Raw genomic sequence first — 55,025 nt, forward strand, 5'->3', positions numbered from 1 at the left:
CGGAAGCTGTCGGGCTGGTGGCCCATGGTCCAGCCGCGCGCGACGAGCTGCTCCTCCATGTCCGGGCCGAGCACGCCCGCCTGGATGCGGGCCAGGCCCGCGGCCTCGTCCACCTCGAGAACTCGGTTCATGCGCCCGAGGTCGAGGGAGACGACGGCGCGCTGCTCGTCGGGCGGCGGGGTCAGCGAGCCGGAGATGTTGGAGCCGCCCCCGAAGGGGATGAGCACGGCGTCGGCCGCGACGACGGCGTCGACGACCGCCCGCACCTGGTCCTCGTCGGCGGGGTAGACCACGACGTCGGGCACGCGCGGCAGGTCGCCGGCGCGCACCCGCACCAGGTCGGCGAGGCCCTTGCCGTAGGTGTGGACCACGCGGTCCATGTCGGCCTGGACCACGTGCTCGTCCCCGACGGCGGAGCGCAGCCGCTCGGCGAGCTCCTCGCCCAGGCGGGGGGCGGGCACGTCCAGGTCCTCGAACGACGGCGGCGGCGTGGCGGGCGCGCCGAGGTCGATGCCGACCCGGTCCAGCACGAACGGTGCCATCTTGGGCTTGTCGCGGTAGTTGAAGGCGACGCCCTCGACGCCCCAGCCCCACCACTTCTGGTGCGAAACACCGTTCACGAAGCTTCCTCCTGTGTGTGCTCGTCGGTCTGCGGTCGTGTGCCCGCCACGTTCCCGTCCCCGAGGACGTACGGCGTCTGCATGGTCAGCATGGTGCTGATCCGGGCGGCCACCCGGTCGCTGAACTCCCGGGGCTTCTCCCCCGGACGCGCCCGCATGGGCCGCCCGACCAGCATCGTCACGGGCGGGCGGCCGGGGACGGGCCAGCTGCGTCCCACCGGCATCGCGTCGCGCGTGCCGAGCAGCGCGACGGGGATGCAGGGGACGTCGTGGTGGCAGCACAGGGCGGCCGCGCCAGGCTTGAAGTGCTGCATCTCGCCGTCGCGCGAGCGGGTGCCCTCGGGGAAGATCAGCACCGGCACGCCGGCCTCGAGGAGGCGGGAGGACATGCCCTTGCCCCGGCCCGCGCCGTCGCGGTGCACCGGGTAGGAGTTGAAGAACAGCGAGGTGGGGGCCTTGATCCACCACTGCTTGTAGAAGTAGTCGGCCGCGGCGGCGACGGCGAGGTTCCCGGTCAGGCGCCGCGGCAGCTCGGTGACCATGACGGTGGCGTCGAGGTGGCTGGTGTGGTTGGCGACGACGACGAACGGCCCGGAGACGCCCTCGACGTTGCGGGCACCCTCCACCCTGACCCGGGCCACCGAGTGGACGACCGACTTCAGGACGACGCGCTGGGCCACGAACCGGGCCCACCGGTGCCATCGCGCGTGGTAACGGCTCAGGCTCTGCACGGCACTCACCTCCGGCTCTTGTTCAGCAGGGCGGTGAACTGGCGTACCGCCGGCCGTGGCGCGTGCTCGGCGAGGAACGCCAGCACGGTGAAGCGTTTGGAGGGCACCGAGCGCACCCGCCCCTTCTCGACGTCGGCCAGGCAGTCCGCGACCACGCGGTCTGCCTCGAGCCACAGGGCGCCGGGGATGGAGCTGGCGCGGATGCCCGCCCGCTCGTGGAACTCCGTGCGCACCCAGCCGGGCAGCAGGGTCGTGACCCGCACGCCCGTCCCGGCGAGCTCGAGGGCGAGGCTCTCGGAGTACGTCCGCACCCAGGACTTGATGGCCGAGTACGCCCCCATGGGGATCAGCCCCGCCACGGACGAGACGTTGATGATGACGCCGTGCCCGCGGGCCCGCATGGCCCGCCCGGCCGCGTTGCCCAGCAGCAGCACGGCGCGGACCATGAGCTCCAGGGCGTCCTCGTGCTCGGCCGTGTCCTCGGCGAGCAGCGGCGCGTGCACGCCCTTGCCGGCGTTGTTGACGAAGACCTCCACCGGGGAGGCCTCGTCCGCCAGCCGCGCGGCGACGGCGGCCGCCCCCGCGCGGGCGGCGAGGTCGGCGGGCAGGGTCTCGACCTCGACGCCGTAGCGCCAGCGGAGCTGCTCGGCGGTCTTCCCCAGCCGCTCGGCGTCGCGGGCCACCAGGACGAGGTCGCAGCCACGCGCGGCGAGGGCGTGCGCGAAGGACAACCCGATCCCGGAGGTGCCGCCCGTGATCAGAGCACGGCCGCGGAGGACGGAGTCCGGGGACCCCGCCGCCCGCCCCGGGCGACCCTGCCCAACGTCGTTCATGCGCGCCGCGCCCCCTTGATGCTCCGCAGGACCGGGGACAACCGCCCCTCGGCGGTCGTGGTCCAGCTGTGGACCGGCCACCGCCGTGCCTTGGCATAACGGTAGAGGCTAGCGTCCGGGTTGACCGCGTTGGGGTGGCCGACGACCTCCAGCCAGGACCGGTCGGCGTAGCTGTCGCCGTAGGCGAAGGACCGGGTCAGGTCCATCCCCTCCTCGCGGGCGTAGCGGCGCAGCCACGCGACCCGGGCCTCCCCCACCAGCGGCGACGCGGCCAGGTGACCGGTCCAGCGCCCCTGCGGGTCGGACTCCATCTTCCCGGCGACGATCACGTCGAAGAGCGGGGCGAGCGGCTCGACGAAGACGTCGATCTCACCGGTGAGCAGCACGGTGCGGTGCCCGGCCTCGTGATGGGCCCGGACCTGCTCCAGGGCCTCGCGCAGCAGGCCCCGGCGCAGCGAGGGCATGACCTTCTTGGTGACGACCTCGCGCAGCTCGGCCTCCTTCACCCCGGCGTAGCGGCGCATGAAGGTGCGGATGAAGTCCCCGCGGTCGCGCATCTCCGCCTGGAGGTAGCGCGGCGCGAGCGCGACGAGGTTGGCGAGCGACCCGGGCCAGTGGCTGACGGGCTTGGCCGCGAGCTCGACCCACAGGTACTGCTCCACGAGGGTGGCAGCGGCGACGGTGCGCTGGAGGTCGAAGACCGCGAGGACGTCGCTGCGCCGCTCGAGCTCCTTGGGCGCGGCGGCCTCCGCCCCGCTGCCCTGGCTCCGCATGAGCCCGGGCACGCCCGGGATGTGGACCTCCTGGAGGTAGTGCCGCCAGTCGATCTCGGTGACGTCGAAGCCGTGCAGGTCCTGGCGCTCGGCGGGCAGCGCGGCGTGCAGGGCGCGCAGGCGGGCGTCGTCGAAGATCACCTCGGTCTGGGTGTACGGCTGGTACAGGCCGGTGAACTTGCGCAGGGTGCGCAGATCCCGCCGGGCCTTGTACAGCCCGGAGATCCAGCCCCGGGTGCGGTCGTTGGCGGGCAGGCGGCCCACCGCCTTGTCGGCCAGGTCCACGACCCGCTCGCGGCGGGACAGCGCCCGCTCCACGGCGCCGGTGTGCGGGAACGACCAGGACGGCACCGCCACGTGGGCGCCCTCGGCGTCGGTCAGGGGGTGCGCCTTGAAGTACTCGCGCACCAGCCGGACGAGCCGGCCCACCGGCAGCGGGTTGGTGATGCTGGAGCAGACCTGGAAGAACTGCGCCTGCCCGGCCGGCGAGGGGGCGGCCGCGGCGGCGAGGATCGCGTTGACCACGAAGTCCACGGGGATGACGTCGAGCACCGTGTCCGCCAGCGCGGGGAACTCGGGCAGCAGGCCGCGACCGTAGGCGGCGATGAGCGGGTCGGCCACCTTGAACCCGTCGATCCAGCCGGGGTAGGGGTGCTTGAGCGCGGACTCGATGACGGTCGGGCGCACCACGGAGAGGCGGTGGCCGTTGCCGACCCACAGGTCCTCCGCGACGCGCTCCCCGAGCGCCTTGGTGAACGTGTAGACGTCGGTCCAGCCCAGGGTGTTGGCGCGGGTGCGGCCGGCCTCGATGAGCTCCTGGCGGACCCACTCCTGCCGGGCCTCCTCGGCGGCCTCCGACACCGCGGCGGCGCCGGCGCGGCGGTGCTCCGACTGGGCGTCGGCGAGCAGCTTCCGCAGCACCGCGGGCCGGCGGGAGGCCGCCTCGGCCTCCGTGCGCGCGACGAGGGCCTGGGTGAGCTCCAGCTCCCGGTCGACGTCGTGGTCGAGGGACCGCTCCTCGACGACGCCCTTGCGCAGGCCGGCGACGTAGCTGGTCGAGACGTGCACGACGTGCGGGTCGGCGCCGGTCGCGAGCAGGGCCTCGTACAGCGAGATCGGGCCGCCGACGTTGGCCTGGAAGGCCTCGTCGATGGGCAGGTCGAAGGACACGGTGGACGCGGAGTGGATGACGACGTCGAGGTCCGTGGGCAGCGGCGGGAGCGCGCCGAGGTCCCCCGCCAGGACCGTGACCCGGTCGCGGAAGGCGGCTGTGGCGGCGTCGTCCCCGACGCGCGCGCGCCAGGTCTTGAAGACCGGCTTGCGCAGCAGCTTGTCGACGCGCATCTGCGCGGTGAGGTCACCACGCGGGCGTACCAGCACGGTCACGCGGGTGGTGGGGTATGCGGAGAGCAGCTTCTCGAGGACGGCCTGACCGACGAAGCCGGTGGCGCCCGTGAGGAGCACATGTGCCCCGTCCAAGGGTTGTGACATTCCGCAGACAATACCGGTGGTCAGGGCAGCGGCTCCGCACCGTCCCGCGCCGCTCCCCCGGCGCCCCCGGGTCGGGGACCCGGGCGCGTGCGCCGGGCCGGGTGCGCGGGCGAACGCGGGGTCGTCCGCGCCAGGCGCGTGGGCAGCAGGCCGAGGTCGACGTCGGCCGCCCGCGGGCCGCTCATGTCGCGCGTGGGCGAACACGACGACGCCGGCCGCGCCGTCGTTGACGTGGGTGCGCGAACGCGTGCATGGCGTCCTGGCCGGATGCCGGCGCCCCGGCTGCGGCGCTCGCGGGGCGCCCCCGCTTGGCCGGCGCGTCCCGGACGTCGGCGGGGCCACCTCACCCCCCGGTGGCCGGCGCGCGGCGGCCGGGTACGGGGGTGCGGACGAGGTGCCGATAGGGGCGTCAGGGGCTGTTCGCCGCCGGTTGTCGCTGTGGATAAGCATGCCGGCGGGGCCGTTCAGGAGCACACTGAGTGAGACCCGCCACCGCAGACGTTGGCAGTCCAGGCCGGAGCTTGCTCTGCTGCGGAAGCGGTCTACGATCGCTCTGCTCTTACTTCCGTCAAGGGAACAGATCCATGGGCGTCTCTGACGTACCTCAATGGCTCACCGCCGCATTCACCCGCAGCGCACTCGCCGTCGGCGCTACCGCACCCCGCGAGCAGATCGAGGAGACCTTCCACCGGCTCCTGCAGCGCTGGCACGACCCGGACCGTCACTTCCACAACGTCCGTCACGTCATCGACGTCCTCGCCCGGGTCGACGAGCTCGCCGAGGAGACCCACCACCCGGACATCGTCCGGCTGGCGGCCTGGTACCACGGCGCGGTGTTCAACTCGACCATCCGCCAGGTCTACTCGCGCAGCGGCGGTGAGGACGAGGTCGCCTCGGCACAGCTCGCGCGGGAGGAGCTCGGCGCCCTCGGGGTCCCCGAGAAGGTGCTCGACCGGGTCACCGACCTCATCCTCAACCTCAAGCGTCACGACGCGAACCCGCGCGACATCGACTCCCTGGCGCTGTGCGACGCCGACCTTGCCGTCCTGGCCTCGGACCCCCAGCGTTACCGGGCCTACCGGAAGGCGGTCCGGGAGGAGTACGCGCACATCCCCACGCGCCACTACCTCGAGGCCCGCATCGCCATCGCCACCAAGCTGCTCGCCCGTCGGCACCTGTTCCTCAGCCCCATGGGCGCGCAGTGGGAGGACGCGGCCCGGGAGAACCTGCGCGCCGAGCTCGACCGCCTCCGCGTGGACCTCGCCGCGCTGGGCGAGTGCGCCCCCGGCGAGTCCGTCACGGAGGCGGAGGCAGCACTCGACCCGAGCGGCGCCCACGGTGACCGGCGGCCGGCGGCGGTGCCCGCCCCCGACGCCCGGCGCGCCGCCGAGGGGGTCAGCGTCTTCGCGCCCTCGCCCGCCATCCCGATGCCCCCCACGTCCGCGGCCAGCCCGTACGCGACCCCGTCCACACCCGACTCCGCCGCCCGGGCGGTCCGGACCCCGCTGGCCCCGCCCGACGCCGCCCGCGTCGCGACCGCCGCCCCCACTCCCGGCAGGGAGGGCTCTCGCGCGACCGCGCCGAGCCCGGCGGAGGCGGGCCGCGAGCTGGGCGGGCCCGAGACGCGCCGCCCGGTCCAGGCCCGGACGTCCTCGCTCGAGTCCTCCCCCGAGGACCTGGGCGCTGCGCCGCGTCGTGCGGCCGGCGAGGGGCAGCCCGACCGCGAGGAGGTCGCCCGCAGCTCGCGCGAGCTCGTAGACCTCGCCGTGCGCGAGGGACGCGAGCGGGCCGAGCGGGAGCGCGGCCAGCGCGAGCGCCTCGAGCTCGCACGCGCCGAGCGGGACCGCGGCCAGCGCGAGCCCGTGGAGCCCGCACGCACCGGCTCTCCGACGCCGGAGCACCGCCGGCCCGCGCGGCAGCCGTGGCTGGCCGACGTCCCCACCGGCCTCGCCGCCACGGGCGCGCCGGACGCGGCGGTCGAGCCCGAGCGTGCGGAGGCGCTGCCGCACCACGGCATGGAGCGGGAGCCGGACCTCTTCGACCGTCCAGCACGACGCCGCCGCGAGAAGAAGGTCCGCTAACCCACCCCATCAGCGCTGACCGGTCAAGTCCTCGCACCTCCCCAACAGCGGTGACCGGTCAAGTCCTCGCACCTCCCCAACAGCGGTGACCGGTCAAGTCCTCGCACCTCCCAACGCTGACCGGTCAAGTCCTCGCACCCCGCCCGCGGCCGGCCACCTGCGCGCGACGGGTCGATCCCGTGCCCCGGATTGTCCTTCCGTGCCGTCGGCACGCCGGGCCGGCCGCCGATTGTCCCGCCGGGTCGCCAACACCTCGTCACGCCGGCCGCCCGGTCAGCCCGGTCAGCCCGCCACGCCATCCCGTCCACAGGCGCGCGTCCTGCCGCATCGCCCACAGCGGGGACGCCGCCCGCGCCGGCCGGTGACGTGGTTCTCTAACGTCGCCCCTGACCGCGCCGCCGTGGCGCGGCACGAGGGAGGAAGCCATGGCCAGGTTCCAGGTCGACAGCGCGGAGGTGGCGCACGCCGCCGCGCAAACCCGTATGACCACGAGCACCATCCGCGCCGAGGTCACGGCGATGATGAATCACCTCGTGCAGCTGCAGGGCAGCTGGACCGGATCGGCGTCAGCGGCGTTCTCCACCTGCGCGGACCAGTGGCGCAGCACCCAGGCGCAGGTCGAGGCGACGCTCGAGCAGATCACGCTGGCGCTCGACACGGCTTCGCGCACCTACGCCGACGCCGAGACGAACGCCCAGGGGCTGTTCGCACGCTGACCGGGCCGTGCCGAACCCGGGGAACGTACGATCGCGGCGTGGCCATCCTCGTCGACCCGCCCCGGTGGCCTGCGCACGGCACCGTCTGGGCGCACCTCGTCTCGGACACCTCGCTCGACGAGCTGCATGCGTTCGCACGGGCCAACGGCGTGCCGTTGCGTGCCTTCGACCTCGACCACTACGACGTCCCGGCGGAGCGGATCCCCGAGCTGGTGGCCTCGGGAGCTTTCGCGGTGGACGGCCGCGAGCTGCTGGTGCGCCTCCGCGCGTCGGGCCTGCGCGTGCGGGGCGCCGACCGGCCCGCCGAGCAGACGCGCCGCCGGCGCGCCAACCTGGTCCGCCGGTGGGACGAGATCGAGCACGACGGCGCCCCGCCCGGCGCGTGGCGCGCGCTCGGTGAGGAGCTGCTCGCACGCTGGGAGGAGCCACACCGCCGGTACCACGACGTCGCGCATCTCGCGGACGTGCTCTGGAACCTCGACATGCTGGCCGAGGACGGTGAGGAGGTGCGTCGCGCCGTCGTGCTCGCGGCCTGGTTCCACGACTCCGTCTACGACGGCGTGCCGGGCACGGACGAGGAACGCTCGGCCGCCCTGGCCGGCAGGGCGCTCGCGGATGCTGGACTGCCGAGGCCCGAGGTGGCCGAGGTGTCACGACTGGTGCTGCTGACCGCCACGCACGCCCCGGCATCGGCGGACCGTGCCGGGGCGGCGCTGTGCGACGCCGATCTCGGCGTCCTCGGGGCCCCTCCCCCCAGGTACGCCGCGTACGCCGCGGCCGTCCGCCAGGAGTACGCCCATGTCGCGGACGACGACTTCCGCCGCGGCCGGGCCGCGGTGCTGCGCGCGCTGCTCGGGCACGTGCCGCTGTACGCCACGGCCGCCGGCCGCGAGCGCTGGGAGTCCCGGGCCAGGGAGAACGTCGCCGCCGAGCTCGCCGCGCTGGGCGGCGCCGGCCGCGCCGCCGGGTGACGATGCCCGCCCCGCCGGGTGCCGGCGCCGGCCGCGCCGCCGGGTGACGATGCCCGCCCCGCCGGGTGCCGGCGTCGGCCGCCCCACCGGGTAACGGCGTCGGCCGCGCCGCCGGGTGGCGCGGTCCGCAACGCCACGCTCACGGCACGAGGACGGCGGCGCCCTCGTAGCGGTCCGCCGCCAGGTCCCGCAGCGTGACGTTCGCCGCGGCCAGCGGGCGGACGAGGGTGGTCGGTGCCAGGTCCAGCGTCGCTGCCAGGCGCAGCAACTCCTCGCCGTCGACGCGCGTGTTGGCGGTGACGCTGCGGACCTCCTTCTCGTAGAAGAGCTCACGCTCGTAGACCAGCGGCGGGACGTCGCTGAGGTGGATGCCCGCGATGACCAGCACCCCGCCGCGGTCCAGCGCGCGCAGCGCCGGCGGCACCAGCGTCCCGACCGGCGCGAACAGGATGGCCGCGTCCAGCGGCTCCGGCGGCGGGTCGGCCGCGCCCTGCGCGGAGGCGGCCCCCAGCGCGAGCGCCAGGTCCTGCGCACGCGACGACCTGGTCATCACGTGCACCACGGCCCCCTGCCGGACGGCGACCTGCGCGACCAGGTGCGCCGACGCCCCGAACCCGTACACCCCGAGCCGCCCGCCCGGCGGCAGGGTCGCTCGCTTGAGCGCGCGGTAGCCGACGATGCCGGAGCACAGCAGCGGCGCCGCGCTCGCGGCCGGGAGAGTCCCGGGCAGCCGGTACGCGAACCGCTCGTCCACCAGGGTCGCCGACGCGAACCCGCCGTCGGCGTCCCAGCCGGTGAACCGGGCGTCGGGGCACAGGTTCTCCCGGCCGCCACGGCACCAGCGGCACGCACCGCAGGTGCCGCGCAGCCAGGCCACGCCCACCCGGTCGCCGGCCGAGAGCCGCCGGCAGCCGGGGCCGAGCGCGGTCACCCGGCCCACGACCTCGTGGCCGGGCACGGTGCGGGGGCGGCGCGGGGCGAGGTCCCCCTCCGCGAGGTGGAGGTCCGTGCGGCACACGCCGCAGGCCTCGACGGCGACGCGGACCTCCCGCGGGCCCGGCTCCGGTTCCGCGAGCGCGGTCCAGACCAGCGGGTGCGTGGCGACGGGCCCGGGATCGGTGACCACCCAGCCGTGCATCGCGTCCTCCTCGACGGCGCTCGGGGCGCCTCGCCGGGCGTTCGGGGCGTTCGGGGCGCCTCCGCCCGACGCTCGGGGCGCCTCCGCCACGGTGCGCGCCGGCACCCGGCCGCGCAAACGGACGGGTCGCCGCAATACAGCGACGGCCGGACCCTCTCGCGATGTGCGAGAACGTCCGGCCTGTCGCCGGCGCGCCGGTGCCGCCGGCTACCCGACGCGCGGACGCGCACTCCCCCGACTGCGAGTACTTGACCTGTCAGCCACTACTGGGGGTGTCCGCACGTATGTCGGGGCAGGTCAGAACCAGCGCGGGATCTCGGGCACCTCGCCCGTCGAGCTGGTCAGCCCCCGCCCGCCCCGGCCGGTGAGCCAGGCCGCGAGGTCCGCCGTCGTGCCGGAGACCGTGGGGCCTCCCGCGCCGACGACGATCGGCTCGCGCCCCGCCGGGGCCACCGTGAGGTCGACCTTCTCCTCCCGGCGGGCCCACGCGCGCAGCACGTCCTCGATCAGCTCGTCCTGCAGGTCCGGCGGGAAGTCGGCGAAGCTGCCGCCGTTGCCGAGGTCGACGGCGTGGACCCACACCTCGCGGGTGCGCATCCAGGCCGTCTCGCGGGCGGGCACGAGCCGGCCCTGCGCGGTGCGCACCTGGGCGTCCCAGCCCGCGTCCGTCAGGTCGCGCCACTCGACGTTCAGGTGCACCTCGGCGTGGGCGAACAGGTTCCGCAGCGCCCGCGCGGGCAGCGTGGCGCCGTTGGCGATCTCGGCGTCGCGCTGCGCGGTCGAGGCGTACATCGGGGTCTCGACGCCGGTGCGCGCCCACTCGATCAGGCGCGTGAGCGCCCGGGCGTTGTACCCGACGTGCGCGACCAGGTGCGCCCTGGTCCATCCCGGCAGCAGGCTCGGCTCGTAGAGCGCGGCGTCGTCGAGCTCGTTGAGCTTGCGGGCGAAGTACGCCGTCCCGCGCCGCGCCCACGCGAGCTCGCGGGCCGGGGCGTTCGGCGAGTCGTACCGCGCCCCGGCCCCCTGCCGCTCCCGCAGGGCGGCCCGGGCGGCCTCCTCCGAGGTGACGCTCACGCCGTCGCCGCCTCGCTGACGCGCGCCGGCTCGTCGACCTTCTCCGACACGGCGACGTTGACGAGCTCGCCGATGCCGTCGATCGTTGTCGTGAGGGTCTGTCCCGGCGTCAGGTAGCGGGCGGGCTTGCGGGCGTGGCCCACCCCGCCGGGGGTGCCGGTGGCGATCACGTCGCCGGGGTTGAGGGTGAAGATCGTCGAGATGTACTCCACCAGGGCGGCGGTGCCGAAGACGAGGTCGTCGATCGGGGTGCGCTGGAGCTCCTCGCCGTCCAGGCTCGTCGTCATCGTCGCGCCGGCCGGGATCTCCTCCGGCGTGACGAGGACGGGGCCGAAGGGCGTGGTGTTCTCCCACGTCTTGCCCTGGAACCACTGCGTGGTGCGGTACTGGTAGTCCCGCATGGTCACGTCGTTGAGCACGGCGAACCCGGCGATCGCGGCCTCGGCCTCGTCGGCGCTCGCGCGGCGCACGGTCTTGCCGATGACGATGGCGAGCTCACCCTCCCAGTCGACCTTGTCCGACTCCGGCGGCAGCTGGATGTCGTCGCGCGGGCCGATGAGCGCCTCGGGGTACTTCGCGAACAGGGTCGGGTACTCCGGCAGCTCGCGGCCCATCTCGAGGATGTGGTTGCGGTAGTTCAGGCCGACGCAGACGATCTTGCCGGGCGCCGGCACCACGGGCGCGAGATCCGCCGTCGCCAGGTCGTGGGTCTCGCCGGTGGCGGACGCTGCGGCCTCGAGCCCGCCGGCGCGCAGCAGCTCGCCGACATCGGCGAAGCCGAGCTCGACGGCGGAGTCGCCCTCGACCCGGGCGGCGACTGTGCGGCCGTCGGACAGGCGCAGGGTGGCAAGCTTCATCGGTTTCCTCCGTCAACGTGAACACGGTCAAAGTGCAGACGCTCCATGATCGGGGCGTCGGAAAAGCGGAACAGGTCGAACTGGTCCTCGGCCTGCAGCGACCAGGGCACCCACGAGGGCACCACGAACAGGTCGCCCTTGTCGAGCTTGGTCTCCACGCCGTCGAGCACCACGGAGCCGTGGCCCTCGAAGACCTGGAACACGGACGAGCCGACCTCGCGCCGGGCGGGCGTCGCGGTGCCCGCCCGCAGGCGGTGGAACTCGGCCCGGATCGTGGGCATGACGTCCCCGCCGGTGGTGGGGTTGGTGTAGCGGACGGCGGCGTGGCCCTGCTCGACGGTGGCCGGCTGGCCCTCGTCCTCGAGCAGCAGCTGCTCGGTCAGCGCCGCGTCGGTGTACTCCCACCGGTACGCCCCGATCGGGGACGACACGGTGTTCTGCAGCCCGGACAGCGGGCGCAGGCCCGGGTGGCACCACAGCCGCTCGCCGCGCGAGAAGTTCGGGGTCGCGTAGTCGGTGACCCGCTCGGCGCCGAACTCGAAGAAGCCGACGTCGTTCTGCTGCGAGAACGGGATGTCGAGGCCGTCGATCCACGCCATCGGCTGGTCGGTCTCGTTGTGGTGGCCGTGGAAGTTCCAGCCCGGGGTGAGCAGGAAGTCGCCGCGGGACATGCGCACCGGGTCGCCGTTGACGACCGTCCAGACGCCCTCGCCCTCGACGACGAAGCGGAACGCGTTCTGGGAGTGGCGGTGCTCCGGGGCGGTCTCCTTCGGGCCGAGGTACTGGATGGCGGCCCACAGCGTCGGGCTGATGTAGGGCCGGCCGCCCAGACCCGGGTTGGCCAGGCCGATCGCGCGCCGCTCGCCGCCGCGCCCGACGGGCACGAGGTCGCCGGAGCGCTGCGCCAGCGGGTACAGCGTCGACCACTTCCACACGTGCGGCACCGCCTTGGGCGCCGGCTGCATGGGCATGAGGTCGTCCAGCTGCGTCCACAGCGGGAGCATGTGGTTGGCGTCGAAGTCCTTGTAGAGCTGCTGCAGCTCGGGGCTGTCGCCCTGCGTCATGGCGTTGGCGACCGAGCCGTGCTCGATCGGCTGATCCGTGGTGGTCATCGTCGATCTCCCTGTCTCAGGCGTGGGCGGGGGTGCGGGGCTGCCCGGCCGGTGCGGCCGAGGGGGTCGCGGCCGCCTCGGGCGCCGCGGACGTCGTGCCGGCGTCCTGGACGGGACCGTACAGCCAGTCCACGAACTTGTAGTCGTAGACGTCGCGGCTGCGGAAGACCTCGTCGCGCAGGATCATCGGCACGTGGCTGTCCACGTGCCAGATGTCGCCCCAGACGCGGGCGGTTGACTGCACCGCGCCCGCGTGGGCCACGCGCTGGTCCTCGTAGCCCGACAGCGCGGCGCCCACGGCCTCGGCGGTCCACTCGCCGTCGCCGAGGACCGACAGCGTCTCGGCGAGCGCGGCGCCGTCGAGGAGGGACTGGCCCGCACCCTGCGCCAGGTACTGCAGCATCGCGTGGGCGGCGTCGCCCAGGAGCGAGACGCGGCCCTTGGTCCAGGTCTGCACCGGCTCGCGGTCGTACATCGGCCAGCGGTTGTTGCGCTGAAGGGACGGGATCGCGGCGCGAACCGCGTCGCACATCCCGGAGTAGGTCCGGTCGAGCTCCTCGGGCGTGCCCCAGTCCTCCTTGCCGTCGATGTACTCCTGGCTGCGGAAGACCGCCACCTGGTTGTAGAGCTTGCCCGCGCGCACGGGGTACTGGACCAGGTGCATGCCCGGGCCCATCCAGACCACGACGTCGTCCATGGACGCGCGGCGGTCGACGTCCTCGATCGGCACGGCGCCGCGGTAGGCCACGTAGCCGGAGCAGATGGGCTCGTCCTGGACGATCTCCTTGCGCACGACCGAGTGCAGGCCGTCCGCGCCCATGAGCACCTGGCCGGTGAACTCGGCGCCGTTCGCACAGTGCACGACGACGGAGCCGGCCTGGTCCTCGACGCCGGTGACCTGGTGTCCGGTGTGCAGGGTGATGTTCTCCTCCGCCTGCGCGGCCTCGAGGAGGGCGCTCAGGAGGTCGCTGCGGTGCAGCACGATGTACGGCGCGCCGTAGCGCTTCTTCGCGTCCTCGAGGTCGAGGGTCGTGAGCATCTCGCCGGTCTGGGCGTTCATGAACACCAGCCGGCGCGGCTGCACCGACATGGGGAGGATCTTCTCCAGCACGCCGACCTCGTCGAGCATGCGGGTGATGTTCGGGGCGAGCTGCAGGCCGGCGCCGACCTCACCGAACTCGGGGGCGCGCTCGAGCACCCGGACCTTCACGCCCTTGCGGGCCAGCATCAGGGCGGCACCGAGTCCGCCGATCCCACCACCGGCCATGATCACCTGGTCTGCGGACATGTATGCCTCCTCCTCGAAGCGCGGTCACAGTGACCGCTGTCACTCATGGCAAGGACGTTAGTCCCTCTCTTCCGCTCTGCGCAACACTGCGCTAGGTTGATTCTGTGCTCCAGAAAAGTGACCCGTATCGCATCGAGGCGGTCGACCGCGCCCTCGTCCTCCTCACGCTCCTCGGCGAGCGCGGGGTCCTCAGCGTCACGGAGGCGGGCCGCGAGCTGGGGGTCGCACCGTCCACGGCCCACCGGCTGCTGACCACCCTGTGCCACCGCGAGTTCGCCGTCCAGGGGGCGAAGCGGCTCTACCACGCGGGCCCGGCGTTCCTCGGCCCGGGCATGGCCGCCGGCCTGCCCCCGCTCACCGAGCGGCTGCGGCCGTACCTCGAGCAGCTCTTCGACCGCGTGGGCGAGACCGTGCACCTCATGGTGCGCACCGGGGCCGAGGTCCGCTTCGCCGACGGCATCGAGGGCACCCAGCCCCTGCGGGTGGGGCTGCGCACCGGCGCACGCATGCCCGCCTACTGCACCTCCGGGGGCAAGGCCATGCTGGCCGACCTCGACGACGCCGAGGTCGACGCCCTGCACGCCGACGGGCTGACTCCGTGGCCCGGCGAGCAGATCCACGACCTCGCGGGGCTCCACCGCGAGCTGGGTGTGGTCCGCAGCCGACAGCTCGGCCTCAACCACGACGAGAGCGAGGCCGGGGTGACGGCCATCGGCGCCTCGATCGGCCAGGTCGGGGACGAGCACGCCGCGCTGACGATCGCCCTGCCCACCGCCCGCTTCGCCACCGTCGACGCCGCGGCGCTCGCCGAGCAGCTGCTGCGGACCTGCCGCGACGCCCGGCGCGCCGTGGGGACGACGGTCTCCGCCTGACGGAGGCCACCGGCCGCGGGCCGGCCCCCGCGCAGCCCCGGCCCCGGCGCGAAGCCAGGAGCCGGCCAAGCGTGGGCCGAAGGTCCCTGGACATCGACCCGCGGCACTCACTAGACACCTGTCTAGTGATATGCGAGGCTGCTCCCCACGTGTCGCGGGTCACAACGACCCCCGGCACCTCGCTCGAGGAGGAGCCTCACATGAAGTTTCAGGACAAGGTCGCGTTCGTCACCGGAGCCGCCTCCGGCATGGGCCTCGCCACGGCGCAGGCGTTCGCCCGCGAGGGCGCCACCGTCTACGGCGCCGACATCTCGGCCGACAACCTCGCCAAGGAGTTCGCCGCGCTGCCCGGCGCCCGGCCGGTCCCGCTGGACATCGCCGACGGCCAGGCCGTCCGCGCCGCCTTCGCGCGCGTCGACGAGGAGCGGGGTCGCCTCGACGTCCTCGTCAACGCCGCCGGCGTCAACGCCCCGAACAAGGCCGCCCTGGACGCGCTCAACGCCCAGAACTACGCCGGCTTCACGGCGATGAAGGAGGGTCGCGCGCACAGGCCCGAGTTCCTCGAGGACATCACCGACGAGGACTTCGACCGGGTGCTCAAGATCAACCTCTACGGCCCCTTCTACACCACCCGCTCCGCCGCGCCGCTGATGAAGAAGACCGGCCGGGGCGCCATCATCAACTTCTCATCCGCCGCCGCCCTCATGGGCGTGGCCATGCCGGCGTACTACCCCGCCTCCAAGGCCGGGGTCCTCGGGCTCACGCGGGAGAGCGCCGTCGAGCTGGCGCCGTTCAACATCTCCGTCAACGCCCTCGCGCCCGGCGCCGTCGACACCCCGCTGTTCCGGCAGAGCGACGAGGAGTTCATCGACTTCCTCGTGGGCATGCAGCCCATCAAGCGCACCGCCACGCCGGCCGAGGTCGCCGAGACGGTGCTGTTCCTCGCCGGCGAGCAGGGCAGCTACTACACCGGGCAGACCTTCTCGCCCTCCGGCGGACTGGTCATGCAGTAGCAGCACCCGTAGCCGAGAAGCAGCAGAGCAGGAGAACCACCATGACCGCAACGACCACCCTGACCGCCGGCCTGGACCGACGGGCCCTGGCACGCCTCAAGAACGAGATCGAGCGCGACATCGAGCTCGGCACCTACGACGGCGTCACCATCATCCTCGCCCGCCACGGCGAGGTCGCCATGCACGAGACGCTCGGCTACGCCGAGCGCGCCACCGCCCGCCCGCTGGAGCCCGACAACGTCTTCCGGGTGCTGTCGCTGACCAAGGCCTTCACCAACGCCATGGCCTACCGCGCCCTGGGGGAGGGCAAGCTCGCCCTGTCCACGCGCGTGGTCGACCTCGTCCCCGAGTTCCTCGGCACGGACCCGTTCCACATGCTGCGCAAGGACAAGATCAACCTCGCGCACCTCCTCACCCACCGCTCCGGCATGCCGCCCACGCCCAACCCCGGCCTCGGCCCGGACCGATTCGGCAGCCTGGCCGACGTCATCGAGGCGCTCAGCCGCGTGGACGTGCTCTTCGAGCCGGGGTCGAACCTCAACTACGCGCCGTCGATCAACCACGCCCTCATGGGCGAGATGGTCCGCCGCGCCTACGGCGCCGAGTCCTTCGGCGCCCTGGCCCGGGACCTGGTCTTCGCGCCGCTCGGCATGACCCGCACCGCCTTCGGCCTGCCGAGGGCGTGGGAGGAGAAGGCCGTCCCGCTCAAGGTCTATCTCCCCGAGGGCGGGTTCCTCTCCCCCGAGGACATCGAGTGCCTCAACACCTACATCACGGAGGACGCCGAGATGCCGTGGGTGGGCTCCGTGAGCACGGCCGAGGACGTCTTCACGTTCGCGGAGATGATCCGGCGCAAGGGCCAGCACGACGGCGAGCAGCTCATCCCCCGCGCGATCCTCGAGCAGGCGACCACCCTGCAGACCGGGGACATGCCCAACGACCTGTACGCCGACATGGCCCGGGCGCGCGGCTGGGAGATCCCGGCCGGCAACTTCGGCCTCGGCTTCTCCCTCAGCGGGACCGGGACCGCCCCCAACTTCTTCGGGCCGTTCACGTCCCCGCGCACGCACGGCAACTACGGCGCCGGCTCCTCCCTGTTCTGGGTCGACCCGGACCGGGACATGACGCTCGTCTTCCTCTCCGCCGGCGTCATGGAGGAGAGCGAGAACGTCGCCCGCTTCCAGAAGATCTCCACCATGGCCGTCGCGGCCGCCCTCTGACCCCCAGGAGTCAACGATGACCACCGAGGCCCCGCCCCAGGCACCTGCCCGCCGCGCCCCCGTCGCGCCCGGCTTCGACGCGATGGGCGACGACTACTACACCGACCCGGCCAGGCACTTCGCCGCCGTGCGCGACGAGCACCCCGTCTTCTTCTACCCCTATCTGAACGCCTGGATCGTCACCGGCCGCGAGGACGTCGAGACCGTCCTCGGCGACTGGCAGAAGTTCACCTCCGGCGCCAACAGCGGCCTGATCGACGTGCCCGAGCAGTTCCGGGACGTCATCCCGCCCGACCTCATCTCCCAGATGCTCGTCGGCTCCGACCCGCCCAGCCACACCACGCACCGCTACGTGGCCCAGCGCGGCTTCACCAAGGCCCGCATGGAGGCGCTCCAGCCGGAGATCGAGGCCCGCGCGCACCGGATCATCGACAAGCTCGAGGCCCGCGGCTCGATGAACCTGGTCACCGACTACGGGCTCGAGCTCACGACGCAGACGATCATGGCGCACATGGGCCTCGGGTACGAGGACGACGCGATGATGCGCCAGCTGCGTGACGACCTCTTCGCGGTGCTGGCCAGCGCGCAGGAGCCGCTGCCCGAGCCGCGCCGGTCCGAGGTGTGGGCGCGGTTCTGCGAGGCCAACCTCTACCTCCGTGGGCTTGTGGAGCAGCGCCGGGAGAACCCCGGCACGGACCTCATCTCCGACATGGCGACCGTGCGCGAGAAGGACGGCACGCCCACGCTGAGCGCGGCACAGATCGCCCTGCACCTGGCGGAGTTCGCCGCGGCGGGTGTCGACTCCACCACCCAGGCCGTGGCCAACGCCGTCCTCTTCCTCGCCGGCACCCCCGAGGCGCTCGAGGAGGCCATCGCCGACCCGGAGCTGTGGCCGCGGGTCTTCGAGGAGACGGTCCGCCGTCGTCCCTCCTCGACCTTCGCCTCCCGCCAGGCGCAGGTGGACATCGAGCTCGGCGGCGCGCAGATCCGGAAGGGGGACATGGTGTGGCTCGCGCTGGCCAGCGCCAACACCGACCCCACCCGCACCCCGCGGCCGTTCGACTTCGACATCCACCGGCCCGACGCCGAGGACCACCTCACCTTCACCCAGGGCCGGCACACCTGCCTGGGACAGTCGCTCGCCCGCGTCCAGGGCGCCACGGGCCTGAAGGTCCTGTTCGAGCGGCTGCCCTCGCTGCGCCCCGAGGCCGAGATCCCCCTCGAGTTCGTGCGCATGGCCCTGCTGCCGGTGCGGCGCAACCTGCCGGTGGTCTGGGACGTGGCCGACATCGAGCGGCAGCTAAAGCACGCGATCCGCGAGATGAGCCTGACCGTGCGCGAGCGCCGGGAGGAGTCCGACGGCGTCATCTCCCTGGTCCTCGGCCACCCCGACGGCGGCGACCTGCCCGCCTGGCGGCCGGGCGCCCACATCGACGTCCACGCCGGCACGGACGGCGAGGGCCGCGTGTGCCAGTACTCGCTGTGCTCCTCGCCGGGGCAGCGGGACCGGTGGCGCCTCGGCGTCCTGCGTGAGCCGGCCAGCCGCGGGGGCTCCCTCTACCTCCACGACACGGTCCAGGCCGGGTCGAGCCTCACGGTGAGCTGGCCGCGGAACAACTTCACCTTCCACGCCTCGCCCCGCTACGTCTTCGTCGCCGGGGGCATCGGGATCACGCCCATCATCCCGATGATCGAGCAGGCCGAGGCCGCGGGGGCCGAGTGGACCCTCGTCTACGGCGGCCGCACCCGGGCCTCGATGGCGTTCCTGGACGAGCTGGCCGCGTACGGCGACAAGGTGCAGGTCCAGCCGCAGGACGAGTACGGGCTGCTGGACCTCGCGGGCATCCTCGGTGAGGCGCGCGAGGACACGCTCGTCTACAGCTGCGGTCCGGAGCCGCTGCTGCAGGCGCTGGAGGCAGCCATGGCGGCCTGGCCGGTCGGCTCCCTGCACACGGAGCGCTTCGCCCCCAAGACGATCGTCCTGACCGAGCCGGACGGCGCCTTCGAGGTCGAGTTCGCCGAGTCGGGGATAACGGCCACCGTCCCGGCCGGCAAGAGCATCCTCCAGGTCGCGGAGGAGAGCGGGATCACCGCCCTGTCCTCGTGCCAGGAGGGCACCTGCGGCACGTGCGAGACCCGGATCCTGTCCGGCCGCGCCGACCACCGCGACTCGATCCTCACGCCGGCCGAGCAGGAGGCGAACGAGACGATGATGATCTGCGTCTCGCGCGCCGAGGGCAGCTGCCCGCGGCTCGTCCTCGAGGTCTGAGACCCGGCCGGGCGCGCCTGCCGGCCAGGCGCGCCCGGCCGCACCACGCACTGCGCGGGCCACTCAGGGCACCGCGCGGCGCAGGACGGTCTCCAGGAAGAGGGTGACCACCTCGTTGGGCCGGGCCGCCTGGTTCCACACCACCTCCACCTGCAGTCGCGGCAGGACCGGGTCGATCTCCTTGGTGACCACCGCGGTCTGCGCCAGCTGCCGGATCTCCGGTGGCATGACGGACACCCCCATGCCCGCGCTGATGAGCGGCAGGGTGGTCTGCAGGTTGAGCACGCCCTGGATCCTCGGCGGCGCCATGCCCTGCGCGAGACACTCGTCGACGACGAGCTCGGTCAGACCAGGGAACCGCGGGGTCGTGTGCGGGAGCAGCAGGTTGCCCTGGACGAGGTCGGCCAGCGGGAGCGGGTCGGGCGCATCGGCCAAGGACACCGGCAGGACGGCCACCAGCGGCAGGGTGGTCAGGCGCTCGATGCGGAACGTCCCCTGGTACATCGTGCGCATCCGCTCGGGGTTGCTCGTGGCCATGATCGCCACGTCGATGCTGCCTGCCATGAGCCCGTCGATGACGAGGTCGGGAGTGGGGTCGGAGAGGCTGATGTCCACGTACGGCGCCGTGTCGTGGTAGCGGGCCAGGACCGTGGGCAGGTACGCCCAGGCGAAGGGGATGACGGCGGCGAGCGTGAGCGAGCCGCTGACGCCCTGGCCATGGCGCTGGAGCTCGCGCGTCAGGGTCTCGGTCTCACGCAGGAGCGCGTCGCCGCGGCGGACCAGCAGCTCCCCCGCCGGCGTCGGGCGGACGCCGCGGCCGGTGCGCTCGAGGAGGCGGACCCCGAGCTCCTTCTCGAGGTTCGCGATGGTGGTGCTCAGCGGCGGCTGCGTCATGCCCAGCGTCTTCGCGGCGCGGGAGATGGAGCCCTGCCGGACGACCTCGTTGAAGTACCGGATCTGCCGAATGTCCATACCCAAAACGTATATCAGCAACCGCCAAATCTTCGCGCGACTATGGCACGCGCACCCTTGCCGTGCGAGGGTGAGGGCAATTCGTTGTGAGGTGCCGCACAGGTGAGGCACCGCCCGGGAGCAGCACACCGCCGTCGCCCCGGGGCACAACCAGACCCACAGGAGGTCCACGTGAGCGTGGAGAACCGCACCGTCAGCGCGACCACCGACCCACCCGCGGCCCCGGAGCTCGCCCCGGCCGACGACTGGAACCCGATCACCGTCACCGACTACCCCGCCGAGTACCGGCGCCTGCGCGCCGAGCGGCCGGTGGCGTTCACGAGCGACTACGACGGCTTCTGGGGCGTCATGAGGTACCAGGACGTCCAGAAGGGCTCCCGCGACTGGCGGACCTACACGAGCGGCCAGCCGTTCGTCGAGTTCCCCGAGTTCATGAAGTCCATCCCTATCCAGGCCAACCCGCCGGTGCACACCTTCTTCCGCAAGTTCCTGTCCCAGTACTTCACCGCGGACCGGGTCGCGATGCTGGTGCCGGACATTGAGGAGGTCGTCGCCCACAACCTCGACCCGCTCGTCGCACGCGGCGGGGGCGACATGATCGAGGAGTTCGGCCGGATCGTCCCGCAGCAGGTGCTGGCGAAGTTCATGCTGCTCGGTGACGACGCCTGGGAGGCGATGGCGGACTCGCTCGCCAGGGCGGACGCCGTCCGGCACGATCTGGCCAAGCACCGCGAGGTCAACAAGACCCTCTGGAACCCCACGGTCGAGGCGCTCATCGAGGACCGGCGCGCCAACCCGCAGGACCCCGCGATCGACGTCATGTCCGGCGCGCTCCTCCTGGAACCTGACGGCCGGCCGATCACCCAGGAGGAGCTCGTGGCCCTCGGCGTGCAGATCTTCTCCGCCGGCGCGGACACCACCACCGCCGCGATCGGCTCCATCGTGGGCCACCTGGGCCGCCACCCCGAGGCCCAGCGGGAGCTGCGCGACAACCCGGCGCTGATCCCGACGGCGATCGAGGAGCTCCTCCGGCTCGCGCCGCCGCTCCACCAGGTGGGCCGGCACACTACCCGCCAGGTCTCCTCCCACGGCCGGGAGATCCCGGAGGGCGTCAAGGTGGGTCTCAACGTCTACTCCGCCAACCGGGACGAGGAGAAGTTCGACCGGGCCGAGGAGTACGTCGCGGACCGCTCCCCCAACCCGCACCTGACCTTCGGCCACGGCCCCCACCAGTGCATGGGCTCGCCCATCGCGCGTGAGGAGCTGCGCGCCACCCTCACCCAGCTGCTGGCGAGGACGAGCAGCTTCGAGCTCACCGCCGAGCCGGTGTCCAACGGCCGGCCGCTGCGCACCGGCTGGACCAACGTCCCCGTCCGCTTCTCATAGGCAAGGAGAGTCCGATGACCGTCGCGACCGCATCCCGCGTGCACCACGAGACCGACGTCCTGACGCTGACCGTCGCCGCCAAGCGCGCGGCGTCGGACTGCGTCGCCGAGCTGGTCCTGACCCACCCCGACGGCGAGGAGCTGCCGGCCTGGCTGCCCGGTGCGCACCTCGACGTCCACCTGCCGTGCGGCCTCGACCGCCAGTACTCCCTGTGCGGGAGCCCGTCGGACCGCACGTCCTACCGCCTCGCCGTCCTGCGCGAGCCCGCGGGCCGGGGCGGCTCCCAGTTCGTCCACGACGAGCTGGCGGAGGGCATCCGGGTAGAGGTGTCCGGCCCGAACAACCACTTCGAGCTGGTGACCTCCCCGGCCTACCGCTTCCTCGCCGCCGGCGTCGGCGTCACGCCGCTCATGCCCATGGTCGAGGCGGCCGAGGCGGAGGGCGCCGAGTGGTCGCTCACCTACCTGGGACGCTCGCGCTCGTCCATGGCGTTCTGGGAGGAGCTGTCCGCGCGGTATCCGGGCAGGGTCGAGGTCCGCCCCGACGACGAGCAGGGCGTCGCCGACCTGCCGAGCCTGCTGGGCGGCCCGCGCGAGGGCGTGGCCGTCTACGCGTGCGGGCCCGAGGGCTTCCTCCGGGCGCTCGAGGCCGCTATGGAGCCCTGGCCCGCGAACGCGCTGCACGTGGAGCGCTTCGCCCCCAAGGACGCCGAGGCGCTCTCGAAGGACCGGGGCAGCTTCACCGTCAAACTGGCGATGTCCGACATGGAGCTCGAGGTGCCGGAGGACAAGAGCATCGTCGACGTCCTGGAGCAGGCCGGGGTCCCGGTCATCTACTCCTGCATGGAGGGCACCTGCGGCACCTGCGAGACCCAGGTGCTCTGCGGGGAGATCGACCACCGCGACTCCATCCTCAGCGACGAGGAGAAGGCCGAGAACTCGATGATGATGATCTGCGTCTCGCGGGCGAAAAGCCCCGTCCTGGAGCTGGACCTGTAGCAGACTGGACAGCAGTCCAGTGAAAAGTCGCAAACGTATTGTCAGACAGTCTGACCATCTATACAGTGACATCACTCTCCCTTCGGGGACGTACCTCTGCCGGCGACGCTGCCGGCGAGAAGGGCTTCACACATGAGCAAAGATGGACATGTCCTCGTCGCGGGCGCCGGCCCCGTCGGCATCCTCAACGCCCTGGGCCTGGCCCGGGCCGGCATCCCCGTCACCGTGCTCGAGCGGTCCCCGGGCGTCGTGCCCTCGCCGCGGGCCATGGTCTACCACTGGTCGGTGCTCGACGGGCTCGAGCGTCTCGGCGTCTACGACGCTGCCGTGGCGCGCGGGTTCCTCAAGCAGGACTACACGTACAAGGTCCACAAGACCGGCGAGGAGATCAACTACGGTCTCCAGTCCCTCGAGGGCCTCGTCCGGCACCCCACCAACCTGCACCTCGGACAGCACGTCCTCGTCGAGGTCGCCCTCGAGGCCCTGGCCGCGTACCCCCACGCCGAGGTGCTCTGGGACCACAAGCTCGTCTCGTTGACGCAGGACGGCGACGGCGTCACCGTCGTCGCCCAGGCCCCCGACGGGCCGCGCTCCCTGCGGGGCAGCTGGCTCATCGGCGCGGACGGCGCCCGGAGCGCCGTGCGGGAGGCGCTCGGCATCGAGTTCGAGGGATTCACCTGGCCGGAGCGGTTCGTCGCGACGAACGTCCGCTACCCGTTCGAGGCCAAGGGCTTCAGCCAGACCACGATGCTGATCGACGACGCGTTCGGCGCGATCATCTCCAAGATCGACAACTCCGGCGAGACCGGGCTGTGGCGCTACACCTACTGCGAGGACGCGTCCCTGCCCGAGGAGGGCGTCCTCGAGCGCCTGCCGCGCTTCCTCCAGGAGGTCCTGCCCGACCAGGAGGGTTTCGAGCTGGACGCCCACTCCCCGTACCGGATGCACCAGCGCGCCGCGACCCGCTTCCGTGACGGTCGGGTCCTGCTGGCGGGCGACGCCGCCCACTCCACCAACCCGACCGGCGGCCTCGGGCTGACCAGCGGCCTGTTCGACACCTACGTGCTCCAGGAGGCGCTCGCCGCCGTCATCAAGGGCGAGGCCGAGGAGTCCGTGCTCGACGAGTACGCCCGCGAGCGCCGCCGGGTGTTCGTCGAGGTCGCGAGCCCCGCGGCGAGCAACAACAAGCGCCTGGTCTACCACTCCACGGACCCCGCACGCCTGGAGCAGGACCTGACCGAGCTGCGCGCCCTCGAGACGGACCACGAGGCCGTGGTCAGGCGCCTGATGTTCCCCAAGTCGCTGGAGACCCGGTCGCTCGTCGGCGCCTGGTAGAGGAGAGAGACCATGAAGAGCTTCACGGACAAGGTCGCCGTCGTCACCGGCGGGGCCAGCGGCATCGGGTACGCCCTCGCCGAGCGCCTCCTCGCGGAGGGCGCGAAGGTGGTCATTGCCGACATCGAGCAGGCCGCGCTGGACCGTGCACTGACCACCCTCAGCGCTGGTGGCGCGCCGGTGATCGGCGTGCGGACGGACGTCAGCGACCCCGCCAGCCTGCAGGACCTCGCGGACCGCACCATCGAGGCGTTCGGCAAGGTCAACATCGTCTGCAACAACGCCGGCGTCGAGACCGGCGGCAGCTTCCTGACGATCCCCGAGCAGGCCTGGCGCTGGGTCATGGACGTCAACTTCTTCGGCGTCCTCAACGGCTGCCGGATCTTCCTGCCGCTGCTGCAGCAGCAGGACGAGGCCCACATCGTCAACACCGCCTCGGTCGCGGCCTTCAACTCCGGCAGCGCCACCATGACGCCCTACTGCGCGTCGAAGTTCGCGGTCCTCGGGATGACGGAGTCCCTCGAGATCGAGCTGCGCTCGGGCGGCAGCTCGGTCGGCGTCTCGCTCCTGGCGCCCGGGCCGGTGAGGACGCGGATGCCGGACGCCGAGCGCAACCGGCCGAGCACCGTCCCGGCGGCGACCGAGCCGGGCCGCGTCGCCGTCATGGAGAGGCTCGCCCAGGCCTCCGCCGAGTCGGGCCTCGAACCGTCCTACGTCGCCGACCTCGTGGTCGACGCGATCCGGGAGAACCGGTTCTTCGTGCTCACGCACCCCGAGATGGCCACCGCCGGCGTCAGGAAGCGCCTGCACTGGATGGAGACGGGCGAGGCGCCGCCCGCCCGGGTGCCCGGCACCTGACCGCTCGTCGATCGACCACTACGGAAGAGGTAGGACCATGACCCAGACAGTTGAGGCACCGATCGAGGCGCCGGAGTCCGACTACGACCCGTTCGCCCTGGAGTCGCTGCAGGACCCGCACACCTTCGACGGCGCGTCCCGCGAGATCGCCCCCGTCGTCTACATCAAGAAGTACGACTACTACGCCATCACGCGTTTCACCGAGATCCAGAAGGCGCTGCGCGACTGGCGCACCTTCTCCTCCACGGACCGCCCCTTCTACGCGCCCTCCCCGTTCCGGCCCCGCACCCTCATCCTCGAGGACCCGCCCGAGCACACCGCGTCCAAGGCAGCCGTCTTCAAGGTGTTCTCCGAGGAGAACCTCGCGAAGATGAGCGAGTACTTCAAGGCCGAGGCGGAGCGGCTCCTCGACGAGCTGCTCGCCGACGGCCCGGTCGAGATCGAGGCATTCCGCGACCTGGCCGTGCGCTACGTCCTCAAGGTCTTCCCGGACGTCCTGGGCCTGCCCGAGGACGGGCGCGAGGCCCTGCTGAAGTTCGGCGACGCCGTCTTCAACGTCTTCGGCCCGCCCAGCGACCTCCAGGCCCAGAAGCTCGCCCGTGGCGCGGAGGGTCAGGAGTGGGTGGAGACCAACACCGCCAAGGAGCTCCAGAGCGAGGGTGGCGTCGGCTGGCAGCTCTACCAGATGGCGGAGGAGGGCAAGATCTCCGAGCACACCGCCCAGCAGATCCTCAAGTCCATCTTCGCCGCCGGCTTCGACACCACGACCACGTCGATCGCCTCGATGATGCGGGCCTTCGCCGACAACCCCGAGGAGTGGCAGAAGTTGCGCGCCAAACCCGAGCTCGTCGACAACGCCTGGGAGGAGGCGATCCGGTACTACCCCGCCTCGCGCTACGGCGGTCGCGTCGCGAAGAAGGAGACCGTGCTCGGCGGGGTCCGCGTGCCCGAGGGCGCGAAGCTCCTCACGATGTGGCTGGGGGCGGGCCGCGACCCCCGCCAGTACACCGACCCGGACGAGTTCCACGTCGACCGCGACCTCAAGGGCGGGCACCTCTCCTTCGGTTTCGGCATCCACACGTGCGCCGGCAACCAGGTCGCGCGCCTGGAGGCACGCACCCTCCTGCGGGCGATGGTGGAGCGCATCGAGACGATCGAGCTCGCCGGCGAGCCCCGCCGAGCGGTCAACTACCAGTCCTTCGGGCACGAGCACGTGCCGGTCCGCCTCACGCCGGCCGCCAGGGCCTGAGGCCGCCGCCGTGACCGTTCCCGCCCGCCCGGCACCCCATGAGTCAGCGACGCCCGTCCACGTGCGCCGCGGCGGCTTCTGGCTGCCCGGCGACCCGCACGGCGGGGACGGTCACGGCGACGGCGCACCCCGGCAGCTGGGCCCTGCGTGGGTGCAGTGGGAGGCCCCGGCGTACCTCACCGGGGCGCCGCCGATGGTCTTCGTCCACGGCGGGGGCGGGCAGTCGACGGACTGGCTCGGCACGGCGGGCGCGCCCGAGGGCTGGGCGCACCACGCGGTGCGGGCCGGCTTCCCCGCCTATCTCCTGGACCGGCCCGGCCACGGACGCTCCCCCTGGGACCCGGCACTGCTCGGAGGCAGGACGCCGTCCCCCGGCTACCCGGGCCTGGCCGCCGTCTTCGTCCCCGACGACGGCGACCCTCGCGCCGGCGCGCACACCGCCTGGCCCTGGGGCCGGGGGGCGGGTGACGCCGAGGTCGACGCCCAGGTGGCGTCGTCGGCGGGGATGCTGCTGGACACCGCGCTCGGCCAGGAGCTCGACGCCCGGCGCCTGGTCGACCTGCTCGAGCGCACCGGTCCGGCGGTCGTCGTCACCCACTCCGCCGGGGCGCCGGCGGGCTGGCTGGCCGCGGACCGGCGGCCCGAGCTGGTCCTCGCGGTCGTCGCCGTCGAGCCGATCGGCCCGCCGTACAAGGACCTCGGACCCCGGGGCAGCCTCAGCGAGGGGCCGACGGCGGTCCCCCTGACCTGGGACCGCTCCGAACCGACCCCGCGGCTGTCGCGGCTGGCGCGCACCCCGGTGTGCGTCGTCTCGGGGTCCGCCTCGGGACGCGCCGTGGACGACCGCGTCACGGTGAGCTTCCTGCGGGACGGCGGCGTCGCCACCCACCACGTGGAGCTGGCCGCCGAGGGCCTGCCCGGCAACGGGCACGGCCTGATCTTCGAGAGCACCAACCGGGAGATCTTCGACCTGCTCGCCCGATGGGTGAGCGAGGCCGTCGGAGTCTCCGTCCCCTGAGTCCTGCTCCATCCCTGCACAGACCTCCCAACGAAGGAAGGCCCATGACTCCCACCACCGCCGCCCGCCTGTGGGCGCTGGACGCCCCCCGGATGAACATCGACGCCGCGCACCTCGTCGTCGGCGCCGAGGGCACCGTCTCGATCCCCCTGCCGGCATTCCTCATCGAGCACGAGCAGGGCCTCGTCCTGTTCGACACCGGCATGAGCCCGCTCGTGTGCGAGGACCCTGCGCTGGTCTTCGGCGACCGTCCCGAGACGGCCATGATCGAGTCGAACCCCGAGCAGCGCATCGACACCCAGCTGGGCCGGCTGGGTTACCGCCCCGAGGACATCACCCACGTGGTGCTCTCCCACACCCACTCGGACCACGCCGGAGGGCTGTACCTCTTTCCCCAGGCGAAGTTCTACATCGGGCCCGAGGAGTTCCGCTGGGCCCGCGGCACGACGAACCAGACCGACCACCTCTTCAATCCCGCCGACCTGAATGACGAGGTCAAGGAGTTCGACTGGCACGAGGTCGGCCCGCAGGGTCTGGACCTCTTCGGCGACGGCGCCATCAACGTCCTTCACACGCCGGGCCACACACCCGGTGAGCTCAGCTCGCTCGTGCGCCTGCCCTCCCAGAACATCGTGCTCACCGGTGACACCGTGCACCTGCGCGAGGGGATGGAGTGGGACGAGGTCGACCCCTCCGACTGGGACTACGACGAGGCCCGCAGGTCGATCGCCGCCCTGAAGAACCTCCAGGAGACCGAGCGTGCGAAGGTGTGGATCTCCCACGACCCGCGCGACTGGGAGGACTTCGGCGGCCCTCTGAAGGCGCTGGAGTGATCGCGTGAGTCGCATGCTGTTCGACTACCGGTGCACCGGGTGCGCGTGGGAGGGGGAGGTCTACGCCCAGACGCCCGCCCCGCCCCGCCAGGACTGCCCCGCCTGCGGCGCCGAGGCCCGGCGCCGCTACACCACCGCCGGCCTGGCCCGCTCGGGCAGCTCCCTCGCGGCGATCGCCCCGGCCGGCGGGAGCATCGACTGCCGCCAGAACGCCGACGTCCCCGGGCTGTGCCACGTCGCGCCCGAGGCGCGCCGCGGCCTGATCGCCCACCACCGCGGCGACGTCGACACCTACCAGGCGGAGAAGAAGCGCCAGACCCGGAAGTTCGAGCAGAACGGCCCGCCCCGCGCGGACAAGGTGTTCGCGCACACCCACTGAGGTCTCGCGCGGCGCGAGGTGCGGGGCCGCGGCCCCGCGCCTCACGCCCGCTCCCACCACTGAAGGCGGACAGATGGACACCAGCGTCACGATCGACGCCCGCAGGGAACAGTTCGTCGCTCTTCACGGGCACTGGGACGGGCGACTGGCCGCCCTGCTGGAGCTGAGTCCCGACCAGTTCGCCGCCCACGCGGGGCTGGTCTCCGTGCCGGCGCGCAACCCGGCGCTGGGCAAGAAGGAGCAGCACCTCGTCCACATGGCCGTGGCGGTCAACGCCACGCACATGTACGCGCCCGGGGCGCGGCGCCACATGCGCGCGGCCCTCGACGCAGGCGCCTCCCCCGAGGAGGTCCTGGAGGTGCTCCAGCTCGTAGGAACCCTCGGCATCCATGCGATGCTCGTCGGGGCGCCCATCCTCGAGAACGTCCTGGCTGAGCTCGCGCAGGATGACGGGGCCGACCTGTCCCCCCGGCAGGAGGAGCTCAAGGCGGAGTTCACCGCGAACAGAGGCTTCTGGAACGCCGACTTCGACGGGCTCCTCCGCCTCACCCCGGACCTCTTCGAGGCCTACGTCGAGTACTCGGCGCAGCCGTGGCGGGCCGGCAGCCTCGAGCCCAAGATGAAGGAGCTGATCTACATCTCCTTCGACGTCGCGGCCACGCACCTGCACGAGCCGGGTATCGAGCAGCACATCCGCAACGCGCTGCGGCACGGGGCGAGCAAGGAGGAGATCGTCGCCGTCATGGAGATCGCGAGCCTGCTCGGCACGCACGCCGTGCTCGAGGGCGCGGCGCTCCTCGCGGACGAGCTCCGCTGAGCCGTCCACCCACCGACGACCACGTGCCGCACGCCCGTCCGGCGGGAGCGGCCGAGTACAAGGAGTACGCATGAGTTCTGACGTAGCAACGGAAGCCGACCAGGAAACACGGAGGCTCCAGCACCTGGGCTCGATGTTCGACGTCCGCGGGCTCGGCGTGGTGGTGACGGGCGGTGGCAGCGGGCTGGGGCTCACCATGGGCGCTGCGCTCGCGCGGGCCGGGGCCAGCGTCACCCTGCTCGACCGGGAGGAGGACCGGCTGGCGACCGCCCAGGAGGACCTCGCCGCCGACGGGTACGCGGTAGGCACCGCCACCGCCGACATCACGGACGCCGACGCGCTGGACGAGCAGTTCGCGCGCCTGGCCGCCTCGGCGACGGGCCTGCATGTGGCCTTCGCCAACGCGGGCATCAGCGCGGGGATCGGACCACGCCTGCGGTCGGGGCGCCTCACCGAGATCGACCGCGACCGGTGGCGCAGCGTCCTCGACGTCAACCTCACCGGCGCCATGAACACCGTGGCCAGCGCCGCGCGGCACATGACGACCGGCTACGGCCGCATCATCGTGACCTCCTCGGTCGGCGGGATCCGCGCGGACCCCATGGTCGGGTATGCCTATGCCGCGTCGAAGGCCGGGGTCGTGGGGCTGGTCAGGAACGCCGCGCTGGAGCTCGCCCACCGGGGCATCCTCGTCAACGCGATCGCACCCGGCCTGTTCGAGACGAACATCCGCAGGGCGAACCCGACGGCGCAGGCGATGACGGCGGACTTCGCCCGGATCTCGGCGCTCAAGCGGGCGGGGCGGCTCGCCGAGCTGGAGGGCCTCGCCGTCTACCTCGCCTCGCCGGCGTCCAGCTATGTCACCGGTGCCGTGCTCTCGATCGACGGCGGCGCGGCGCTCACCGGCCCCAACGACGTCGAGGTCTAGACGTTCACCGCTCCATGCCCAAATTTCTAGACACCCGTCTAGTTTTCTGCCAGGCTCGCCCGGCAGACCTCACCTGTGAGGCGCACCACAACGACGTGCCACGCGCGTCGCCGCGCCCAGACTGACTGGAGACCCCTATGGGACTGAACGGCAAGATCGCGGTCATCACCGGAGCCGCATCGGGCATGGGACTGGCGGCCGCGAAGGCCTTCATCGACGAGGGCGCCACGGTGTACGGCATCGACCTGCGGCGCGACGGCCTGGACCGCGAGTTCAGCCGGCTGCCCGGCGCGCGCGGCTTCGCCCTCGACATCGCGGACTCCGCGGCCGTCAACGAGGTCTTCGACCGGGTGGCGTCCGAACACGGCAGGCTCGACGTCCTGGTCAACGCCGCCGGGGTGGGCACCCCGAGCAAGGAGGCCCAGGACCTCGTGGACCAGATCCACGGCAGAGCGCTCGCCTCCATGGGCACGGGCACGCCGTACTTCCCGGAGTTCCTGACGACCATCAGCGACGAGGACTTCGACCGCGTGATGGCCATCAACGTGAACGGGACGTTCTACACGATCCGGGCCGCCGTCCCGCTGCTCAAGGCCGCCGGCGGCGGGAGCATCATCAACTTCTCCAGCGTGGCGGGGCTGATGGGCATCGTCATGCCGCTCTACTACCCGGCGTCCAAGGCGGCGATCGTCGGGCTCACCAAGGCGGCGGCGGCGGAGCTGGCACCGTTCAACATCCGGGTCAACGCCCTCGCGCCGGCGGGGATCGACACCCCGATGTTCCGCCAGGCCGACGACGAGACGGTCGAGGCGCTCCTCTCCCTGCAGCCGCTCAAGCGCGTGGCGAGCCCCGAGGAGATCGCCCAGACGCTGATCTTCCTCGCCACCGGCGCGAGCGCCCACTACACCGGCCAGACGCTCTCGCCGTCGGGCGGGGCCCTGATGGTCTGACACCGTCAGCAGCACCAGCACCAGCACCAGCACCGACATACCAACAGACCTGCCAGGAGAACCAATGATCAATGACGTTCACGGGCTCAGCCCCAAGGCCCTCGCCACCCTCGAGCGGACCATCCAGGAGGACATCGAGCGCGGAGCCTACGACGGGGCCAACATCATCGTGGCGCGTCACGGCGAGATCGGCCTGCAGGGCTCGTACGGCTACGCGGAGCGCGCGACCGGGCGACCGACGCGACGCGACGACGTCTACCGCATCCTGTCCCTGTCCAAGGCCTTCACCAACGCCGCGGTCTACCGCGCGCTCGGGGAGGGCAAGCTCATGCTCTCGACCCGCGTGGTGGACCTGATCCCCGAGTTCCTGGGCGACGACCCCTTCCGGGCGGCGCGCAAGGACAAGATCAACCTCGCGCACCTGATGACCCACCGCGCCGGGATGCCCGCGACCCCCAACCCAGGTCTGCCGCCCGAGCGCTTCGGGAAGCTCTCCGACGTCATCGTCGCCCTCGGCAACGTCGACGTCGTCAACGAGCCCGGCGAGAACCTCAACTACTCCCCCGCCATCAACCACGCCCTCATCGGCGAGATGGTCCGGCGTGCCTACGGCGCGGACTCCTTCCGCGACCTCGTCGACGAGCTCGTGTTCACCCCGGTCGGCATGGCGCGCACGCGATTCGGCCTGCCCCGCGCGTGGGCTGACAACGCTGTGCCGCTGAAGTTCATCCCCGGCAAGGACAGCTGGCTCGGGCCCGAGGAGATCGAGATCCTCAACGACGTCATCTCCGAGGACGCGGAGCTGCCCTGGGTCGGTGCGGTGTCCACGATCGACGACGTCTTCGCGTTCGCGGAGATGCTCCGGCGCCGCGGGCTGGTGGGCGACGAGCACCTGCTCGCGCCCGCGATCCTCGACCAGGCCACCACGAACCAGACGGGCGACATGGTCAACGACCTGTACGCCATGGTCGCCGCCACCCGGGGCTGGGAAGAGCCGCCCGGCAACATCGGCCTCGGCTTCGCCCTCTCGGGCACCGGGACCCACGCCTCCTTCTTCGGGCCCTTCACCTCCCCGCGCACGCACGGCGGCTACGGCGCCGGTTCGTCGCTGTTCTGGGTCGACCCCGTCAGTGACGTCACGTTCTCGTTCCTGTCCTCCGGCGTCATGGACGAGGCCGACAACGTGGCCCGGTTCCAGAAGCTGTCGACCATCGCGGCCTCCGCCGCCGTCTGACGCAAACCAGCCCCGAGGAGTCAACGATGACCGCCACGCCTGAGGCACCCACCCGCCACCCCCTCGCCCAAAGCTTCGACACGATGGGCGACGACTACTACCGCGACCCGGCCCTCCACCTGGCCGCGGTCCGGGACGAGACGCCGGTCTTCTTCTACCCGCCACTGCACTCGTGGATCGTCACCCGGCGGGCCGACGTCGAGCTCGTGCTCTCGGACTGGCAGAAGTTCTCCTCCGCCGGCAACACCGCCACGGTGGTCCCGGAGCAGCACCGCGCGGTGTTCCCGCAGGAGCTGGTCACCCGCATGATCCTCGGCATGGACCCGCCCCTGCACACCGAGTCCCGCAACGTCGCCCAGCGCGGCTTCACCAAGGCGCGGATGGAGGCGCTGCAGCCGGAGATCGAGGCCCGCGCCAACCGCATCATCGACAAGTTCGAGAACAACGGCGCCGGCAACCTCATGGAGGACTACTCCCTGGAGCTGACGACGCAGACGATCATGGCGCTGCTCGACCTGGACTACGCCTACGAGCCGATGATGCGCCAGCTGCGTGACGACCTCTTCACGATCATCGCCTCGGCCCACGAGGACATGCCCGAGGACTTCAAGGCGGCGGTGTGGGACCGCTTCATCGAGGCGAGCCTGGTGCTGCGCGACATCATCGACTCTCGGCGCGACTCCGACGCCGACGACCTGATCTCCGTCATGGCCTCCGCCCGCAAGGACAACGGCGAGCCGGCGCTGTCGACGCCGCTCATCGCCCTGCACGTGGCGGAGTTCGCGGCGGCCGGGACGGACACGACGTCGCAGGCGATGACCAACGCCGTCCTCTTCGTCACGGCTCACCCGGAGGCGCTCGACGAGGCGATCGCGGACCCGGAGCTGTGGCCGCGGGTATTCGAGGAGACCGTGCGGCGCCGCCCGTCGTCGACCTTCACCGGCCGCCGCGCGACGGCAGACGTCGTGCTCGGCGGCGCGCACATCCGGGCCGGCGACAACATCCAGGTCGCCCTCGCCAGCGCCAACACCGACCCCGAGCACGTGGCGCGCCCGTTCGAGTTCGACATCCATCGCCCCGCCCCGGAGGACCATCTCGCCTTCACCAAGGGCCGGCACACGTGCCTGGGCCAGTCCCTGGCGCGGGTCCAGGGCGCCACCGGCCTGAAGGTCCTCTTCGAGCGACTGCCCTCGCTCCGGCCCGACAACCCCGACGAGCTCGACTTCCTGCGCGTCGCGCTGCTGCCCTTCCGCCGCTCGCTCCACGTGTCCTGGGACGTGGCCGACGTCGAGCGGCAGCTGAAGCGAGTCCAGCGCCAGATGCCGCTCACGGTCCTCGAGCACCGCGACGAGGCCGACGGCGTCCTCTCCCTCACCCTGGGCCACCCCGACGGCGGAAGCCTGCCCGCCTGGTCGCCCGGGGCCCACATCGACCTCCACTGCGGGACCGGCGACGACGCGCCCGTCCGCCAGTACTCCCTCTCGTCCTCACCTGCCCAGACTGACCGCTGGCGCGTCGGCGTCCTGCGCGAGCCGGACGGTCGCGGCGGGTCCGCCTACATACACCAGCACCTCCGCACCGGCTCCCAGGTCACCGTGACCTGGCCGCGGAACAACTTCCCCCTGCGGACCGCCGCCCGGTACCTCTTCATCGCCGGCGGCATCGGGATCACCCCGCTCCTCCCGATGATCGAGCAGGCGGAGGCGCAGGGCGCCGACTGGCAGCTCCTCTACGGCGGCCGGACCCGCGCCTCGATGGCGTTCGTGGGCGAGCTCACCCGCTACGGCGAGCGGGTGCAGCTGCGCCCGCAGGACGAGCTCGGCCTCCTCGACCTGGCCGGGCTGCTCGGGGAGGTCACCGACGACACCCTCATCTACTGCTGCGGACCCGAGCCGCTGCTCGCCGCGGCCGAGCTCGCGAGCGCGCACTGGCCGGTCGGCTCCCTCCACACGGAACGCTTCGCCCCCAGGACGATCCTCCTGACCGAGCCGGACACGGCGTTCCAGGTCGAGTTCGCCGAGTCGGGCATCACCGCCACGGTCCCGGCGGGGCGGACCATCCTGGACGTCGCGGAGGAAAACGGCATCACGACGCTGTCCTCCTGCAAGGAAGGGACGTGCGGCACCTGCGAGACCCGCATCCTCGCCGGCCGCGCCGAGCACCGCGACTCGATCCTCACCACCACCGAGCAGGAGGCCAACGAGACGTTGATGATCTGCGTCTCCCGCGCCGAGAAGGGCTGCGGCCGGCTCGTCCTGGAGCGGTAGGGCCCGGGCTGAGCCGCCCCGACCGGTCGGGGCGGCTCGACGCGGTCGCGGCTCGACGCGGTCGCGGCCGGCCGAGTCACCTGCCCGCGGTGCCGAAGAGCGGCAACCACTGCTTCGCCAGGGCCTTCAGGACCCGCTCCTCGTCCGCGGTGTACCCGTGGACGTAGAGCAGGGAGAAGTTGTGCTCCAGTCCCGCCATGAGCGTCATCATGTGCACCTCCGCGTCCAGGCGTTCCGCCGCGGAGGTGCAGCCGCGGTAGGGAGCGGTCATCGACCGGCACACCCGGCGGCTCGTCGCCAGCCAGCTCTCCCGGACCTCGCCGTCGACGGACATCGCCTGGATCATGGCCTCGAACTCGGCGCGGTACGTGAGCCACATCCGGCGAGACTCGCCGAGCCAGGCCACGAGGGAGTCGAGGGTGTACTCCTCCAGGCTGTCCAGGGAGTCGTACAGCGAGCGGAGCTCGGACTCGATCTCCAGCATGCGCGCGATGACGATCTGCGCCTTGCTGCTGAAGTAGAGATAGAGGTTGGCCCTGCTGCCTTCTGCGGCCTGGGCGATCTGGGCCATGCTCGTGGACCCGTAGCCGAGATCACGGAAGAGCGTCATGGCCGTGTCGACGAAACGCTGCCGCGTGGCGACCCGCTTCGTGGTGGGAGGTGACACGGTGTCCTTCGCTGCGTGGTGGGCGGCTGCGCCCGGCCGGTCGATCCCGGTCATGCTATCTGGCGCCCCCGCGGGCGCGGCGAAGGGCCGGGATCGTCTCCCGGCCCTTCAGCCCAGCAGCACCGCGCGTTCAGCTCTCCAGCCAGCGCGCGATCTCGGTGTGGTCCGCGCTGCGCGGCAGCTCCTGGGCGGCCTCCGACCAGATCTCCACCGCCCGCTCCCCCAGGTGGCTGGGCACGCCGAGGGCCTCGGCGAGACCCGTGGCGATGCGCATGTCCTTGAGCATCAGCTGCAGCGCGAACCCGGAGTCGTACGTCTCCGGCAGGATGAAGTTCGGCCACTTGTTCTCGGTGGACCCGCTGCGACCGCTGGAGCCGTTGATGGCGTCGAGCATGACGGCGGGGTTTAGCCCGAACTTCTTGCCGGCGATCAGCGCCTCGCTGGTGACCAGCAGGTGCGTGGCGGAGAGCAGGTTGTTGAAGGCCTTGAGGGCGTGCCCCGAGGCCACGGGTCCGGTGTGGACCACCTTGCCCATCACCTCGAGCACCGGCCGGACCCGCTCGACGAGCTCGTCGTCGCCGCCGGCCATGATCGTCAGGGTGCCCTTCACCGCGCCCTTGACCCCGCCGGAGACCGGCGCGTCCATGAGGTGCACGCCCGTCGCGGCGAGCCGCCCGGCGAGGTCGCGGGTGCGCAGCGGCTCGGAGGAGCTCATGTCGATCACGACGGAGCCGGGGGCCATGGCGGCGGCCACGCCGTCGCCGATGAGGACCGACTCCACGACGTCAGAGCTGGGGAGCATGAGGATCAAGACAGCGGCCCCGGCTGCCACGTCGACGGCGGCGTCCTTGGCCGTCCCGCCGTGCTCGGTCAGGGATTGGCGGTTGTCGGCGGACAGGTCCGTGCCGGTCACCGGGAAGCCGGCGTCGATCAGACGGGCCGCCATGGGTGTTCCCATGTTGCCCAGGCCGACGAAGCCGATGGTGGTCACGAGCGTCTCAGGCATTCTCGTCCATCTCGTTCAGGGTGCGCTCCGCGATGCGGAAGGACTCCAGCGACGCCGGGACGCCCACGTAGATCGCCGTCTGGAGGAGGACCTCCTGGATCTCCTCGCGGGTGCAGCCGTTGGTGATGGCGCCCTTGACGTGGACGGACAGCTCGTGCCCGCGGTTGAGGGCGGTGAGCATGGCGAGGTTGATGAGGCTGCGGGTCTTGCGCTCCAGCCCCGGGCGCGTCCACACGGCCCCCCAGCAGTACTCGGTGACGAGCTCCTGAACCGGGCGGGAGAACTCGCTCACGTTGGCGAGGGAGCGCTCCACGTGCTCGGCGCCCAGGACGGCCTTGCGGACCTCGAGGCCCGCCTCGAAGGTCGGGGTGGGGCTCACGTCTGTGGTCATCATCGTTTCCTTGATCTCGTCGGGTGGTGGGTCAGGCGTCGATCTCGTCGGGCGGTGGGTCAGGCGTCGTGATCCTGGACGGCGATCCAGTGCGTGTCCTCGTCCGACGCTTCCTGCTCGGGTGGCAGGACGATGTTGAAGGTGGCGCGGGACCATGCCCGCCCCGCCAGGTCGCGCCCGTCGGGCGTCGGCGCCCCCGCAGGCTGCTCCTCGAAGCGCTTGACCAGGGACGGCTTCACGCCGAACACGCTGTCCCGGGTCAGGTACTCGTCGCCCTCGACGAAGATGTGCGTCACCAGCGTGTGCTGCCCCGGCGCCGAGACCATGAAGTGCAGGTGCGAGGCCCGCATCGGCGAGCGCCCGACCGCCTCGAGCATCTTCCCGACCGGGCCGTCGTGCGGGATGGGGTACGGGGTCGGCGTCAGCCCCCAGAAGCGGTACCTGCCGTGCTCGTCGGCGAAGAGGTGGGCGCGGCCGGCGGTGCGGCCGTCGTCGTACTGGACGTCGTAGAAGCCGTCCTCGTCGGCTTCCCACACCTCGATGCGCGCGCCGGGCAGCGGGTTGCCGGCGGTGTCGGTCACGGTGCCCTCGACCCAGCACGGCTGGCCGGGGGCGCCGCCGGCGATGTCCCCGCCCAGTTCGATCCGCGGCGCGTCCTCGACGAAGAACGGCCCGAAGACGGTCGCCTCGGTGGCGCTCCCGTAGGCCTCGTTGTTCACCGCGATGGTCTGCATGGACGCTCCGAACACGTCCGAGAGCAGCACGAACTCCTGGCGGGCGTCGGTGGTGATGCGACCGGCGTCGGTGAGGAACGCGATGCCGGCGTTCCACTCCTCCTCCGTCAGGCGCACCTCGCGGATGAAGCTGTGGACGTGGCGCGTCAGGGACTGCACGAGCTGCCTGAGCCGCGGTGAGGTGGCGCCCTCGAACGAGGCGAGCACCTCCTCGATCAGCGCCGTCTCCCGGCGGGCCTGCTCGGCGGAGACCGGCTTCGTGGTGGTACCAGGCTCACCGACGGCCCTGCCCGACGCGGTGACGGGCGGGTAGGTGGCCGGCGCGGCGATGGTTGGTGCGGCGTTGGTGGTCATGCTCGCTCCGATGTTGTTCTTGCGTGGGGATGGATGCGGGCGGGCTCGCCCGCCCAGGCCGCGGTGAGCAGCTCGGTGAGGTTCTCCGTCGTGGTCGTGCGGGGGTTGGACGCCGGGACCGCAGCGAGGATGCGGGTGACCGCGTCCGGGATGTCCGCCTCTCGCAGCCCGTAGTCCTTGAGGGCCTGGGGCGCGTCGAGCTGCTCGCGCAGATCGTTCAGACCGGCGACGGCGGCGCGGGCGGCGGCGTCGGCGTCCTCGGCGTCCTCGGCCCGGCCGAACGCCTGGGCGATACGGGCGGCGGCCGCGGGGGCGGCTGGGGCGTTAAAGGCGAGGGCGTAGGGCAGCACCGTCGCGTGGGTCTCGGCGTGGGGCATGTTGTAGGCGCCGCCGAGCACGTGGCAGATCTTGTGGTGGAGGCCGGAGCCCGCCGAGGCGAAGGCGACGGCGGAGAGGTAGGCGCCGTAGAGGGCCTGCTCACGACCGGCCAGGCCGCGCGGCTCGGCCTTGACCCGGGGCAGCCCGCCGGCCAGGGCGCGGATCCCCTCGGCCGCGAGCGCCTGGTTGATCGGGTCGGCCCGTGGCGCCCACATGGAGTCCACGCAGTGGGCGAGCCCGTTGAGCCCGGAGGCCACGGACAGGGCGACGGGCAGGGAGAGGGTGAGCTCGGCGTCGTAGACGACCGCCACGGGCAGCACCCTGCCGTCGACGCCGGTGGTCTTGACGGTGTCCTCCGTCAGGCCCCACACGTTGGTGGCCTCGGAGCCGGCGTACGTGGTGGGGACGGCGACGATCGGTATCCCGGAGGTCAGGGCGACCGCCTTGGCCAGCCCCGTCGTCGAGCCCCCGCCCGCGCTGACCAGCAGGTCGATGTCGTGCTCGGCGGCGGCCCGACGGGCCCTCTCGGCGTTCTCGACGGGCACGTGCTGGACGACGTCGTCGTGCCACAAGGTCACGTCAATGTCCGCGCTGACCTGCTCGGCGATCTGACGCTCGCGGTCTGAGGCGATCACCATCACGCGCGCGGCGCCCCGGGCCGTGACCTCGGCGGCGAGGTTCGCGGCGGCCCGTCCGGCGCCGAAGAGCACGCGCTGGCCCAGGGTCGTGTGGTCAAAGGTCATCATCAGGCGAGCACCTCTTCCTCGGTGGGAGCGGCCTGGGTGGGCGCGGCCCCGATGGCAGGCGTCGGAGCCGGCCGCACGCCGCGGGCCGTCTGGGCCAACCCGCTCAGCCGGACGAGGCAGAACATGGAGACGAGGAGCAGGAGCGCGACGAAGAGGGCGACCGAGTAGGGGTTGCCCGTGGTCTGCAGCAGGGTCGCCGCGATCAGCGGCGTGAACCCGGAGCCGAGGACGTTCGCCAGCTGGTAGCCCAGGGACATGCCGGTGAACCGGATCTCCGGGACGAAGCTCTCCGCGAACAGTGCCGGCTGCGCGCCGTAGGCGACCGTGTAGAGCATGCCGAAGCCGATGGCGTAGCCGAGGACGATGACGGGGGCGTTGGCAGTCCCGACGGCCCAGAACATCGCGAAGATGGCCACCATCGCGGCGGCCGAGCCCACGATCATGATGGGCTTGCGGCCCATGCGGTCGGACAGGTGCCCGGAGAGCAGGATCATCGGGATCTGGATGACGAAGGCGAGCAGCGTCGCGCTGAGCATGACCGTCGGGCTGATGGCGAGCTGGTTGGTGCTGTAGTTGACGAGGTACGCCATGACGGTGATGGAGAACGCGCCGAAGCCGAGGAAGCCGCCGGCGACCAGCAGGACACCTCGGAGGTGCTGACGCAGCACGGTGGCGACGGGCACCTTGACGTCGCGTCCCTCCTCCTTGACGGCCGAGAACTCGGGGGACTCCGCGATCTTCAGGCGGATGACGAGCCCGACGACGACCAGGACCGCGCTGAGCAGGAACGGCACCCGCCAGCCCCAGGAGAGCAGCTGGTCCTCGGGCAGGAGGGTGACGAGCAGGAACACCGCGTTCCCGAGGATCGACCCCGTGGCCGGGCCCACCTGCGGGACGGCGGCGAAGAAGCCGCGACGCTCCGCCGGGGCGTACTCGAAGGCCATGAGGATCGCCCCGCCCCACTCCCCGCCGAAGGCGATCCCCTGGAGGAGCCGCAGGGCGACAAGGATGACGGCCGCCCACACGCCGATCTGGTCGTAGGTGGGCAGCAGGCCGATCAGCATGGTGACGGTGCCCATGAGCAGGAGGGTGACCACGAGCATGGGCTTGCGCCCGATCCGGTCCCCGAAGTGGCCGAAGATCACCGCGCCCAGCGGGCGGGAGAGGTAGCCGACGGCGAGCGTGGCGAAGGTGGCCAGCGTGCCCAGGAACGGGTCGCTCTCCGGGAAGAAGAGCTTCGGGAAGACCAGGGCCGCGGCGAGGCCGTAGATCGAGAAGTCGTAGTACTCGATGGCGTTGCCGGCCAGGCTGGCGGCGGCCACGCGGCGCACCGTGGGCCGTTCGGTGGTGTCTTTCGAGGCCATGCAGGTTCTCCTCGCCGATCGGGCCCGGTGTCCCGGGCAATCACCCTTGATTGTCCGACGATCATACAACCTGATGGCTGTCGTGCAAGCAGCCCGGCGCAGCGCGGGGGCAACACCTACTGCGTGACGCGGAGGAGCGGCTACTCCGAGGTGGGCAGGAGGCTGCTCAGCGCCGAGCGCGCGGCGCCCCAGATGTGCTCGGTACACAGCCGCGAGGCCTCGTCCTTGTCACCGCGGCGCACCGCGGCGACGATGCCCCGAAGTTCGCGCACCGACTCGGCCATGCGGCCCGGCCGGCCCATGGAGGTGGCTCTCAGCACCCGCACCCGGGACTGGATCTGGTCGATGAGGCCTAGGAGGACCTCGCTGTCGGCACCCTCGAGGAGAACCTCGTAGAACTTGTCCTTCGTCTCGAGCGTCACCCGGATGTCGTCGGTGCGCGCGCTGACGGCGGCGAAGTCCTCGACGGCCCGGTCCAGGCGGTCGACCTGGGCAGGGGTGGCCCGCTCGATAAAGCGGCGCACGACGAGAGACTCCAGCGCGGCGCGCACCTCGTAGAGGTCCTTGGCGTCCTCGACGGACGGCGCGCTCACCATCGCGCCCTTCTGCGGGACCACCGTGACCAGCCCCTCCGAGGCCAGCTCCCGGATCGCCTCGCGCACGGTCGTACGCGAGACCTCCAGGCGCTCGATGAGCTCGCGCTCCACCAGCCGCTGCCCAGGCTGAAGCTCGAAGTTCAGGATGGCATGGCGCAGGGCGGCGATGACCTGCTCGCGCAGCGGTGCCGCGGAGCGGCCCACCGGCGCGAGCCCCTGAACAGTCATGGCGTGATTGTCTGACATTTCGACAGCCTACCCCGCGCCGCGGCGCGGCGAGCGTGTGTCCGGACGGACACGGACCGGACGAGCGCGGCCCCGGTCCTGCACCCCGCACGCCGAAGTGCCTCCCTGGGCGCAGGCCTGAGGGAGGCACTCCGGAGCACGGAGGGGTGCAGCCTCAGTGGGCGACGACCTCGGTGAGCTTGAGGTTCTTGGACAGCCACAGCCCCGCCAGCACCGCCACCAGCGAGGCGCCCGCCGCCACGAGGAAGCCGACGTCGTAGGTCTCGGCGCCCGGGATGTTGGTCGCCGGGTCGGTGTACTTGCCCACGATGGCGGAGTAGATGGCGGTGCCGATCGAGGAGGCGGACAGGGCGATCGCGACGTAGATAGAGGCCGTGCCGGCCCCCTTACCGACCACGGCCTCGGCCGCGATCACCGAGATGGCCGTCGTGAACAGCGCGGTGTAGGCGATGCCGTACACGAGCACACCGACCAGGACGGCCCAGAGCTGCTCATGCATGGCCCAGAGCCAGACGAAGGTCAGCGCCTCGGCGAGCCCCGCCGCGATGATCACCGTGCGGGGCGCGACGGTGTGCAGCAGGCGGGGCACGACGCGCGCCGCGACGATGCCGGCGACGGTCATGGGGATGAAGACGAATCCGGCCACGAGGGGGTTGAGGCCGAACCCGTACCCGGCGACCGCGGCCGGGGTCTGGGCATACCCCATCACGAGGTTGAAGAAGAGCATCCCCGGGATGCCCATGGCGATGAAGACGCCGTAGGCGGGGAGCAGGCGCCGCGTGAAGAGCTGCTTGATGTCCAGCAGCGGCTCCTTGGCCCGCGACTCCCACCACAGGGAGACGGCCAGCAGGGCCGCGCCGCCGAGCACCCAGACCAGGGTCGGCCCGGATGTCACGCCCCACACCGTGGACTGGCTGATCCCGATGCACAGGGCGGTCAGGCCCAGCCCCATCAGGAGCACGCCCAGGACGTCCATCCGCCTGGACGCGCCGACGTTGCGCTTGACGGCGTCCGAGTCCGAGCCCCACGCCAGGAAGGCCACGAGGCTGATGACGGTCAGGATCGCGCCGATCCAGAATGCCGTGCGCCAGCTGGCCCCGAGCACGATCATGAGGCCACCGAGGGCGAAGCCGAAGAAGACCCCGATCGCCTGGCCCCCGCCGATGATGCCGATGGCCTTGCGCCGGTCGAGCTCGGTGAGCCGGTCGTTCATGATGCCGACGCACAGCGCCTGGCCGGCCATGACGCCGGTCAGGGCGCGCCCGACGATCAGCACCGCGAAGTTCGGGGCCAGGGCGGAGACGACGTATCCGACCACGATGCCCAGCACGCACCAGACCATCAGCCGCCGGTGACCGAACAGGTCCCCGGCCTTGGACAGGAGCGCGATCGAGGCTGCGCCGGCCAGCGTGGTGGCGAGCAGCACCCAGGAGACCTGGTTGGGGGTGAGCCCCAGCTCGGCGCTCATCGCCCCGTACATCGGGATCGCCATCATGGCGCCGACCTCGTTGAGCATCTGCAGCAACGAGAAGGTGACAGCCATGTAGAGGCCGGCCTGGCGCCAGGGGATCGCGATGCCCCTCGTGGGGGCTTCCGTCGTGGGCGCGGGGGTGGGTCGTGAAGCGAGGTCGTCCGTCATGTCTTGTCCCTTGCTCTTCGGCATGAACGCCTGGTGGTCACCGCGGTGTCCTCTTCGACGGCCGCGGGCGGCCCGGGCTGGGCATTACTCGATCTGGGTGCGAGGTCCGGCTCTGGAGTCCCCGATGCGCACCGTGACGAACCAGGTCAGCTTCGTGCGATCGTCATACAAAGCAGCTTGGCTAGACAGTTGTACACCCTGGTTGCGGATCTGACAACGGCTTGGCCGGAGCGCCGTGGGCCCGGCGACGTCCGCCTGACGGGGCCGCCGGCGGGGCCCGGCCGCCGAGCGCCTCGAGACGCCACGCGCGGCTGGTGTCATGCCCGCGCGTGGCGAGTCGGGGCGCGCTCCATGAAGCGGACCACCTCGGGCCGGGCGGCACCCAGCACGAAGGCTCAGACGCCCGGAGCGCTCAGCGGCCTCGCCGTAGGAGGGCCACCCACTGGTCGGCGAGCACGTGGACGACGTCGGCGTAGTCCTCGTCGTGGCCGCGGATAAGCATGAAGTAGAAGCTGCGGTCCACGGACATCATCAGGCTCATCAGGTGCGCGCGGACCAGCGCGCGCTCCGGCTCGGGAGCCCGGGAGACCAGGTTGGCCATGAGCTCCTGGGTCCGGCGGTGCAGGGCGAACCACTGGTCGGCCACCGCCGGCTCGTTCGCGAGCGCCTGCTCCATCGCCGCGAACTCCATGCCGTACGTGCGCCACAGCCCGGCGTGGGCCTCGAGCCAGGCTACGACGTCGTCATGGGAAGGGTTCGGGAGCTGGTCGAGGGCCACATAAGCGCCGGAGACCTCCGGCTCGAGGGTCTTCATGAGCTCGATGACGACCTCGGCCTTGGAGCGGAAGTGCAGGTAGAAGGTGGCTCGCGAGACCCCCGCCGCGCGCGCGATCGCCTCCGCGCTGGTGGCGGTGTAGCCCTGCCGCGTGAAGAGCTCGCGGGCTGCCGCGATCAGCGCGGCGCGTGTCGCGCGCTTCTGGTCCGTCCGGGTCGTCGACACCGCGCCCATGCTGCTGCTCCCCCTCCGGCGCCCGGGCACGTCGTGACGCTCGGGACGGATACGAACGTACCCGAACCATCCTGCGATCCGAGCATCACAGGTACGTGAACCGGTTGACGCGCAGGCGCAGGCTCTCCGACATCCGGGCGAGCTCGGTGACCGACTCCCCCATCTGACCGAGGACGTCCGAGGCGGCGGCCGTGGCCTCGGCGACGCCGGTGATGTTCCCGGCGATCTCCTCCGAGCCGGTGGCCGCCTCGCTCACCCCCCTGGACATCTCGTTGGTGGTCACCGTCTGCTCCTCGACGGCCGAGGCGATGGTGAGCTCGTAGTCGTTGATGGCGCTGACGATCGACGAAATCTCGCCGATCGCCTCCACCGCACCGACCGTGTCCACCTGGATGGCGGCGATCCTCGCGGCGATGTCCTCCGTGGCGCGGGCGGTCTCCCGGGCGAGTTCCTTGACCTCGGCGGCGACGACGGCGAAGCCCTTGCCCGCCTCGCCCGCCCGCGCGGCCTCGATGGTGGCGTTCAGCGCCAGCAGGTTCGTCTGCTCCGCGATGGAGGAGATCACGCCCACGACGTTGCCGATCTCGGAGGAGCTGGTGCCGAGCTTCCTCATCGTGTCGTTCGTGGCGGCGGCGACCTCGGTGGCGAGCCCGGCGATCCTGGCCGCCTCGTTGGCGTTGTGTGCGATCTCCCGGATCGAGGCGCCCATCTGCTCCGCCCCGGCCGCCACCGCCTGGACGTTGCGCGAGATCTGCTCGGCCGCGGCCGCGACGACGCCGGCCCGCGCCGACGTCTCGTCCGAGCCGACCGAGACCTGTCTGGTGGAGGCGGAGAGTCCCCCGGCAGCCGAGGCCACCTGGTCGGACGACTCCGCCACTCCGCGCACCAGCTCGCGCATGTTCACCACCGCCCGGTCGAGCGAGGCGGCCATCCGGCCGACCTCGTCGCGCCGCGTGACGCGGGTCGATCGCGTGAGGTCGCCGGACGCCAGCGCGTCGGCGACGCCCCTGACCTGGCGGATGCCACCGCTGATGACGCCGGCCACGGCGAGGCCCATCCCGAGCGCCAGCAGGGACCCGACCACGGCGACGACGACGATCGCGTTCCTCATGGCGATCGCCAGGTCGGCTGCCTCCTCGCTGCTGCGCAACGACTCCGCCTCCTGGAGTGCGATGAGCTCGCTGAGTCCGTCCAGGATGGCGGCGCCGGCCGGGTCGATGACGTCCTTGCGGATGGCGTTTGCCGCCACGCCCTCCCCGGTCTCGAAGAGCACGTCGACCTGCTTTGCGGCGTCGAGATATCCGGCCACGTTGACGAGCACCGCATCGAGCACCGCGACCTGCTCGGCCGTGGGAGAGGTCCGGGTCCGGTAGGTCTCGCTGAGGTCCTGGATCCGTGCGAGCGCGACGTCGCGCGCGTCGCGGCTCTCGAGCCGCGCGACCTCGTCGGTGGCGAGCGACCCGCTGGTCGAGCTGTACCGGGCCCAGACGAACTGGAACTTCATGTCCGCTGCGACGGCGGTGCCCCGCACGTCCTGCGCGTACATGGCCTCTGCCGCCGAGGCCATCCGGGTGGCGCTCGTGACACCCAACGTGCCGATGACGACCGTCACCGCCATCAGCAGGGCGAGGGTTGAGATGATCTTCGTGGCGACCCTGAGGTTGACGAACGCGCGCACCGCGCGGCGACGCCGGAGCCAGGCGCGCGCGGCGGTACGAAGCGTGATCATGGAGTGCTCCTCAGGTTGTCGTTCGGGCCCACGGCGCGGCCGTCGGCTCGGCTGCCCGGACGCGCCTCACCGACCGACCTCGCCCGCCAGGCCGCCCGTCGGCCCCGCACCGGCGCTGCCGCCATCCGGACCCGCACCTGCGCTGGCATGGACGAGACCACGCGAACCTCTGTCGCACTATCGGCCGGATGACGGCCCATTGAAGAGAAACGGCGTGACCCTGGCCGCGAGCCGCCGCTCGCGGGACACTGGAGACACGAGAACCGACGCGCCGCTTCGACACGGCGGTGTCGGACGCGCCAAGGGAGGCGAGCTCCGATGCAGGCAGTCACCAAGGGCGACAGGGTGGTCGTCCACCCGAAGCAGCTCGGTGGTCACAAGCGCGAGGGCGAGGTCGTCGAGGCTCGCGGCCCGGGTGGAACGGCGCCGTTCCTCGTGCGGTGGTCCGACACGGCGAGCGAGAGCGTGATCTTCCCCGGGCCCGGGACGGTCATCGTGCCGGCCCGCGAAGGTGCCGCACCGTCCCAGTAGTCACGTCCGGGGCGACCCGCTCACTGCTGGCTGACGCCGAGCCGATTGCTCAGCCGGCAGCGAGCCATCGCCTCGGTGGCCTCCGCCAGCCCGGACCGGACGCCCGCACGTAGCAGCGTCGCCCGGCAGACCATCACCTCCGAGATGACGGCTCCGGCCGAGTAGCAGCCACGGAACTCCCGGACCAGCCTCTCGGTGGCCTCCAGGCCCGCTTTTCGTTCGGTCACCATGACGATGGCGGTTCGACTCACGGTTGCCCCCTTGCTCGCTCGTGCGTCAGGGCAAGCGTCCACCCAAACCCGTCAACATGTGTAGAGAATTGACCCCGGTCTCACGGCGTGAGCGGGGCAGGGCCCACCAGAGGAGACGACGATGGCCACCGCGACCACCCAGCCGCGCGTCGTCGTCGGCGTGGACGGCTCGGCGCGCGCCGAGCTCGCCGTCGCCTGGGCCGCCGAGGAGGCGGTCCGGCGCGGGCTACGGCTGCACATCCTTCACGCCTTCCCGCTCGACTTCTCGATGGTCGCCAACGACCTGCTCTCCGCCGCCGAGGCCCGGGAGATGGGTGAGCGCATCTGCGAGGCCGCCGCGGACCGGGCTCGCACGAGCCATCCCGGGCTGCGCGTCTCCTCGGAGGTGCGCCTCGCGCGTCCGGCACCCACCCTCGTCGACGCGTCCCGCGACGCGGCCGTATTGGTGGTCGCGGCCCGGGGCCGCGGCGCGGTGAGCGGGAAGCTGCTCGGCTCGGTCTCCCGCCACGTCGCGGCCAACGCGCACAGCCCCGTCGTCGTGATCCGGCACCCCCAGGCCCGCGGCCCCCTCCCGGTCGTCGTCGGCGTGGACCGGTCCGCCAGGTCGACGGCGGCCCTGGCGTTCGCTCTGGCCGACGCCTCCCGCCGCGGGGTGCCGCTCCGGGCCGTGCACGCCACGCACGCGGACGTGGCCGCCGGCACGCCGGCACCCGACCCCGGGCCGTCTGCGCCCCGGCCGGGGCCACCGGCGCGCGGACGCGGGCCGTCGGCGACGGACCGCCGGGCCCGCCGGGCCGGGACGGAGCAGCTCCTCCGCTCGGTGATGGACGTGGCCAGCCGGTTCCCGGCGGTCGAGGTCGACTTCCAGCAGGTCCGCGCCCGTCCGGTCGAGGCCCTGCTGCGTCAGTCCGGCGAGGCGGGCCTGCTCGTCGTCGGCAGCCGTGGGCTTGCGGGGCTCACCGGCCTCGTCCGCGGCTCGGTGAGCCAGGGCTTGCTGAGCCGGGCCGAGTGTGCGGTCGCCGTCGTCCGTGGCTAGCGCTGGCGGGTCGGGTAGACGACGAACACGGGGTCGAGCTCCTCGCCGGCCGCGTACTGCTCGTTGAACACCGCCTGCCCCTCCTCGCTCAGGTACGCCGGGGTCTCGCCCCAGACGTAACCGGCGCCGGAGACCGCGGGGGCGCCGAGCGTGAGTGTCGCGAGCGGGATGCGCCGGTCTCGGTCGGGCCAGTGCCGGGAGTCGATGACGCTCAGGACACCGGCCCCGCCGTCGAGCGCGATCCACGGGTCGGCGATCATGACGAAGAGCATGTTGTGGTGCCCCGTCAGCCGGACGTCGCCGCGGAACTTGAGGACGCCGGTCCCGGTCGACGGGTCGTAGGTGGACCCGTCGGCGGGCTCGAACGTGAAGAAGCTCCCGTGGGTCAGCGACGCACCGTCGGTCTCGCGGTGGCCGCCGTCGGGCAGGCGCGAGATGTAGCGGATGAAGCTGCGCTTGAGCCCCCACGTCAGGCCGGGGCCGGGCAGGCTGTCGTCGCCTGCGGGACCGGCGGTGCGTGCGGGGTCGGCGGTCATGGCGGGCATCCTTCGTTGGTCGGTGGCACAGCGGCGTCGGGGCCAGGGTACGGCGCGGCATGACCGCCCCGGCGTCGCGTCCGGGCGGTACGCCAAAGGGCGGCACCTCGCGTGAGGTGCCGCCCTTCGGCGTTTTCCGATCAGCCCCGGAGCGTCGCCCCGGGAGCGGCGGGGATCAGAAGCCCATGCCGCCCATGTCGGGCTCGCCGCCACCGGCGGACGCGCCGGCCTTCTCCGGCTTGTCCGCGACGATGGCCTCGGTCGTGAGGAACAGGCCGGCGATGGAGGCCGCGTTCTGCAGGGCAGAGCGGGTCACCTTCACCGGGTCGTTCACGCCCGCGGCGAGCAGGTCCTCGTAGACGCCGGTCGCGGCGTTGAGGCCGTGGCCGACGGGCAGGCCGCGCACCTTCTCCGCGACGACGCCGCCCTCGAGGCCGGCGTTGATGGCGATCTGCTTGAGGGGGGCGTCCACCGCAACCTTCACGATGTTCGCACCCGTCGCCTCGTCACCCTCGAGGTCGAGACCGACGAACGCGTCCTTGGCGGCCTGGATGAGGGCGACGCCACCACCGGCAACGATGCCCTCCTCGACGGCGGCCTTGGCGTTGCGCACGGCATCCTCGATGCGGTGCTTGCGCTCCTTGAGCTCGACCTCGGTCGCGGCACCGGCCTTGATGACGGCCACGCCACCGGCCAGCTTGGCCAGGCGCTCCTGCAGCTTCTCGCGGTCGTAGTCCGAGTCCGAGTTCTCGATCTCGGCGCGGATCTGCGCGACCCGGCCCTCGATCTGCGCGGCGTCGCCGGCGCCCTCGACCATCGTGGTCTCGTCCTTGGTGACGACGACCTTGCGGGCGCGGCCCAGCATGGACAGGTCGGCGTTCTCCAGCTTGAGACCGACGGTCTCGGAGATGACCTGGCCACCGGTGAGGATGGCCATGTCCTGCAGCATCGCCTTGCGGCGGTCGCCGAAGCCGGGGGCCTTGACGGCCACGGACTTGAAGGTGCCGCGGATCTTGTTCACGACGAGCGTGGCCAGGGCCTCGCCCTCGACGTCCTCGGCGATGATCGCCAGCGGCTTGCCGGACTGGATGACCTTCTCCAGCAGCGGCAGCAGGTCCTTGACGTTGGAGATCTTCGACTCCACCAGCAGCACGTAGGCGTCCTCCAGGACGGCCTCCTGGCGCTCCTGGTCGGTGACGAAGTACGCGGAGAGGTAGCCCTTGTCGAAGCGCATGCCCTCGGTGAGCTCGAGCTCGAGGCCCAGGGCGTTGGACTCCTCGACGGTGACGACGCCCTCCTTGCCGACCTTGTCCAGCGCCTCGGCGATGAGCTCGCCGATGGCGACGTCGCCGGCGGAGATCGCGGCGGTGGCGGCGATCTGGTCCTTGGTCTCGATGTCACGCGCCTGCAGGATGAGCTGCGCGATGACGGCCTCGACGGCCTTGTCGATCCCCTTCTTCAGGGCGATCGGGTTGGCGCCGGCGGCGACGTTGCGCAGGCCCTCGCGCACGAGCGCCTGGGCGAGCACGGTGGCGGTGGTGGTGCCGTCACCCGCGACGTCGTCGGTCTTCTTGGCGACCTCCTTGACGAGCTCGGCGCCGATCTTCTCGTAGGGCTCCTCGAGCTCGATCTCCTTGGCGATGGACACACCGTCGTTGGTGATCGTGGGGGCTCCCCACTTCTTCTCCAGGACGACGTTGCGGCCCTTCGGGCCGAGGGTGACCTTGACGGTGTCGGCGAGGATGTTGAGTCCACGCTCCATACCGCGACGGGCCTCCTCGTTGAAGGCGATGGTCTTAGCCATGCGTTCGATCCTCCACTAGTGGCTGTTCGAACGGCTGGCGAGCGCCCGCGACGGACGACCAGGGTGGAAGACGGTCATGTCCCGCCCACACCCGGGCCTCACCGGCCAGCCGGTTGGTTTCTGTCACTCTCAGGTCGAGAGTGCTAACTCGATATTGGCACTCTCACCACCCGAGTGCAAGGTCGGGCGGGGACGTGCGTACCTCACACCGGGTCGCGGCGCCGGCTCGGGGCCGTCACACCGGGTCGGGGCGCGGCCCCCGGCGCCCTCACAACCGTGCGGTGGCCCACACGGCGCCGGTCTGGGTGGTCAGTTCGAGGGTGTCCACCGCCGAGGTCGGGGCCGGGACGACCCAGGTGGCCCCGCGGTCGTCGGCGAGGACCCACTTCCCCACGCTCTGACGTGTCCCGTCCGCGAGCACGAGCCAGCACTCGTAGCTCGCCCCCGCCCGGCCCCCGCTGACATCCACGACGAGCACGTCCTCGCCGTCGTACCAGGAACTCGCGACACTGCCGACCGTCGCTCCGGCGGCCGTGACGACCGGCGTGCCGACCGCGACGGAGGCCGTGGGCGGCGTGTGCTGCTCCCGCCCGAGCAGCACACCGGCCGTCGCGCCGGCGCCGACGAGCAGCCCCACCCCGGCGGCGAGGGTGGCGGCGAGGTGGAACCGGCGTGGACGCGCGGCGGCGCCGGTGCGCCGTCGGCCGCGCGGGGCGCCGGCGGCGGGGCCGGTGCCGGTGCCGGTGCCGGTGCCGGTGCGGAGTCGGCCATGCGCGGCGGTGGCGGGGCCGGGGACGGACCCACGGGCGGTCCGGGCGCCGGCGCGGAAGGGGCCGGCGCCCGCGTCCGCGTCCGCGTCGGTGGCGGCAGTGGCACCGGTCATCCCCATGGCGGCGAGCACCTTGCTGTCGAAACCCGGCGGCGGCTCCACGCGCGGCGCCGCGGCCAGGACGTGGTCGACGGCGGAAGAGACGGCCGTGTACTCCTGCCGGCAGCCCTCGCACGTGTCGAGGTGCTGCGCGAGCGCGCTGCGCCCGGGCTCCGGGACCGCGGCGAGCGCCAGGTCGACGAGCGCGTCCGGCGACGGGTGCTCAGTCATGGTCCGCCCCCAGCTCGGCGCGCACCCGCCGCAGCCCGGTCCGGATCCGCGTCTTGGCCGTCCCGAGCGGGATGCCCTCGTGCCTGCTCACCTCGAGGGCGGTGCACCCGCCGATGACGGCCAGCGCCACGGCACGGGCCTGCTCGGGCGGCAGCTCACGCAGCCGCGCCATGGCGCGGTCGGACTCCAGGTGCTGCAGGGCCATCTCCTCCGGCTCAGCGGGATGCATCGTCGCGGCCAGCATCTGCTCGAGGGCGTCGTCCGCGGTGGGTGTCGATCGGCGCATCCGCACGGCGTCGATCGCGGCGTTGCGGGTGATCGTCAGGAGCCACGTCAGGACCGACGCGCGGCGGATGTCGTAGCTTGCGGCCGCGCGCCACGCCCGGACGAAGACCTCCTGGCTGACGTCCTCGGCGAGCGCCGGGTCCCGCGTCACCGACAGCGCCAGGCCGTAGACCGGCGCCTGGAACCGGCGCACGAACGCGACCGCCGCCTGCTCGTCGTCCAGCGCCAAGCCGTCGACGAGGGCGGCGTCAGCCGCGCGGTCCGCCCGTGAGAACAGGTGCACGGTCTCAGGTACGTTGGCCCGCGCCGGAGGGATTGCGGGGACGTCCGGCGGTGGGGTGGCGGCGTCCTGCGGCGGAGGGGTGGCGGCGTCCTGCGGCGGAGGGGCCGCGGTGTCGCGCGCCGGAGCGCATCCGTGGGCGGCGACGGCGGTGCCCGGGTGCAATCCGGGCACACCGCTGCCGCGTATCACCTCCGACGAACGGACCGGCGGGGGCCGCCCCGGCTTCCACCTCATCGAGCACCTTTCTCGTGATCCCTTGGAGGAATCATGCGCGCACATGCCTTGCGGTTCTCGGCGGCGGGGCTGTTCGCCCTCGCCCTGCTCACCGGCTGCGGCGGCGGCAACACCGGCGGCGGCACCGGCACGGGGGCCGGTGGGGAGACCGCCACCACCCCGTCGACCACGTCGCCGTCCGCGTCCACGTCCAGCGAGGGGTCCGAGCAGAGCGGCGGGGAGGTCGTCAAGACGGCCCAGACCGATCTCGGCACGATCCTCGTCGACGAGGACGGCCGCACCCTGTACCTGTACACCAAGGACTCCCCCGGCAAGAGCGTGTGCGAGGGCGACTGCCTCGTGGCGTGGCCGCCGGTCGGGAAGGCCACCGCGGGCGAGGGCGTCGACGCCTCCATGCTCGGGACGATCACCCGCAGCGACGGCGCGACCCAGGCCAGCTACGGCGACTGGCCGCTGTACTACTACGCGGCGGACACCAAGGCCGGGGACACCACCGGCCAGGGCGTGGGCGGCGTCTGGTGGGTCATCGGCACCGACGGCAAGGCCATCGGGATGGGGGCGCCCGCCAGCAGCATGCCGGCCAGCAGCATGTCGTACTGAGGTCCCGGGCAGCGCGACCGGGCGGTCGGGCGGCGCCGGCCGCCCCCGCAGGACCCGTCCTCTCCGGGTAGCGACGCCGGGACGCGACCGGGGTAGATTCGGACGATGACCTTAGCCGTCACGCCGGCGCCGGTCGCCGCGCCCGAGCCGTCGACGCTCCCGCGACCGGCCGCCGACGGGGTCCGCGTGCGCCCCTACGACCGCCGCCGCCGGCGCCGCCGCGCGCTGACCCTGACAGGAGCGGGGCTGGCTTACCTGGCCCTCGCGGTGTGGTCGGTGCACCTGAAGGCGACGGAGACGACCGAGGCCTATATCCCGCTCTACCTCGACGGCGTGGCCCTGCAGGCCGACGGGACCGTCACCGACGTGACCGCCGCGCTGGGCGCGGCCTACCTGCCCGGCTCGCGGGTCCTCGCCGCAGACAGTGACGACCCGGCCGCGCGCGCCCTCGCCGCCGAGCAGCGCGCCTGGCTGGCCCAGGGCACCGTGCCAGGCGTGGGCACCGCGTACGAGGAGCTCGTGACGGGCGCCCTGCTGGACATCCACACCCTCACCGGCGCGACCGTCGACGACGACGGCCGGCTCTCGTCGGCGGCGCCCGGCGCGGCCGTCGCCGGGTGGACGGACCGGTGGCGGTTCGTGTGGCCCCGGGACAGCTCGTTCGTCGCCGCCGCCCTGGCGCGCACGGGCCACACCGAGGACGCGCTCGCCGTGCTCGGGTACCTCCAGGACGTCCAGAGCGAGGGCGGCGGCTTCCAGGCGCGGTACCTCCCGGGCGGGGCGGGCGTGCCCGACAGCCGGGGGATCCAGATCGACGGCACCGGCTGGACGCTCTGGTCCGCCGCCGCCGTGCTGGAAGCCATCGACGACGACGCGCGGCGGCAGGGCGCGTTCGACGAGCTGCGCCCCCTGATCGACCGGTCTACCGACCACATCCTCGACCTCACCGACCGCGCGGGACACCTGCCGCCGCCCTCCGCCGACTACTGGGAGGTGGAGGAGGCCGAGCTGACGCTCGGCACTGTCGCACCGCTGCTCTCCGGGCTCGAGCACGCTGCCGCCATGTACGGCGCCGCGGGCGAGACCGGGCGGTCCACGGCGGCCGCCGCGCGGGCCGAGCAGGTGCGCGACGCGGTGGAGGAGACCTTCGGCCCGCACGGCTACACGCGTTATGCGGGTGCCGGACCCGCGAACCTCCTGCTGGGATCCAACGGCCGGGACGCCGCGACCGCGATGCTGCTGCCCCCGTTCACCGCGGAGCCCCTGGACGGGGCGGAGGCAGCCTGGCTCGCCTCCGCCGCCGAGATGGGCCGCCCCGCCGGCGGCGTCGCGCCCGGCGCGGGGTGGAAGCGGGACGGCATCTCCTGGACCCCGGAGACGACGCTGTACGCGCTGACCGCGGCGGCCAACGGCCACCCCGACCGGGCCACCGGGTGGCTCGACTGGGTCGCCGCGCACCGCACGGCCTCGGGCGCGATCCCGGAGAAGGTGCTTGCCGGCGGCGCCCCGGCCGCAGTCGCCCCGCTGACCTGGTCCGGCGCCAACGTCATCCTCGCCGTCGCCGCCCTCGAGGACATCGGGGCCCTGTAGGCGCGTTGGGCGCCCGGCGCGGGCGTCGTCGGTGCGGCCGTGCCCGCGCGCGGGCATGATCTCCCCATGACGCCTTCCGACGGCGCCGGGCCGACCCCGGGGCGCGCGGCCGTGCCGTGGTCCCGCTTCGTGGCGCTCGGCGACTCCCTCACCGAGGGGCTGTGGGACATCGACCCCGCGGCCCCGGACCGTCCGCGCGGCTGGGCCGACCTGCTGGCCGAGCGGCTCGCCGAGCGCCGGGCGCCGCACCAGGCCGCGCAGGCGCCGTTCGAGTACGCCAACCTGGCCGTGCGCGGGCGGCTGCTGGGCGAGATCGTCGAGGAGCAGGTGCCCGCCGCGATCGCGCTCGGCCCCGATCTCGTCAGCCTCATCGGCGGCGGCAACGACCTGCTCCGCCCCGGCCGGGACCCGGACGCCCTGGCGGCCCGGCTCGAGGGCGCCGTCGAGCGCCTGCGGGCCACGGGCGCCGATGTGCTGCTCGCGACCGGCATGGACCCGAGCGACTCCCCCGTCCTGCGGGCCACCCGCCCCCGCGTCGCGACCTTCAACGCCCACGTGTGGTCCATCGCCCGGCGCCACGGCGCCCACGTGCTCGACGTCTGGGGCATGCGCTCGCTGCGGGACTGGCGCATGTGGGCCCAGGACCGGATCCACCTGACCACGGCCGGCCACGAGCGGGTCACCCAGGCGGCGCTGGTGGCGCTCGGCCTCGGCGCCGACGACGACGCCTGGGACGACCCCCTCGCCGCCCTGCCGCCGGTGGCGCGCGCGGAACGGCTGCGGGGCGACCTCGTGTGGGCGCGCCAGTACGCCTACCCGTGGATGGGGCGACGGCTGCGGCGGCGCTCCTCTGGGGATGCGCGCAGGCCCAAGCGTCCGGCGCTCGCCCCCGTCCGGCCGGGGTGGGTCACCGTGGCCGGGGAGGGAGATGCCTGAGCCACGGGCTCGGCGCGGCACGCTGCACAACGACGGCAGTCGTGTGCGTCCCACGGCCGCCAACACGTCCAACTACACCCTTGTGGTCTTTGTCACAGGCAGGGAGTAGGCTCGTACACATGTTCGATACATCGGCGGGCGAGGGGACGGCCGGGGGCGACGCTCCCGGGGGCCGGCCGCGGGCCGGAGCCGGGGGGCTGGAGGCGGTGCTGTCGGTCTTCCTCCAGGCGGCCCGGGTGGCCCGGGTGGCGCACGGCGCCCCGGTCGGGCGCCCCTCCGCGGCCGTGGTCGACCTCGTGCTGCCCCGCCCCGGCTCGCACCATCCGAGCGATGCCGACGGGCCCGGGACCGCGCCCGCCGCCCCGGCCGGGCAGGCGGTGAACGGCCCGCCGGAACCGCCCGACCCGGCGGCTGAGGCCGCCGGTGCCGACCCGCGCGGCGCCGACCCGGGCCACGCCGACGCGGGCGGTGCCGCCGGTCCGGCCGGTGCCGCCGCGGGCGGTGCCGCTGCGCCCGACGCCGACGCGGGCGGTGGTGGTGCGCCCGCCGCGGGTGGGGTGCTGGCGGGGGGCGGTGAGCTGGTGGGGATGGACCTCGCGGTCGTGCTGGCGGGCGTGGCCCCGGCCGGGCAGGACGCGGGCGACCTGGTCGAGCTCGCTGCGGGGTGGTCCCGGCTGATCTCCTGGGCCCACGCCCAG

50 protein-coding genes and 1 pseudogene (1 of these 51 only partly in view) are annotated in these 55,025 nt (G+C 72.5%); 26 read left to right on the forward strand and 25 right to left on the reverse strand.

Features of this window, described 5'->3' with window-relative positions:
* The 4 genes in view from EJK16_RS16190 to EJK16_RS16205 are tightly spaced (at most 5 nt apart) and all read right to left on the reverse strand, a layout consistent with a single transcriptional unit that may run on beyond the window.
* Positions 1-620, reverse strand: partial view of an FAD-binding oxidoreductase gene (locus EJK16_RS16190; protein WP_240646117.1) — the 5' portion only. It extends 1,069 nt beyond the left edge of the window; the window shows 620 of its 1,689 coding nt (coding positions 1-620); the start codon lies at positions 618-620; the stop codon falls past the left edge of the window.
* Positions 617-1,351, reverse strand: a complete 735-nt coding sequence (locus EJK16_RS16195) for a 1-acyl-sn-glycerol-3-phosphate acyltransferase (protein WP_164737382.1) — start codon at positions 1,349-1,351, stop codon at positions 617-619. The genes EJK16_RS16190 and EJK16_RS16195 overlap by 4 nt, the downstream gene beginning before the upstream one ends.
* 5 nt (positions 1,352-1,356) lie before the next feature.
* Positions 1,357-2,184, reverse strand: coding sequence for an SDR family oxidoreductase (locus EJK16_RS16200; protein ID WP_127131168.1), 828 nt, complete (start codon positions 2,182-2,184; stop codon positions 1,357-1,359).
* Positions 2,181-4,448, reverse strand: coding sequence for an SDR family oxidoreductase (locus tag EJK16_RS16205; RefSeq protein WP_127131170.1), 2,268 nt, complete (start codon positions 4,446-4,448; stop codon positions 2,181-2,183). Before EJK16_RS16205 ends, EJK16_RS16200 begins: the two co-directional genes overlap by 4 nt.
* Positions 4,449-5,032: 584 nt before the next feature.
* Between EJK16_RS16205 and EJK16_RS16210 the strand changes: the two genes are divergently transcribed.
* The 3 genes from EJK16_RS16210 to EJK16_RS16220 all read left to right on the forward strand — a co-directional run bounded on the left by EJK16_RS16210 (position 5,033) and on the right by EJK16_RS16220 (position 8,216).
* Positions 5,033-6,529: a hypothetical protein gene (locus EJK16_RS16210; RefSeq protein WP_127131172.1), complete on the forward strand. Its 1,497-nt coding sequence runs from the start codon at positions 5,033-5,035 to the stop codon at positions 6,527-6,529.
* 425 nt (positions 6,530-6,954) lie between these two features.
* Positions 6,955-7,245 carry a WXG100 family type VII secretion target gene (locus tag EJK16_RS16215; RefSeq protein WP_127131174.1) on the forward strand — a complete coding sequence of 97 codons (291 nt, stop codon included), beginning with the start codon at positions 6,955-6,957 and terminating at the stop codon, positions 7,243-7,245.
* A 38-nt stretch (positions 7,246-7,283) separates the two neighbouring features.
* Positions 7,284-8,216 (forward strand): DUF4031 domain-containing protein, encoded by a 933-nt coding sequence (locus EJK16_RS16220; RefSeq protein ID WP_127131176.1) that lies wholly within the window; start codon positions 7,284-7,286, stop codon positions 8,214-8,216.
* Between the two features lie 139 nt (positions 8,217-8,355).
* On the opposite strand, the gene EJK16_RS16225 is transcribed toward EJK16_RS16220, so the two are convergent.
* The 5 genes from EJK16_RS16225 to EJK16_RS16245 form a co-directional block, all read right to left on the reverse strand.
* On the reverse strand, positions 8,356-9,354 hold the full coding sequence (locus tag EJK16_RS16225; protein WP_127131178.1) for a zinc-dependent alcohol dehydrogenase family protein: 999 nt from the start codon (positions 9,352-9,354) through the stop codon (positions 8,356-8,358).
* Between the two features lie 297 nt (positions 9,355-9,651).
* Positions 9,652-10,428: a maleylpyruvate isomerase family mycothiol-dependent enzyme gene (locus tag EJK16_RS16230; RefSeq protein WP_127131180.1), complete on the reverse strand. Its 777-nt coding sequence runs from the start codon at positions 10,426-10,428 to the stop codon at positions 9,652-9,654.
* Positions 10,425-11,285 carry a fumarylacetoacetate hydrolase family protein gene (locus EJK16_RS16235; RefSeq protein ID WP_127131182.1) on the reverse strand — a complete coding sequence of 287 codons (861 nt, stop codon included), beginning with the start codon at positions 11,283-11,285 and terminating at the stop codon, positions 10,425-10,427. Before EJK16_RS16235 ends, EJK16_RS16230 begins: the two co-directional genes overlap by 4 nt.
* The gene (locus EJK16_RS16240; RefSeq protein WP_370276077.1) at positions 11,282-12,349 is read right to left on the reverse strand and encodes a cupin domain-containing protein; all 1,068 of its coding nucleotides are present in this window, start codon (positions 12,347-12,349) and stop codon (positions 11,282-11,284) included. The genes EJK16_RS16235 and EJK16_RS16240 overlap by 4 nt, the downstream gene beginning before the upstream one ends.
* A gap of 64 nt (positions 12,350-12,413) precedes the next feature.
* Complete coding sequence (locus EJK16_RS16245) at positions 12,414-13,685, reverse strand: FAD-dependent monooxygenase (protein WP_127131186.1); 1,272 nt, start codon at positions 13,683-13,685, stop codon at positions 12,414-12,416.
* A 104-nt stretch (positions 13,686-13,789) separates the two neighbouring features.
* Here EJK16_RS16245 and EJK16_RS16250 point away from each other — a divergent pair, with 104 nt between their 5' ends.
* From EJK16_RS16250 to EJK16_RS16265, 4 genes are all read left to right on the forward strand, one after another.
* Positions 13,790-14,557 carry an IclR family transcriptional regulator gene (locus EJK16_RS16250; protein WP_127131188.1) on the forward strand — a complete coding sequence of 256 codons (768 nt, stop codon included), beginning with the start codon at positions 13,790-13,792 and terminating at the stop codon, positions 14,555-14,557.
* Between the two features lie 200 nt (positions 14,558-14,757).
* The gene (locus tag EJK16_RS16255; protein ID WP_127131189.1) at positions 14,758-15,570 is read left to right on the forward strand and encodes an SDR family NAD(P)-dependent oxidoreductase; all 813 of its coding nucleotides are present in this window, start codon (positions 14,758-14,760) and stop codon (positions 15,568-15,570) included.
* 41 nt (positions 15,571-15,611) lie between these two features.
* Positions 15,612-16,790 (forward strand): serine hydrolase, encoded by a 1,179-nt coding sequence (locus EJK16_RS16260; protein ID WP_127131191.1) that lies wholly within the window; start codon positions 15,612-15,614, stop codon positions 16,788-16,790.
* Between the two features lie 16 nt (positions 16,791-16,806).
* Positions 16,807-19,059, forward strand: a complete 2,253-nt coding sequence (locus EJK16_RS16265) for a cytochrome P450 (RefSeq protein WP_127131193.1) — start codon at positions 16,807-16,809, stop codon at positions 19,057-19,059.
* A 63-nt stretch (positions 19,060-19,122) separates the two neighbouring features.
* Here the strand turns inward: EJK16_RS16265 and EJK16_RS16270 are convergent, their stop codons facing one another.
* Positions 19,123-20,031 (reverse strand): LysR family transcriptional regulator, encoded by a 909-nt coding sequence (locus EJK16_RS16270; protein WP_127131195.1) that lies wholly within the window; start codon positions 20,029-20,031, stop codon positions 19,123-19,125.
* A gap of 171 nt (positions 20,032-20,202) precedes the next feature.
* On the opposite strand from EJK16_RS16270, the gene EJK16_RS16275 reads away from it, so the two are divergent.
* The 13 genes from EJK16_RS16275 (at position 20,203) to EJK16_RS16335 (ending at position 34,283) form a co-directional block, all read left to right on the forward strand.
* A complete protein-coding gene (locus tag EJK16_RS16275) occupies positions 20,203-21,417 on the forward strand; it encodes a cytochrome P450 (protein ID WP_127131197.1) in 1,215 nt (404 codons plus the stop codon).
* A 14-nt stretch (positions 21,418-21,431) separates the two neighbouring features.
* Positions 21,432-22,415, forward strand: coding sequence for a PDR/VanB family oxidoreductase (locus EJK16_RS16280; RefSeq protein WP_127131199.1), 984 nt, complete (start codon positions 21,432-21,434; stop codon positions 22,413-22,415).
* A 132-nt stretch (positions 22,416-22,547) separates the two neighbouring features.
* Positions 22,548-23,750: an NAD(P)/FAD-dependent oxidoreductase gene (locus EJK16_RS16285; RefSeq protein ID WP_127131201.1), complete on the forward strand. Its 1,203-nt coding sequence runs from the start codon at positions 22,548-22,550 to the stop codon at positions 23,748-23,750.
* A gap of 12 nt (positions 23,751-23,762) precedes the next feature.
* A complete protein-coding gene (locus EJK16_RS16290) occupies positions 23,763-24,608 on the forward strand; it encodes an SDR family NAD(P)-dependent oxidoreductase (RefSeq protein ID WP_127131203.1) in 846 nt (281 codons plus the stop codon).
* A 37-nt stretch (positions 24,609-24,645) separates the two neighbouring features.
* The gene (locus EJK16_RS16295; RefSeq protein WP_127131206.1) at positions 24,646-25,857 is read left to right on the forward strand and encodes a cytochrome P450; all 1,212 of its coding nucleotides are present in this window, start codon (positions 24,646-24,648) and stop codon (positions 25,855-25,857) included.
* Between the two features lie 10 nt (positions 25,858-25,867).
* The gene (locus EJK16_RS16300) at positions 25,868-26,875 is read left to right on the forward strand and encodes an alpha/beta fold hydrolase (RefSeq protein WP_127131208.1); all 1,008 of its coding nucleotides are present in this window, start codon (positions 25,868-25,870) and stop codon (positions 26,873-26,875) included.
* A 44-nt stretch (positions 26,876-26,919) separates the two neighbouring features.
* Entirely contained in the window at positions 26,920-27,708 is a 789-nt protein-coding gene (locus tag EJK16_RS16305) for an N-acyl homoserine lactonase family protein (RefSeq protein ID WP_205739805.1), read from the forward strand.
* A 13-nt stretch (positions 27,709-27,721) separates the two neighbouring features.
* Positions 27,722-28,087, forward strand: a complete 366-nt coding sequence (locus EJK16_RS16310) for an FmdB family zinc ribbon protein (RefSeq protein ID WP_240646121.1) — start codon at positions 27,722-27,724, stop codon at positions 28,085-28,087.
* Positions 28,088-28,160: 73 nt separating this feature from the next.
* On the forward strand, positions 28,161-28,904 hold the full coding sequence (locus EJK16_RS16315; RefSeq protein WP_127131211.1) for a carboxymuconolactone decarboxylase family protein: 744 nt from the start codon (positions 28,161-28,163) through the stop codon (positions 28,902-28,904).
* A 70-nt stretch (positions 28,905-28,974) separates the two neighbouring features.
* On the forward strand, positions 28,975-29,832 hold the full coding sequence (locus EJK16_RS16320) for an SDR family NAD(P)-dependent oxidoreductase (RefSeq protein WP_127131213.1): 858 nt from the start codon (positions 28,975-28,977) through the stop codon (positions 29,830-29,832).
* Between the two features lie 137 nt (positions 29,833-29,969).
* On the forward strand, positions 29,970-30,782 hold the full coding sequence (locus tag EJK16_RS16325; RefSeq protein ID WP_127131215.1) for an SDR family NAD(P)-dependent oxidoreductase: 813 nt from the start codon (positions 29,970-29,972) through the stop codon (positions 30,780-30,782).
* 64 nt (positions 30,783-30,846) lie between these two features.
* Positions 30,847-32,016: a serine hydrolase gene (locus EJK16_RS16330; RefSeq protein ID WP_127131217.1), complete on the forward strand. Its 1,170-nt coding sequence runs from the start codon at positions 30,847-30,849 to the stop codon at positions 32,014-32,016.
* Between the two features lie 26 nt (positions 32,017-32,042).
* A complete protein-coding gene (locus EJK16_RS16335) occupies positions 32,043-34,283 on the forward strand; it encodes a cytochrome P450 (protein WP_127131219.1) in 2,241 nt (746 codons plus the stop codon).
* A gap of 76 nt (positions 34,284-34,359) precedes the next feature.
* Here EJK16_RS16335 and EJK16_RS16340 read toward each other — a convergent pair whose 3' ends face one another.
* The 10 genes from EJK16_RS16340 to EJK16_RS16385 form a co-directional block, all read right to left on the reverse strand.
* A complete protein-coding gene (locus tag EJK16_RS16340) occupies positions 34,360-34,950 on the reverse strand; it encodes a TetR/AcrR family transcriptional regulator (protein WP_205739806.1) in 591 nt (196 codons plus the stop codon).
* Between the two features lie 130 nt (positions 34,951-35,080).
* Complete coding sequence (locus tag EJK16_RS16345) at positions 35,081-35,956, reverse strand: NAD(P)-dependent oxidoreductase (RefSeq protein WP_127131223.1); 876 nt, start codon at positions 35,954-35,956, stop codon at positions 35,081-35,083.
* Positions 35,949-36,347, reverse strand: coding sequence for a carboxymuconolactone decarboxylase family protein (locus tag EJK16_RS16350; protein ID WP_127131225.1), 399 nt, complete (start codon positions 36,345-36,347; stop codon positions 35,949-35,951). The genes EJK16_RS16345 and EJK16_RS16350 overlap by 8 nt, the downstream gene beginning before the upstream one ends.
* Before the next feature lie 59 nt (positions 36,348-36,406).
* Complete coding sequence (locus EJK16_RS16355; protein ID WP_127131227.1) at positions 36,407-37,435, reverse strand: dioxygenase; 1,029 nt, start codon at positions 37,433-37,435, stop codon at positions 36,407-36,409.
* Positions 37,432-38,559 (reverse strand): maleylacetate reductase, encoded by a 1,128-nt coding sequence (locus EJK16_RS16360; RefSeq protein ID WP_370276075.1) that lies wholly within the window; start codon positions 38,557-38,559, stop codon positions 37,432-37,434. The genes EJK16_RS16355 and EJK16_RS16360 overlap by 4 nt, the downstream gene beginning before the upstream one ends.
* Positions 38,559-39,923: an MFS transporter gene (locus EJK16_RS16365; protein WP_127131229.1), complete on the reverse strand. Its 1,365-nt coding sequence runs from the start codon at positions 39,921-39,923 to the stop codon at positions 38,559-38,561. The genes EJK16_RS16360 and EJK16_RS16365 overlap by 1 nt, the downstream gene beginning before the upstream one ends.
* Before the next feature lie 140 nt (positions 39,924-40,063).
* A complete protein-coding gene (locus EJK16_RS16370) occupies positions 40,064-40,747 on the reverse strand; it encodes a GntR family transcriptional regulator (protein ID WP_205739807.1) in 684 nt (227 codons plus the stop codon).
* Between the two features lie 172 nt (positions 40,748-40,919).
* Positions 40,920-42,404, reverse strand: coding sequence for an MFS transporter (locus tag EJK16_RS16375; protein WP_205739808.1), 1,485 nt, complete (start codon positions 42,402-42,404; stop codon positions 40,920-40,922).
* 412 nt (positions 42,405-42,816) lie between these two features.
* Complete coding sequence (locus EJK16_RS16380; RefSeq protein ID WP_164737383.1) at positions 42,817-43,404, reverse strand: TetR/AcrR family transcriptional regulator; 588 nt, start codon at positions 43,402-43,404, stop codon at positions 42,817-42,819.
* Positions 43,405-43,498: 94 nt separating this feature from the next.
* On the reverse strand, positions 43,499-45,142 hold the full coding sequence (locus EJK16_RS16385; RefSeq protein ID WP_127131235.1) for a methyl-accepting chemotaxis protein: 1,644 nt from the start codon (positions 45,140-45,142) through the stop codon (positions 43,499-43,501).
* Positions 45,143-45,460: 318 nt separating this feature from the next.
* Between EJK16_RS16385 and EJK16_RS16390 the strand changes: the two genes are divergently transcribed.
* Positions 45,461-45,673 carry a DUF1918 domain-containing protein gene (locus tag EJK16_RS16390; RefSeq protein ID WP_127131237.1) on the forward strand — a complete coding sequence of 71 codons (213 nt, stop codon included), beginning with the start codon at positions 45,461-45,463 and terminating at the stop codon, positions 45,671-45,673.
* Between the two features lie 20 nt (positions 45,674-45,693).
* On the opposite strand, the gene EJK16_RS16395 is transcribed toward EJK16_RS16390, so the two are convergent.
* A complete protein-coding gene (locus tag EJK16_RS16395; RefSeq protein ID WP_127131239.1) occupies positions 45,694-45,924 on the reverse strand; it encodes a hypothetical protein in 231 nt (76 codons plus the stop codon).
* Positions 45,925-46,045: 121 nt separating this feature from the next.
* Here EJK16_RS16395 and EJK16_RS16400 point away from each other — a divergent pair, with 121 nt between their 5' ends.
* Positions 46,046-46,960, forward strand: coding sequence for a universal stress protein (locus tag EJK16_RS16400; RefSeq protein ID WP_127131241.1), 915 nt, complete (start codon positions 46,046-46,048; stop codon positions 46,958-46,960).
* Here the strand turns inward: EJK16_RS16400 and EJK16_RS16405 are convergent.
* The 4 genes from EJK16_RS16405 to EJK16_RS16420 form a co-directional block, all read right to left on the reverse strand.
* Positions 46,957-47,496, reverse strand: a complete 540-nt coding sequence (locus tag EJK16_RS16405; protein ID WP_164737384.1) for an HtaA domain-containing protein — start codon at positions 47,494-47,496, stop codon at positions 46,957-46,959. The genes EJK16_RS16400 and EJK16_RS16405 overlap by 4 nt on opposite strands.
* A 175-nt stretch (positions 47,497-47,671) precedes the next feature.
* On the reverse strand, positions 47,672-49,300 hold the full coding sequence (groL, locus tag EJK16_RS16410) for a chaperonin GroEL (protein WP_127131245.1): 1,629 nt from the start codon (positions 49,298-49,300) through the stop codon (positions 47,672-47,674).
* Positions 49,301-49,568: 268 nt separating this feature from the next.
* On the reverse strand, positions 49,569-50,399 hold the full coding sequence (locus EJK16_RS16415; RefSeq protein ID WP_127131247.1) for an anti-sigma factor: 831 nt from the start codon (positions 50,397-50,399) through the stop codon (positions 49,569-49,571).
* A complete protein-coding gene (locus tag EJK16_RS16420) occupies positions 50,392-50,967 on the reverse strand; it encodes a sigma-70 family RNA polymerase sigma factor (RefSeq protein ID WP_205739809.1) in 576 nt (191 codons plus the stop codon). Before EJK16_RS16420 ends, EJK16_RS16415 begins: the two co-directional genes overlap by 8 nt.
* 267 nt (positions 50,968-51,234) lie before the next feature.
* Between EJK16_RS16420 and EJK16_RS16425 the strand changes: the two genes are divergently transcribed.
* The 4 genes and pseudogenes from EJK16_RS16425 to EJK16_RS16440 all read left to right on the forward strand — a co-directional run.
* Positions 51,235-51,801: a hypothetical protein gene (locus EJK16_RS16425; protein ID WP_127131251.1), complete on the forward strand. Its 567-nt coding sequence runs from the start codon at positions 51,235-51,237 to the stop codon at positions 51,799-51,801.
* 105 nt (positions 51,802-51,906) lie between these two features.
* On the forward strand, positions 51,907-53,391 hold the full coding sequence (locus tag EJK16_RS16430; RefSeq protein WP_127131253.1) for a glycoside hydrolase family 15 protein: 1,485 nt from the start codon (positions 51,907-51,909) through the stop codon (positions 53,389-53,391).
* 66 nt (positions 53,392-53,457) lie between these two features.
* Complete coding sequence (locus EJK16_RS16435) at positions 53,458-54,327, forward strand: SGNH/GDSL hydrolase family protein (RefSeq protein ID WP_127131255.1); 870 nt, start codon at positions 53,458-53,460, stop codon at positions 54,325-54,327.
* A gap of 119 nt (positions 54,328-54,446) precedes the next feature.
* Positions 54,447-55,025 (forward strand): annotated as a pseudogene (locus EJK16_RS16440) (hypothetical protein); the annotation flags it as partial.

The sequence above is a fragment of the Georgenia sp. SYP-B2076 genome (genome assembly GCF_003991205.1).
Classification (GTDB): Bacteria; Actinomycetota; Actinomycetes; order Actinomycetales; family Actinomycetaceae; genus Georgenia.

What these genes read in the sequence shown, in the direction of transcription:
- EJK16_RS16200 (WP_127131168.1), bottom strand. Translation starts at nt 2,184, where the DNA reads ATGAACGACGTTGGGCAGGGTCGCCCGGGGCGGGCGGCGGGGTCCCCG.
- EJK16_RS16205 (WP_127131170.1), bottom strand. Translation starts at nt 4,448, where the DNA reads ATGTCACAACCCTTGGACGGGGCACATGTGCTCCTCACGGGCGCCACC.
- EJK16_RS16210 (WP_127131172.1), top strand. Translation starts at nt 5,033, where the DNA reads ATGGGCGTCTCTGACGTACCTCAATGGCTCACCGCCGCATTCACCCGC.
- EJK16_RS16215 (WP_127131174.1), top strand. Translation starts at nt 6,955, where the DNA reads ATGGCCAGGTTCCAGGTCGACAGCGCGGAGGTGGCGCACGCCGCCGCG.
- EJK16_RS16225 (WP_127131178.1), bottom strand. Translation starts at nt 9,354, where the DNA reads ATGCACGGCTGGGTGGTCACCGATCCCGGGCCCGTCGCCACGCACCCG.
- EJK16_RS16235 (WP_127131182.1), bottom strand. Translation starts at nt 11,285, where the DNA reads ATGAAGCTTGCCACCCTGCGCCTGTCCGACGGCCGCACAGTCGCCGCC.
- EJK16_RS16240 (WP_370276077.1), bottom strand. Translation starts at nt 12,349, where the DNA reads ATGACGCAGGGCGACAGCCCCGAGCTGCAGCAGCTCTACAAGGACTTC.
- EJK16_RS16245 (WP_127131186.1), bottom strand. Translation starts at nt 13,685, where the DNA reads ATGTCCGCAGACCAGGTGATCATGGCCGGTGGTGGGATCGGCGGACTC.
- EJK16_RS16255 (WP_127131189.1), top strand. Translation starts at nt 14,758, where the DNA reads ATGAAGTTTCAGGACAAGGTCGCGTTCGTCACCGGAGCCGCCTCCGGC.
- EJK16_RS16260 (WP_127131191.1), top strand. Translation starts at nt 15,612, where the DNA reads ATGACCGCAACGACCACCCTGACCGCCGGCCTGGACCGACGGGCCCTG.
- EJK16_RS16265 (WP_127131193.1), top strand. Translation starts at nt 16,807, where the DNA reads ATGACCACCGAGGCCCCGCCCCAGGCACCTGCCCGCCGCGCCCCCGTC.
- EJK16_RS16270 (WP_127131195.1), bottom strand. Translation starts at nt 20,031, where the DNA reads ATGGACATTCGGCAGATCCGGTACTTCAACGAGGTCGTCCGGCAGGGC.
- EJK16_RS16280 (WP_127131199.1), top strand. Translation starts at nt 21,432, where the DNA reads ATGACCGTCGCGACCGCATCCCGCGTGCACCACGAGACCGACGTCCTG.
- EJK16_RS16285 (WP_127131201.1), top strand. Translation starts at nt 22,548, where the DNA reads ATGAGCAAAGATGGACATGTCCTCGTCGCGGGCGCCGGCCCCGTCGGC.
- EJK16_RS16290 (WP_127131203.1), top strand. Translation starts at nt 23,763, where the DNA reads ATGAAGAGCTTCACGGACAAGGTCGCCGTCGTCACCGGCGGGGCCAGC.
- EJK16_RS16295 (WP_127131206.1), top strand. Translation starts at nt 24,646, where the DNA reads ATGACCCAGACAGTTGAGGCACCGATCGAGGCGCCGGAGTCCGACTAC.
- EJK16_RS16305 (WP_205739805.1), top strand. Translation starts at nt 26,920, where the DNA reads ATGACTCCCACCACCGCCGCCCGCCTGTGGGCGCTGGACGCCCCCCGG.
- EJK16_RS16310 (WP_240646121.1), top strand. Translation starts at nt 27,722, where the DNA reads ATGCTGTTCGACTACCGGTGCACCGGGTGCGCGTGGGAGGGGGAGGTC.
- EJK16_RS16315 (WP_127131211.1), top strand. Translation starts at nt 28,161, where the DNA reads ATGGACACCAGCGTCACGATCGACGCCCGCAGGGAACAGTTCGTCGCT.
- EJK16_RS16320 (WP_127131213.1), top strand. Translation starts at nt 28,975, where the DNA reads ATGAGTTCTGACGTAGCAACGGAAGCCGACCAGGAAACACGGAGGCTC.
- EJK16_RS16325 (WP_127131215.1), top strand. Translation starts at nt 29,970, where the DNA reads ATGGGACTGAACGGCAAGATCGCGGTCATCACCGGAGCCGCATCGGGC.
- EJK16_RS16330 (WP_127131217.1), top strand. Translation starts at nt 30,847, where the DNA reads ATGATCAATGACGTTCACGGGCTCAGCCCCAAGGCCCTCGCCACCCTC.
- EJK16_RS16335 (WP_127131219.1), top strand. Translation starts at nt 32,043, where the DNA reads ATGACCGCCACGCCTGAGGCACCCACCCGCCACCCCCTCGCCCAAAGC.
- EJK16_RS16345 (WP_127131223.1), bottom strand. Translation starts at nt 35,956, where the DNA reads ATGCCTGAGACGCTCGTGACCACCATCGGCTTCGTCGGCCTGGGCAAC.
- EJK16_RS16350 (WP_127131225.1), bottom strand. Translation starts at nt 36,347, where the DNA reads ATGACCACAGACGTGAGCCCCACCCCGACCTTCGAGGCGGGCCTCGAG.
- EJK16_RS16355 (WP_127131227.1), bottom strand. Translation starts at nt 37,435, where the DNA reads ATGACCACCAACGCCGCACCAACCATCGCCGCGCCGGCCACCTACCCG.
- EJK16_RS16360 (WP_370276075.1), bottom strand. Translation starts at nt 38,559, where the DNA reads ATGATGACCTTTGACCACACGACCCTGGGCCAGCGCGTGCTCTTCGGC.
- EJK16_RS16365 (WP_127131229.1), bottom strand. Translation starts at nt 39,923, where the DNA reads ATGGCCTCGAAAGACACCACCGAACGGCCCACGGTGCGCCGCGTGGCC.
- EJK16_RS16370 (WP_205739807.1), bottom strand. Translation starts at nt 40,747, where the DNA reads ATGACTGTTCAGGGGCTCGCGCCGGTGGGCCGCTCCGCGGCACCGCTG.
- EJK16_RS16375 (WP_205739808.1), bottom strand. Translation starts at nt 42,404, where the DNA reads ATGACGGACGACCTCGCTTCACGACCCACCCCCGCGCCCACGACGGAA.
- EJK16_RS16385 (WP_127131235.1), bottom strand. Translation starts at nt 45,142, where the DNA reads ATGATCACGCTTCGTACCGCCGCGCGCGCCTGGCTCCGGCGTCGCCGC.
- EJK16_RS16390 (WP_127131237.1), top strand. Translation starts at nt 45,461, where the DNA reads ATGCAGGCAGTCACCAAGGGCGACAGGGTGGTCGTCCACCCGAAGCAG.
- EJK16_RS16400 (WP_127131241.1), top strand. Translation starts at nt 46,046, where the DNA reads ATGGCCACCGCGACCACCCAGCCGCGCGTCGTCGTCGGCGTGGACGGC.
- EJK16_RS16405 (WP_164737384.1), bottom strand. Translation starts at nt 47,496, where the DNA reads ATGACCGCCGACCCCGCACGCACCGCCGGTCCCGCAGGCGACGACAGC.
- groL (WP_127131245.1), bottom strand. Translation starts at nt 49,300, where the DNA reads ATGGCTAAGACCATCGCCTTCAACGAGGAGGCCCGTCGCGGTATGGAG.
- EJK16_RS16415 (WP_127131247.1), bottom strand. Translation starts at nt 50,399, where the DNA reads ATGACTGAGCACCCGTCGCCGGACGCGCTCGTCGACCTGGCGCTCGCC.
- EJK16_RS16425 (WP_127131251.1), top strand. Translation starts at nt 51,235, where the DNA reads ATGCGCGCACATGCCTTGCGGTTCTCGGCGGCGGGGCTGTTCGCCCTC.
- EJK16_RS16430 (WP_127131253.1), top strand. Translation starts at nt 51,907, where the DNA reads ATGACCTTAGCCGTCACGCCGGCGCCGGTCGCCGCGCCCGAGCCGTCG.
- EJK16_RS16435 (WP_127131255.1), top strand. Translation starts at nt 53,458, where the DNA reads ATGACGCCTTCCGACGGCGCCGGGCCGACCCCGGGGCGCGCGGCCGTG.